The 57,671-nt window shown below is 53.3% G+C and carries 52 protein-coding genes, 1 tRNA gene and 1 pseudogene (1 of these 54 running past the window's edge); 27 read left to right on the top strand and 27 right to left on the bottom strand.

The genetic code is table 11. The features are described 5' to 3' along the window. Positions 1–83 precede the first annotated feature (83 nt). Positions 84–1,214, bottom strand: a complete 1,131-nt coding sequence (ald, locus tag DYU11_RS27925) for an alanine dehydrogenase (RefSeq protein ID WP_119671040.1) — start codon at positions 1,212–1,214, stop codon at positions 84–86. A 165-nt stretch (positions 1,215–1,379) separates the two neighbouring features. On the opposite strand from ald, the gene DYU11_RS27930 reads away from it, so the two are divergent. Next, positions 1,380–1,841 carry an Lrp/AsnC family transcriptional regulator gene (locus DYU11_RS27930; RefSeq protein WP_119671179.1) on the top strand — a complete coding sequence of 154 codons (462 nt, stop codon included), beginning with the start codon at positions 1,380–1,382 and terminating at the stop codon, positions 1,839–1,841. Positions 1,842–1,844: 3 nt separating this feature from the next. Here DYU11_RS27930 and DYU11_RS27935 read toward each other — a convergent pair whose 3' ends face one another. Beyond that, on the bottom strand, positions 1,845–3,020 hold the full coding sequence (locus DYU11_RS27935) for an NAD(P)/FAD-dependent oxidoreductase (RefSeq protein ID WP_262697186.1): 1,176 nt from the start codon (positions 3,018–3,020) through the stop codon (positions 1,845–1,847). Between the two features lie 56 nt (positions 3,021–3,076). On the opposite strand from DYU11_RS27935, the gene DYU11_RS27940 reads away from it, so the two are divergent. The 4 genes from DYU11_RS27940 (at position 3,077) to DYU11_RS27955 (ending at position 8,283) form a co-directional block, all read left to right on the top strand. Continuing rightward, positions 3,077–5,032 carry a hypothetical protein gene (locus DYU11_RS27940; protein WP_119671042.1) on the top strand — a complete coding sequence of 652 codons (1,956 nt, stop codon included), beginning with the start codon at positions 3,077–3,079 and terminating at the stop codon, positions 5,030–5,032. Positions 5,033–5,212: 180 nt separating this feature from the next. After that, on the top strand, positions 5,213–6,199 hold the full coding sequence (locus DYU11_RS27945) for a hypothetical protein (protein ID WP_119671043.1): 987 nt from the start codon (positions 5,213–5,215) through the stop codon (positions 6,197–6,199). Positions 6,200–6,267: 68 nt separating this feature from the next. Then, positions 6,268–7,305 (top strand): SPASM domain-containing protein, encoded by a 1,038-nt coding sequence (locus DYU11_RS27950; protein WP_119671044.1) that lies wholly within the window; start codon positions 6,268–6,270, stop codon positions 7,303–7,305. Between the two features lie 51 nt (positions 7,306–7,356). Beyond that, positions 7,357–8,283 (top strand): LysR substrate-binding domain-containing protein, encoded by a 927-nt coding sequence (locus tag DYU11_RS27955; RefSeq protein WP_119671045.1) that lies wholly within the window; start codon positions 7,357–7,359, stop codon positions 8,281–8,283. 7 nt (positions 8,284–8,290) lie between these two features. On the opposite strand, the gene DYU11_RS27960 is transcribed toward DYU11_RS27955, so the two are convergent. Then, complete coding sequence (locus DYU11_RS27960; protein WP_147368059.1) at positions 8,291–8,761, bottom strand: hypothetical protein; 471 nt, start codon at positions 8,759–8,761, stop codon at positions 8,291–8,293. A 100-nt stretch (positions 8,762–8,861) separates the two neighbouring features. Continuing rightward, positions 8,862–9,068 (bottom strand): hypothetical protein, encoded by a 207-nt coding sequence (locus DYU11_RS27965; protein ID WP_119671047.1) that lies wholly within the window; start codon positions 9,066–9,068, stop codon positions 8,862–8,864. 519 nt (positions 9,069–9,587) lie between these two features. Between DYU11_RS27965 and DYU11_RS27970 the strand changes: the two genes are divergently transcribed. The 5 genes from DYU11_RS27970 to lepB all read left to right on the top strand — a co-directional run bounded on the left by DYU11_RS27970 (position 9,588) and on the right by lepB (position 14,162). Continuing rightward, positions 9,588–10,373 (top strand): ParA family protein, encoded by a 786-nt coding sequence (locus tag DYU11_RS27970; protein WP_119671048.1) that lies wholly within the window; start codon positions 9,588–9,590, stop codon positions 10,371–10,373. An 86-nt stretch (positions 10,374–10,459) separates the two neighbouring features. Beyond that, positions 10,460–11,386: a ParB/RepB/Spo0J family partition protein gene (locus DYU11_RS27975; protein ID WP_119671049.1), complete on the top strand. Its 927-nt coding sequence runs from the start codon at positions 10,460–10,462 to the stop codon at positions 11,384–11,386. A 77-nt stretch (positions 11,387–11,463) separates the two neighbouring features. Continuing rightward, complete coding sequence (locus DYU11_RS27980; protein WP_119671050.1) at positions 11,464–12,165, top strand: DUF5683 domain-containing protein; 702 nt, start codon at positions 11,464–11,466, stop codon at positions 12,163–12,165. An 8-nt stretch (positions 12,166–12,173) separates the two neighbouring features. Then, positions 12,174–12,914 carry a 4-hydroxy-tetrahydrodipicolinate reductase gene (gene dapB / locus DYU11_RS27985; RefSeq protein WP_119671051.1) on the top strand — a complete coding sequence of 247 codons (741 nt, stop codon included), beginning with the start codon at positions 12,174–12,176 and terminating at the stop codon, positions 12,912–12,914. Between the two features lie 75 nt (positions 12,915–12,989). Then, positions 12,990–14,162 (top strand): signal peptidase I, encoded by a 1,173-nt coding sequence (lepB, locus tag DYU11_RS27990; RefSeq protein ID WP_119671052.1) that lies wholly within the window; start codon positions 12,990–12,992, stop codon positions 14,160–14,162. Positions 14,163–14,251: 89 nt separating this feature from the next. On the opposite strand, the gene ung is transcribed toward lepB, so the two are convergent. After that, positions 14,252–14,917 (bottom strand): uracil-DNA glycosylase, encoded by a 666-nt coding sequence (gene ung, locus DYU11_RS27995; protein WP_119671053.1) that lies wholly within the window; start codon positions 14,915–14,917, stop codon positions 14,252–14,254. A gap of 144 nt (positions 14,918–15,061) precedes the next feature. Here ung and apaG point away from each other — a divergent pair, with 144 nt between their 5' ends. The 3 genes from apaG (at position 15,062) to DYU11_RS28010 (ending at position 17,838) form a co-directional block, all read left to right on the top strand. Beyond that, positions 15,062–15,448 carry a Co2+/Mg2+ efflux facilitator ApaG/CorD gene (gene apaG, locus DYU11_RS28000; RefSeq protein ID WP_009283992.1) on the top strand — a complete coding sequence of 129 codons (387 nt, stop codon included), beginning with the start codon at positions 15,062–15,064 and terminating at the stop codon, positions 15,446–15,448. 1 nt (position 15,449) lies between these two features. Further along, a complete protein-coding gene (locus DYU11_RS28005; protein ID WP_119671054.1) occupies positions 15,450–16,229 on the top strand; it encodes an O-methyltransferase in 780 nt (259 codons plus the stop codon). 241 nt (positions 16,230–16,470) lie between these two features. Beyond that, positions 16,471–17,838: a monooxygenase gene (locus tag DYU11_RS28010; RefSeq protein ID WP_119671055.1), complete on the top strand. Its 1,368-nt coding sequence runs from the start codon at positions 16,471–16,473 to the stop codon at positions 17,836–17,838. 1 nt (position 17,839) lies between these two features. On the opposite strand, the gene DYU11_RS28015 is transcribed toward DYU11_RS28010, so the two are convergent. From DYU11_RS28015 to DYU11_RS28035, 5 genes are all read right to left on the bottom strand, one after another. Beyond that, positions 17,840–19,360, bottom strand: coding sequence for a tetratricopeptide repeat protein (locus DYU11_RS28015; protein ID WP_119671056.1), 1,521 nt, complete (start codon positions 19,358–19,360; stop codon positions 17,840–17,842). Beyond that, positions 19,357–20,808, bottom strand: a complete 1,452-nt coding sequence (locus DYU11_RS28020) for a tetratricopeptide repeat protein (RefSeq protein WP_158600381.1) — start codon at positions 20,806–20,808, stop codon at positions 19,357–19,359. The genes DYU11_RS28015 and DYU11_RS28020 overlap by 4 nt, the downstream gene beginning before the upstream one ends. A gap of 297 nt (positions 20,809–21,105) precedes the next feature. Beyond that, complete coding sequence (locus DYU11_RS28025; protein WP_119671058.1) at positions 21,106–23,121, bottom strand: DEAD/DEAH box helicase; 2,016 nt, start codon at positions 23,119–23,121, stop codon at positions 21,106–21,108. A 432-nt stretch (positions 23,122–23,553) separates the two neighbouring features. Next, a complete protein-coding gene (locus DYU11_RS28030) occupies positions 23,554–24,468 on the bottom strand; it encodes an RluA family pseudouridine synthase (RefSeq protein ID WP_119671059.1) in 915 nt (304 codons plus the stop codon). 56 nt (positions 24,469–24,524) lie between these two features. Then, positions 24,525–26,417: a TlpA disulfide reductase family protein gene (locus DYU11_RS28035; protein WP_229366092.1), complete on the bottom strand. Its 1,893-nt coding sequence runs from the start codon at positions 26,415–26,417 to the stop codon at positions 24,525–24,527. Between the two features lie 248 nt (positions 26,418–26,665). On the opposite strand from DYU11_RS28035, the gene DYU11_RS28040 reads away from it, so the two are divergent. Further along, positions 26,666–26,884 carry a hypothetical protein gene (locus DYU11_RS28040; protein WP_147368061.1) on the top strand — a complete coding sequence of 73 codons (219 nt, stop codon included), beginning with the start codon at positions 26,666–26,668 and terminating at the stop codon, positions 26,882–26,884. A 54-nt stretch (positions 26,885–26,938) separates the two neighbouring features. On the opposite strand, the gene DYU11_RS28045 is transcribed toward DYU11_RS28040, so the two are convergent. Then, a complete protein-coding gene (locus DYU11_RS28045) occupies positions 26,939–28,402 on the bottom strand; it encodes a sodium:solute symporter (protein WP_119671061.1) in 1,464 nt (487 codons plus the stop codon). Between the two features lie 114 nt (positions 28,403–28,516). On the opposite strand from DYU11_RS28045, the gene DYU11_RS28050 reads away from it, so the two are divergent. From DYU11_RS28050 to DYU11_RS28060, 3 genes are all read left to right on the top strand, one after another. Further along, positions 28,517–28,795, top strand: a complete 279-nt coding sequence (locus DYU11_RS28050) for an ATP-dependent Clp protease adaptor ClpS (RefSeq protein ID WP_119671062.1) — start codon at positions 28,517–28,519, stop codon at positions 28,793–28,795. A 77-nt stretch (positions 28,796–28,872) separates the two neighbouring features. Next, positions 28,873–29,484 (top strand): recombination mediator RecR, encoded by a 612-nt coding sequence (gene recR / locus DYU11_RS28055; protein ID WP_119671063.1) that lies wholly within the window; start codon positions 28,873–28,875, stop codon positions 29,482–29,484. A gap of 205 nt (positions 29,485–29,689) precedes the next feature. Then, positions 29,690–30,391 carry a superoxide dismutase gene (locus tag DYU11_RS28060; protein ID WP_119671064.1) on the top strand — a complete coding sequence of 234 codons (702 nt, stop codon included), beginning with the start codon at positions 29,690–29,692 and terminating at the stop codon, positions 30,389–30,391. Between the two features lie 63 nt (positions 30,392–30,454). Here DYU11_RS28060 and DYU11_RS28065 read toward each other — a convergent pair whose 3' ends face one another. After that, positions 30,455–32,026 carry a PAS domain-containing sensor histidine kinase gene (locus DYU11_RS28065; RefSeq protein WP_119671065.1) on the bottom strand — a complete coding sequence of 524 codons (1,572 nt, stop codon included), beginning with the start codon at positions 32,024–32,026 and terminating at the stop codon, positions 30,455–30,457. Positions 32,027–32,190: 164 nt separating this feature from the next. On the opposite strand from DYU11_RS28065, the gene DYU11_RS28070 reads away from it, so the two are divergent. The 3 genes from DYU11_RS28070 (at position 32,191) to DYU11_RS28080 (ending at position 35,235) form a co-directional block, all read left to right on the top strand. Further along, on the top strand, positions 32,191–33,165 hold the full coding sequence (locus DYU11_RS28070; RefSeq protein ID WP_119671066.1) for an isopenicillin N synthase family dioxygenase: 975 nt from the start codon (positions 32,191–32,193) through the stop codon (positions 33,163–33,165). Positions 33,166–33,368: 203 nt separating this feature from the next. Next, positions 33,369–34,571 carry a chromate efflux transporter gene (gene chrA / locus DYU11_RS28075; protein ID WP_119671067.1) on the top strand — a complete coding sequence of 401 codons (1,203 nt, stop codon included), beginning with the start codon at positions 33,369–33,371 and terminating at the stop codon, positions 34,569–34,571. Between the two features lie 97 nt (positions 34,572–34,668). Further along, entirely contained in the window at positions 34,669–35,235 is a 567-nt protein-coding gene (locus DYU11_RS28080; protein ID WP_119671068.1) for an outer membrane beta-barrel protein, read from the top strand. Between the two features lie 89 nt (positions 35,236–35,324). On the opposite strand, the gene DYU11_RS28085 is transcribed toward DYU11_RS28080, so the two are convergent. The 9 genes from DYU11_RS28085 to DYU11_RS28125 all read right to left on the bottom strand — a co-directional run bounded on the left by DYU11_RS28085 (position 35,325) and on the right by DYU11_RS28125 (position 45,196). Next, entirely contained in the window at positions 35,325–36,698 is a 1,374-nt protein-coding gene (locus DYU11_RS28085; protein ID WP_119671069.1) for an AAA family ATPase, read from the bottom strand. 73 nt (positions 36,699–36,771) lie between these two features. Continuing rightward, complete coding sequence (locus DYU11_RS28090) at positions 36,772–37,839, bottom strand: hypothetical protein (RefSeq protein ID WP_119671070.1); 1,068 nt, start codon at positions 37,837–37,839, stop codon at positions 36,772–36,774. A gap of 124 nt (positions 37,840–37,963) precedes the next feature. Next, on the bottom strand, positions 37,964–39,280 hold the full coding sequence (eat, locus tag DYU11_RS28095) for an ethanolamine permease (protein ID WP_119671071.1): 1,317 nt from the start codon (positions 39,278–39,280) through the stop codon (positions 37,964–37,966). A gap of 121 nt (positions 39,281–39,401) precedes the next feature. Further along, the gene (locus DYU11_RS28100; protein WP_119671072.1) at positions 39,402–40,046 is read right to left on the bottom strand and encodes a hypothetical protein; all 645 of its coding nucleotides are present in this window, start codon (positions 40,044–40,046) and stop codon (positions 39,402–39,404) included. Between the two features lie 106 nt (positions 40,047–40,152). Continuing rightward, a complete protein-coding gene (locus DYU11_RS28105) occupies positions 40,153–40,362 on the bottom strand; it encodes a YgaP-like transmembrane domain (protein WP_119671073.1) in 210 nt (69 codons plus the stop codon). A gap of 146 nt (positions 40,363–40,508) precedes the next feature. After that, entirely contained in the window at positions 40,509–41,795 is a 1,287-nt protein-coding gene (locus tag DYU11_RS28110; RefSeq protein WP_119671074.1) for an adenylosuccinate synthase, read from the bottom strand. Positions 41,796–41,823: 28 nt separating this feature from the next. After that, positions 41,824–42,312 carry a DUF3291 domain-containing protein gene (locus DYU11_RS28115; RefSeq protein ID WP_119671075.1) on the bottom strand — a complete coding sequence of 163 codons (489 nt, stop codon included), beginning with the start codon at positions 42,310–42,312 and terminating at the stop codon, positions 41,824–41,826. A 12-nt stretch (positions 42,313–42,324) separates the two neighbouring features. Next, on the bottom strand, positions 42,325–42,834 hold the full coding sequence (locus tag DYU11_RS28120; protein WP_119671076.1) for a Fur family transcriptional regulator: 510 nt from the start codon (positions 42,832–42,834) through the stop codon (positions 42,325–42,327). Between the two features lie 106 nt (positions 42,835–42,940). Then, positions 42,941–45,196: a RelA/SpoT family protein gene (locus tag DYU11_RS28125; protein WP_119671077.1), complete on the bottom strand. Its 2,256-nt coding sequence runs from the start codon at positions 45,194–45,196 to the stop codon at positions 42,941–42,943. 251 nt (positions 45,197–45,447) lie between these two features. Here DYU11_RS28125 and DYU11_RS28130 point away from each other — a divergent pair. The 4 genes and pseudogenes from DYU11_RS28130 to DYU11_RS34030 form a co-directional block, all read left to right on the top strand. Next, a tRNA-Leu gene (locus DYU11_RS28130) sits at positions 45,448–45,529 on the top strand. A gap of 102 nt (positions 45,530–45,631) precedes the next feature. Next, positions 45,632–46,993, top strand: coding sequence for a trigger factor (tig, locus tag DYU11_RS28135; RefSeq protein ID WP_119671078.1), 1,362 nt, complete (start codon positions 45,632–45,634; stop codon positions 46,991–46,993). 112 nt (positions 46,994–47,105) lie between these two features. Then, on the top strand, positions 47,106–47,324 hold the full coding sequence (locus tag DYU11_RS28140) for a hypothetical protein (RefSeq protein WP_119671079.1): 219 nt from the start codon (positions 47,106–47,108) through the stop codon (positions 47,322–47,324). Between the two features lie 133 nt (positions 47,325–47,457). Beyond that, a pseudogene (locus DYU11_RS34030) lies at positions 47,458–47,658 on the top strand (type II toxin-antitoxin system RelE/ParE family toxin); the annotation flags it as partial. A gap of 286 nt (positions 47,659–47,944) precedes the next feature. Here the strand turns inward: DYU11_RS34030 and DYU11_RS28150 are convergent. From DYU11_RS28150 to mltG, 6 genes are all read right to left on the bottom strand, one after another. Then, positions 47,945–48,988: a hypothetical protein gene (locus DYU11_RS28150; RefSeq protein ID WP_199736813.1), complete on the bottom strand. Its 1,044-nt coding sequence runs from the start codon at positions 48,986–48,988 to the stop codon at positions 47,945–47,947. A 101-nt stretch (positions 48,989–49,089) separates the two neighbouring features. Continuing rightward, complete coding sequence (locus DYU11_RS28155) at positions 49,090–49,710, bottom strand: L-threonylcarbamoyladenylate synthase (protein ID WP_119671080.1); 621 nt, start codon at positions 49,708–49,710, stop codon at positions 49,090–49,092. Positions 49,711–49,790: 80 nt separating this feature from the next. Next, positions 49,791–50,798, bottom strand: coding sequence for a glycosyltransferase family 2 protein (locus DYU11_RS28160; RefSeq protein ID WP_229366094.1), 1,008 nt, complete (start codon positions 50,796–50,798; stop codon positions 49,791–49,793). Between the two features lie 316 nt (positions 50,799–51,114). After that, positions 51,115–52,077, bottom strand: coding sequence for a YihY/virulence factor BrkB family protein (locus tag DYU11_RS28165; protein WP_119671082.1), 963 nt, complete (start codon positions 52,075–52,077; stop codon positions 51,115–51,117). Positions 52,078–52,165: 88 nt separating this feature from the next. Then, on the bottom strand, positions 52,166–52,579 hold the full coding sequence (locus tag DYU11_RS28170) for an acyl-CoA thioesterase (protein ID WP_119671083.1): 414 nt from the start codon (positions 52,577–52,579) through the stop codon (positions 52,166–52,168). 75 nt (positions 52,580–52,654) lie between these two features. Beyond that, positions 52,655–53,695 (bottom strand): endolytic transglycosylase MltG, encoded by a 1,041-nt coding sequence (gene mltG / locus DYU11_RS28175; RefSeq protein ID WP_119671084.1) that lies wholly within the window; start codon positions 53,693–53,695, stop codon positions 52,655–52,657. A 238-nt stretch (positions 53,696–53,933) separates the two neighbouring features. On the opposite strand from mltG, the gene DYU11_RS28180 reads away from it, so the two are divergent. From DYU11_RS28180 to DYU11_RS28190, 3 genes are all read left to right on the top strand, one after another. Then, positions 53,934–55,565, top strand: a complete 1,632-nt coding sequence (locus DYU11_RS28180) for a hypothetical protein (protein ID WP_119671182.1) — start codon at positions 53,934–53,936, stop codon at positions 55,563–55,565. A gap of 206 nt (positions 55,566–55,771) precedes the next feature. Further along, positions 55,772–57,406 carry a hypothetical protein gene (locus DYU11_RS28185; RefSeq protein WP_119671085.1) on the top strand — a complete coding sequence of 545 codons (1,635 nt, stop codon included), beginning with the start codon at positions 55,772–55,774 and terminating at the stop codon, positions 57,404–57,406. A 203-nt stretch (positions 57,407–57,609) separates the two neighbouring features. Next, positions 57,610–57,671: the beginning of a phytanoyl-CoA dioxygenase family protein gene (locus DYU11_RS28190; protein WP_119671086.1), read on the top strand. Its footprint extends 952 nt past the window's final position; the window shows 62 of its 1,014 coding nt (coding positions 1–62); the start codon lies at positions 57,610–57,612; the stop codon falls past the right edge of the window.

The following is a 57,671-nucleotide window of genomic DNA, read 5'->3' on the forward strand; positions in this document are numbered from 1 at the left end:
GAAAACGCCACGCTCGCCGGGGAACTACTTACTGTTCCTAGCGAGCGTGGCGTTTTCCCGGCGCCCGTTGCGTTTAGAAAAAATTATGCTTCGACTTCGTCGCGCAGGACTTCTTTAACGTCGGTCAGCGGCAGGCCAAACGCATCGGCTACCCCTTTATACACCACTTTGCCATCCACTACGTTCAGACCCAGTTGCAGGTCCATATTGTCGCGGCAGGCCTTCTGCCAGCCTTTGTTGGCCAGTTGCAGCGCGTAGGGCAGGGTTGCGTTCGTGAGGGCAACCGTGCTGGTATAGGGTACTGCGCCGGGCATGTTGGCCACGCAGTAATGAACGATGCCGTCGATGATGTACGTCGGATTTTCGTGGGTGGTCGGCTGGCAGGTTTCAATACAACCGCCCTGGTCAACGGCTACGTCGACCAGCACCGTACCGGACCGCATCAGGCTCAGCATATCGCGGGTGATGAGGTGTGGCGCTTTAGCCCCCGGAATCAGGACTGCTCCCACGATCAGGTCGCATACCTTGATCATCTCGCGGATGTTGTACTCGTTCGACATCATCGTCTGGACGTTCGACGGCATGATGTCCGACAGGTAGCGGAGACGCGGCAGGCTGATGTCCATGATCGTCACGTGCGCCCCCAGACCAGCCGCCATCTTGGCAGCCTGTGTACCGACGATACCACCGCCCAGGATCAGGACGTTGGCCGGCTTCACACCCGGTACGCCCCCGAGCAGGATACCCCGGCCTTTCAGCGGTTTTTCGAGGTATTTAGCCCCTTCCTGAATCGCCATACGGCCGGCTACTTCCGACATCGGCACGAGCAGCGGTAGACTACGGTCGGTTTTTTCGACGGTCTCGTAAGCCAGGCAAACTGCCCCTTTAGCCAGCATCGCCCGCGTCAGTTCCTCCGACGAAGCAAAGTGGAAGTAGGTAAACAGCAGTTGGTTTTCCTTGATGAGATCATATTCCTGGGCGATCGGCTCCTTCACCTTCATGATCATTTCGGCGATGCCGTACACGTCCTCGATCGTGGGCAGCATCTGGGCCCCGGCCGCGATGTACTCCTCATCCTCAAATCCGCTGCCTTCGCCGGCGTTGACCTGAACGTATACCGTATGACCATGCTTGCGCAGTTCGGCCACACCTGCCGGGGTTAGAGCCACCCGGTTCTCATTGTTTTTAATTTCTTTGGGGACACCAATAACCATGATGCTGAACAGTTTGAACGTATCGATAAAACAAAAATAGTCGGGTGGTATATATTTTCTGATACGGTCTGTTTTTTTAGGAAATACGGCTTATTCAAGCAAGATTTGCAGGAATTTATCCTTAACATTACGAAAATGTTTACCGGTCAGCGTAAAATTTCCGTCATGCTTAACCTCGATAAATTAGACCGTCAGATTCTGGCCTTATTACAGGAAAATGCCCGCCTGACCATCCAGGAAATCGGGCAGCAGATCAACCTGTCGAAAACCCCGGTTCATGAGCGGATTAAGCGGCTCGAACGCGAAGGCTTTATTGACCGCTACGTAACTATTCTGGATAAAAAAAAGCTGGATAACCTGCTGATGATTTACTGCCAGGTGACGCTCGACAAACAAACGCGCGATACGTTCGCCGATTTCGACGCGGCCATACGCCAGTTACCGGAAGTGCTTGAGTGCAACCGGGTGTCCGGTACGTTCGACTACCTGGTCAAGATCATCAGCCAGGATATGGAAGCCTACAACCGGTTCTACCAGGAACGGCTGTCGGTCATTCCCGGTATTCTGCATATCAGCAGTTTTTTTGTGATGGCCGAAGTCAAAAATTCAACGGTGGTGCCGATCTGACCGTTAGTAAACGGGTACCATCTCGCCGTGTGTTTGCCGCATTACGCTTGTGAGAGCCGGTTTGAACGCGCCAAATACGCTGACGGCCGCTTCTGACAGCCATTTGTCGCCGAACAGCCGCTGAACCGTTCGGCCAACCCAGAGCCGCCGGGCAAACCGCTGCGACCACGCCAACTGATACTGTTTTTCCAGCACCGGTCGCGACAGCTGACCGGTAAGAAACAGATTACTCAGACTACTGACCAGTTTGGCGCCATGGATTGCCATGGCCATGCCGTTGCCGCAAAGGGGCGTAATGAGTCCGGCCGAATCGCCGGCCATCAGTACGTGATTTTCGATGGCCTGTTTGGGCGCAAACGATACCTCGTTGATCACCTCCGGTTTCTCGTACAGAAAGTCAGCGTTTTCCCAAACGGATTTCAAATGCGGATTCTGGTGGAGAATGGCCGTTTCCATATCGGGTATGTTGCCGAACCGCCGAAGGTTGTCGCGGGTGGTCAGGTAACAGAGGCAATATTTAGCGTCCTCAATAGCCGACATCCCGCAGTAGCCGTCCGGGAAGTTGTGCAGCGCAATCAGGTCGGTGGGAAAATCCGTCCGGATGTGGTATTTAACGCCAATGTAGGGCGAAGGCTGGCTCATAAAGGCCCGGTTGAGGGTCTTGTCCAGCTTCGACCGTTTGCCGAAAGCCCCGATAACCAACCGACTCGTCAGCGTCTGACCGTCGTTGAGCGTAACGATAAAGGTTTCCTCCGTAAAGACGATATCATCCACGGTTTTGCCGAGCATAAAGTGAACCCCGGCCTCTTCGGCCAGTTTGAACAGCTCATAATCCAGCGTATATCGGCTGACGCCAAATCCGCCCAGATCGAGGGGGGTCCGCAATGACCGGCCCGAGGGGGCCGACAACCAGAATTGATCGATGGAAGCCGCTCCCAACGCCCGCAGATCAACACCCAGCGACTGCAGGTATGGTTTAACCTCATTAGAAACGTACTCACCACAAACCCGGTGAAATGGGTAGGCTTTGCGTTCGATCAGCGTGACACGACGACCTGCCTGCGCGAGTTCCAGGGCGCTGACCAGTCCTGCCAGTCCACCACCGGCAATGATGACATCCTGCATATGCGTTACGGACTCTACGTCCTGGTCCTGTTGAATTGGTTTGTAGACAGACAAACTACCTGTGCTAACAAACGGTTTGAAAACCCATTGACTCCGAATACATTTGTTCTATGCCTACCTCTTTACATGACCTTCTGACTAACTGGCAACAACAGTATAGCGTGTATACAGAAGCGTACACCTCAGGTCAGCAGTCATATATCCCAAATCTGTTACCTCAGACGGCCGTTCAGTTCTCGGTGTATCAAACGCTGGAGCTGCTCCACAAACGACTCGGTACGGAGCGGCTTCGCCGGGCGCTGGATCCCACCGAAACCATCGCTGGCCCCGTTGCCGGCCAACCCGATGGCGCCTGGCTGAAACGCAGCAATATGGTAGGTGTCAACGTACGGACCATCGGTTCGTTCTGGAATGTAATCAATTACGTTTTCACCCTGCCGGCCAGTCACGACAGCGTTCATCTTCTGCCGATCTGGGAGCCGGGCGTCGTTGGTAGTCTGTACGGAATGGTGAGCTGGCAGATCAACCCTGAGTTTTTTAGTGTTGAACTGGCCCAGGCGGTTCCGGCTCTGAATACGGTTGAAAAGCAGCTTAAAGTTGTTATCAATCTGCTGCACACGCTGGGTCGAACGGTAGGCATGGACGTCATTCCGCACACCGACCGCTTCTCGGAGATTGTGCTGGCTTGTCCGTCGTTATTTGAGTGGGTACAACGCGATGGAGCAACCCTCACCAACCATTCGGCTACGCTGTACCGGCAGGTAGAAGGAGCGATCTGGCAGTTCCTGAAATTCTACGGTGCCGCCGACGGAACCCCGCTGACGTTTGCCAAAGATCTGTACTTTTCCCCGGACATAAGCATTCTGACCGACGAACACCGTACCCGTATTCTGTTTGGTCATCCCAACGACTACGGCGGGCGGCTCAGCCGACGGCTTGAGCTGATTCGGTACCTGACCGCGCAGGGGTTCGAAACATTGCCCATGACCATGGCACCACCGTACCGGGGGCTGCATATCGATCCGGCCGACTACGTCCTCGACGACTTCGGGCAGATCTGGTACCAGTACGCGTTCGATAAACCCGAAAAAATGTCGCGGGTATTCGGGCCGCTGGCCCGGTATCGGTTCTACGAGTCCAGGAACGATAACCAGCAATGGGAGCTTGACTTTGATCAGCCCAACCACCCGGCCTGGGACTACGTTTGTCATAAGTACCACGACTGTCAGCGAGCCTATAATTTTGATTTTATGCGGGGCGACATGGCGCATGTCCAGATGCGGCCCGATGGAGTCCCACCAGCCCCAGGGCCGTTCTATGATCCGCTGAGGGCCATTAAGCAGTACGTCCGGCAGCACGGCACTCCCCACTATGCATTCTTCGCCGAAACGTTCCTGGCTCCGCCCGACACGATGGGCTACGGCGATGAACCCGACCACCTGGAAGCCATCGAGGCCGACTCAACCCTGGGCGACCTGCAATCGACGGTGGTCGGATCTCCCTTGTTCGTCGACCGCTTCCGGGCGTACGATCACTGGCTCAGGACGCGACAGTTTGCACCCAATTTTACCGTAATGACGGCCGATAAGGACGACCCCCGGTTCGATGAGTTCTACCGAACCGGTAATCTGTTCCGCTATTTTACGGCCCTGTTCCTGACGGATATGCCCAGCTACGTTGGTCTGGGCTTTGAAGTCCGCAACTTGCACGAACAGCGGGGAGCCAACGAAGAATACACGAAGCTGTATGTGTTTCGTATCGAAGATGTCCGGCAGCCCGACAAAGTGATCCAGGGACCGTTCGAATGGGGACAAAATGCCGATCAGTTTGTGGTGATTCAGCGAATGCGGCAACTGGCGGAGCAGATCTGGCCACAGATTGTGGGTAAACAAACGCGGTGGCTCGTGCCTCCGGGCGAAGCCCACTACGTTGTCTGGACGCACGAAGAAACAACGGGGTATGTGTTTGCGGCCGCTATGACGGGCGTATTACCTGATTCGTTGCCGGGCATACCTGCCGGTACCCCGCTTTTCGACGAAGCCCAATGCCGGATTTACCACATGTAGCGTAGCCGACCCGATAAAACTACCGCCTGATAAATACTCTGTTTACATACAAATTGATCCTATTTATCATCGGTACCCTACCTTAGGATAAGTGAATAGTAATTATTCGGTACGTTTTTCGTAAGTTTGTTAAGGAAGTTAGTTGTTTGGTGTTGTCTTCCTCTTTCAATAGAATATACTATGGCACTCGCTTTTACCGTACAAAATGTAGGTCGGTTTGTTGGATGGTTATGTTTTATTGGGATTGTGGGGATTGTGTTGACTTACCAGACCATCTTACTGAATGAGTTCTTCCCGTCGGGGGTTGAAAAGCTGATGGCGTGGGTCACCAGCCGGATCATCTTGATCATGGCTATCGGCTACGGGTATATGATAACCCGCTGGTACGCCCGGCTCATCAAACAATCGTCACCTGTATTAATTGCCCGGTTTGCGCTCCACATGCTGGTTATGACGCTGACGGGCGTATTTATGTACCTGATCACCGGCGACAGTACGTTTATCGGATTGGTGCTGGCCGTTATGACATTGCTGGCCGTCTGGCGGCTGCGCGGACGGTGGGTAGCGCTGCTGGTGGTCATTCTGTTGTTGAATCTGCCCATCCAGATCAGCCGGTGGTACCAGGCCAACCGTAATCTGCCCCTGCCTACGTCTGAGCAGGTAAACCAGTTCGAACAAAAACAGCGGCAATACCGCCAGATGCGCCTGACCGAAACGCAGTTCTGGATTGATCATAATTATGCTGCTCTCGCTGAGTACCACGCAACCGTCTGGGACCAGCGGCTGATGAGCGATCTGCAAACGGGTCGGTGGACGGCGCTGATCGGAATGGTGCTGCTGGGGATGATTTTCCGGCGCTGGCAGGCAATGCTCGCACTTTTGCTGCAAAACGGTTTCGTGGCCGTGGGGGGCTTCTGTGCACTGACCACCGTACTCGAACTGACTTCCGGCCGGAACTATGCTAACACGTTGCGGCTGTATTTTGACAGCCTGCGCTATCCGGGCTATTATATCTTCGGCGTACCGGATGCGCTCTACCTGACCGTTGCCGAGGCCTCCTGCCTGAGCATGGCTATGCTGGTTGGCACTGGGCTCTGGCTGCTGTCGGGTCGGATGAGCGCCCTTCGGCTGCCGTTGCGTGGCAAGGTGCTGCTTCGGCGGCTGTAAGTGCTGCGTGCTTCAGAAGCTGTCCCATCTTTCGGGATTGTTTCGGCCTTCCTTGTTACCTTTGAGGTATGAACCTCAACCTCCCGGTCGGTCGTATCTACGATGGCCTGAATTTTTTCGGTAAACTGACACCGAAGCGCGTTGCCAATGCGCTGAAGGTTCTCTACAGCTACTATAAAGCCCGGCAAACCGGTAAGGTAGCCCAACCGGGTCTGCCAATGTCGATCTCGTTTGAACCGACTACGTCATGTAACCTGCGCTGCCCCGAGTGCCCGAGCGGATTGCGTTCTTTTACCCGCCCCACGGGTATGCTGGGTGAGGAGCTGTACAAACGGACCATCGATGAACTGCATGATACGCTGCTCTATTTAATCTTTTATTTTCAGGGAGAACCGTATCTGCATCCTCAGTTTCTGGATCTGGTTCGCTACGCTACGGACCGAAACATCTATACGGCTACGTCGACAAACGCGCATTACCTGACGGATGCCAACGCCCGCAAAACGGTGGAGTCGGGGCTTGACCGGCTGATCATTTCCATCGACGGTACTACCCAGGAAGTGTACCAGCAATATCGGGTAGGAGGTAAGCTGGAGAAAGTACTTGAAGGTACCCGGAATATCATTCGCTGGAAAAAACAACTGCGTTCGCGGACGCCCCACGTGGTGTTTCAGTTTCTGGTTGTGAAACCGAATGAACACCAGATAAACGAAGTCAACGCCCTCGCCCGGGAACTCGGCGTGGACGAAGTAGGGCTGAAAACCGCTCAGATTTACGATTACGAAAACGGCTCCGACCTCATTCCGACCATCGATCGGTACAGCCGATACGCTCCACAGTCTGATGGTACCTATGCGATCAAAAGCGGGCTTGGGAACCACTGCTGGAAAATGTGGCATTCGTGCGTCATCACCTGGGATGGGCTGGTGGTGCCCTGCTGCTTTGATAAAGACGCCCACCATCGTTTAGGTGATCTGCAAACCCAGTCGTTCGGTGAACTATGGCATAGTTCGGCTTACACCGATTTCCGGCAAACGCTTCTGCGCTCCCGATCCGAAATCGAGATGTGCCGCAACTGCACCGAAGGCGTAAAAGTCTGGGCCTAACCGTCGACCCGGTAACGTAAACAGAAAACCGACCCCGAACACCGTATAATCATGCTCGATTTCCGCCTGAAGGTTTTTTATACCGTGGCTAAGCGGCTCAGTTTCACAAAGGCAGCGGCTGAACTGTTTATCACCCAGCCGGCCGTCAGTAAGCACATTCATGAACTGGAACAGCAGCTTAGCACGGCACTCTTCGAACGGAAAGGGAACCAGATTAGCCTGACGCCGGCCGGCCAGATAACCCTCCGCCATGCCGAAACCATTCTGGCTACGTACCGCCAACTGGAGTATGACCTCAATGCGCTGAAAGGGCAGTATGCTGGTTTGTTGCGGCTGGGGGCCAGTTCGACGGTTGCGCAATACGTCATTCCGCCCGTATTGGCCCGCTTTCATCAACAATACGCCGATGTGAACGTATCGTTGCTGAACGGTAATACCCAGCAGATCGAACACGAACTGCTCAACAAAGACATCGAACTGGGGATTGTAGAGGGCCGCACGCGCCATCACGATATTCGGTATACGTCCTTCGTGCAGGACGAGATCGTGCTGGTGGTGCGGGCCGATCATCCGCTGGCCGGTCGCGACGAGATCTCCCTCGACGAGCTGAAAGCGCAGCCGCTGCTGTTACGCGAACGGGGCTCCGGAACGCTGGAGGTTATCGAATACGCACTTCGTCAGGTCGGGGTGCGCCTGACCGACCTGACGGTAGAAATGTATCTGGGGAGCACTGAGAGCATCAAAGCCTACCTGACACAATCGCCCTGCCTGGCGCTAGTGTCAGTATACGCGGTGAAGAACGAACTCCAGGCCGGTGTGCTGCGGGTGCTGGATGTCCAGGGGCTCACCATCCGACGTGATTTTTACGCCATCCAGCTACAGGGTGCAAACGAGCAACTGGCCGAAACGTTCCTGCGTTTTGCCCGGCGTCATTACGCCGACCTCACCCAACCGGGAATGCGGAAAAACGCACGCTAAGCGGTCACTACTGATATTTGTATAGAATCACTCCGTGCAGAACAGGCTGTAGCTTTTTGGCGAGCTGATCCATATACAGAAAACCCAGGCGTTGCAACGACGCTTTGCTGGTCGTGTATTCGACCGGTACGTAGCGTATGCTTTGAGCGCCGTTCGGTGCGTGCTGCATTTTACCCGTCAGTTTCACCAGCCCTGCGTTTACGGACAGAAAACCTTCAAAAACAAACGGATCATTACCGGCCGACGGCTTTTCCTGAGCCTTAAATGAGACTAGGTTTCTATCGATGGAAAACGAAATGGATTGCTCAGTCAAAACGGTTACGATCGCATTGAGCGCTTCTTTATCGGCAAGACTGGTGCCAAGCAGAATCATGTTGGCACCTTTAAACGGAGTATACTGACCGTAGGAGTATGTCGAAAGCGTAGAGATACATACAAACAGGCAGTAGGTTAGTTGTGAGTGTAGTAAATGTTTCATATGGGTTCGGAACGTGAGGTAATTCGTGATGCGAAACCAGGTTAAAGGGCAGAAATGCCCCGGCCGAAAGCCATGAATCAGCCGGAAAGGTAACAGGGGGTCAGACCAGGGGGATTTTACTGCGCAGGAAGCGGAAGGCCAGAGCCGTGTACAGCGAAAAGCCCAAAATTTCCAGCGCAACTTCCTGAAAATTGGCTTTGTAAACGCCGGTTTTGACATCCTGTACAATGTCAACTAAGGCCACACAGAAACCAAAAAAGCAACCGATGGTGCATATAACTCCGAGAACAATCAATGTTTGTCGCATAGCAAAGAGTAACTAGTTGATTTCTTTACCAAAAGTTTCACAATGAAGGTCGGTGCCAGATGTTTCCGACAACTTTACTGCCAGCCAGCAAAGCGACATGTTTCTGATAATGTGGCTTGATAAACATAGCCTAGAAGACCTTGTGTTAAATGGCTTCTGGTGCGGCATCTTAGAAAGACAGAATTAGAAAATAGATTTTTTTGGAACGCAACCAATCATATGAAAGCTGCCTATTGTAGAAAATTTTCTACAAGTATTGGGTCATATTGTCTACTATGGTTACGAACCAGACGTAATCGTACGATAAGTTTGACGAGTGAGACGAATGTCTGGAAGCTAACAATTTATTATATGTTCAAATAGTCAATTGATTTACATGCAGAACAACCCGCAGATGATATAACTCTCTGGTTCAAAGGGTAGGTTGAATTATTGAGCAAATCTGTGAAACATTCCGTGGAACATTACTTGGAATCGTGAAAACTATCCGGCATATTTGGGACTGCAACGTACAAACCCATGGGTAAAGTCATTGCTATCGCCAACCAGAAGGGGGGCGTCGGTAAAACCACCACAACAATCAATCTGGCCGCCAGTTTGGCAGCCCTTGAGTTCAGAACGCTCATAGTCGACGCTGATCCTCAGGCTAATTCGACATCCGGATTAGGTTATAATCCGAAAGAAATTGAAAGCAGCATCTATGAGTGCATGGTCGAGGGCGTACGTCCGCATGATGCCATCATCCAGACGGATTTCCCCAATCTTGACTTGTTGCCGTCGCACATTGACCTGGTCGGGGCCGAAATTGAGATGATCAACCTCCAGAACCGGGAGGATAAAATGAAAATCGCGCTGGGCTCGATCCGCGACGAGTATGATTTTGTGATCATCGACTGTTCGCCGTCGCTGGGTTTAATTACGATCAACAGTCTGACGGCTGCCGATTCGGTCATTATTCCGGTGCAGTGTGAGTACTTCGCGCTGGAAGGGTTGGGTAAGTTGCTCAATACGATCAAGATTATTCAGTCGCGGCTCAATACGCACCTGTCCATTGAAGGCATCTTGCTGACAATGTACGATCTGCGGGTCCGGTTGTCGAATCAGGTGGTAGGTGAGGTAACGGCTCACTTCCAGCAGATGGTTTTTAACACAATCATTCCGCGTAACATCCGGCTGAGCGAATCGCCCAGCTTTGGCGTTCCGGCGCTGGCGCAGGACGCCGATAGCAAAGGAGCCATCAGCTATTTGAATCTGGCTCGCGAAATCCTGGCTAAAAACGGGATGATGCCACAGGAAACCGTTTAATTAGTCAGTAGTACGTCATCGATTAACAGGTTCATGAATTTTAAGGAATGGCTGGCGGTGGCAGCTCTTGACAAAAATCTTTCCTCATGGACAACACCAATACCAAAGCGCCGAATAAGAAGATGATAGGATTGGGCCGTGGCTTAGGCGCCCTGCTGCAGGACAGCGATTCGGTGAACCGGCCGAGTAAACCCTCGCCGTATGAGTCCATCAGTACGATGACCGAAATCAGCCTGACGCTGATTGAAACGAACCCGTTCCAGCCGCGTACCCGTTTCGACGAGGAAGCGCTGCAGGAACTCGCCGATTCGATCAAGGCGCAGGGCATTATTCAGCCGATTACGGTTCGGCAGCTGGGTAAAGATCGCTACCAGCTTATCTCGGGCGAACGCCGTTTGCAGGCGTCCAAGATCGCTGGGCTGACGCACATCCCGGCTTACGTCCGTACGGCCAACGATCAGCAGATGCTCGAAATGGCGCTGATCGAAAACATTCAGCGCGAAAACCTCAATTCCATCGAAATTGCGCTCAGCTACCAGCGGCTCATTACTGAGTGTAGCCTGAAGCAGGAAGAATTAGGCGAGCGCGTGGGTAAAAATCGGACAACCGTCAATAACTACATCCGGCTGCTTAAACTGCCGCCGGTGATACAGGCCGCTCTGCGCGATAATAAAATCTCGATGGGTCACGCCCGGGCTATCATCAACATCGAGAATCCGGACACGCAGATTCGGCTGTTCAACCGCGCCATCGACGAAGACTGGTCGGTCCGTAAGGTAGAAGAAGCCGTTCGGAACCTGGGCGACGGCGACGAGGATCCACTCACCAACGCCCGGCGGGTTACGTTGCCCAAGCAGGAAATGCGGAGCCTTCAGTTTAAGCTTTCTTCGCTGTTTGGTACCAAGGTATCGATCAAAGCCGACGAAAAACACAAGGGCGAGATCAAGATTCCATTCACATCGCAGGAAGAACTCAATAAGATTCTGGAAGTGCTGAATCATACGGCAGCCTGATGGCTACTTGGCGCGTTAAATATTCTTAAACGCGCAAACGTAGGGGCCAAAACTGCCGCTGATTCCGTTTTCCTGCTATGAAGCATTTTGTTCACCTGATTCTCGCCGGCTTTTTATACGCAAGCCTGACTATAACAAACGGGATGGCTCAGACCGGTTCTGTTCCGGCAGCTACCGATACGCTGCCACCAGCCAACAGGCCGGCAGTTCCGGTGCAGGTTGGTGAATCAGTACTGACGCCCGTAGCCGATTCCGTAGCGCAAATCGCCAGCGATACGGTGCAGGTTACACCGGCGCAGCAGGCGAAGATCCGTAAAATTGTACCCCGGAAAGCCACGATCCGGTCGTTGCTGCTGCCAGGTCTCGGCCAGATTTACAACCGCCAGTACTGGAAACTGCCGTTTATTTACGGCGGGCTGGTGGGTGCCATCGTTGCGTTCCGGTGGAATCAGAATTTATATTCCCAGTACGTAGACGGGTATCGCGTGGCATTCAATGCCCCATCGAATAGCCCGACGGGTAAAGTGGCTGTTGTGCGGGGGCAGGTGCTTGGGGTAGATCAGTTAAAGCGGGCGTCGGATCAGTTTCGGCGGCAACGGGATTTAACCGTCATCCTCACGGCGGCCGGTTGGGCGCTCAACGCAATTGAAGCCAACGTAGCGGCTCATTTGAAAACCTTCGATCTGTCCGACGATTTAACCTTAAAAATCCACCCCGGTATTCAGCCGACGGGCGGGCTGGGCATAGCGCCGGGCGTCCGGGTGGCAATGACATTTTAGTAAAGCGTATGAATATAGTCTTATTTGGCTACGGCAAAATGGGCCGGGTAATTGAGCAGATTGCACTGGATCGCGGTCACCAGATTGTTGGGCGGGTTGATCGGAAAGATGAGGCCGGTACGGATCCTGACCAACTGCCTGATGACGCCGTCGACGTAGTCATTGAGTTTACCACACCCGAGTCGGCTGTCGAAAACATCACGTACTGCCTTCGACGCGGCTGGCCCGTTGTATGCGGTACTACCGGGTGGCTGGGCCGGCTGGCCGACGTAGAAGACCTATGCCGCCGGCAGAAAGGCGCATTTTTTTATGCGTCTAACTACAGTATCGGTGTGAACCTGTTTTTCCGACTGAATAAGGTCCTGGCAAAGTTCATGCGGAACTACCCGTCGTACCATGTATCGATGACGGAAATTCACCACACAGAGAAAAAAGACGCCCCGAGCGGTACGGCCATAACCCTTGCTCAGGGTGTGCTTGAACACTTGCCCCACAAAAGCCGTTGGATTGAAAAAACCGATGGACAAGCCGCTGACGATGACGCGATTGGCATCGAATCGTTACGGGAGGGAACCGTACCCGGTACGCATACCATCCGCTACGATTCGGACGTTGATCGGATAGAAATTACGCATACGGCCCACAGTCGGCAGGGGTTTGCGCTCGGCGCGGTGATTGCCGCCGAATGGCTACCGGGCCATGAAGGGGTATTTGGCATGGATGATTTATTAAATTTTAACGAGGAATGATGACGATACGCGATATTTGATCTTTAAAAGTCAGATTATCCACTAGTTATCATTCAACATTCATCAGAAGTAAACGTGTCTGTAACAAAAACGAAAGCCGACGCTAAACCGGCGACCAAAAAGAAATCGCCCGCGCGGGAGTGGTTTGATTCAATACTGTTTGCCGTTGTAGCCGCTACGTTGATTCGGTGGCTGTTCATGGAGGCCTTTACCATCCCGACGCCGTCAATGGAGAATAGCCTGCTGGTTGGCGACTTCCTGTTTGTGAGTAAGCTCCACTACGGCACCCGGACAACGTCTACGCCCCTGCAGGTACCCCTCACGCACCAGAAAATCTGGGGAACTAACATTCCGTCGTACAGCGATGCCATTCAGTTGCCGATGTACCGGCTTCCGGGCTTCACGCACGTCAAAAACGGGGACGTAGTGGTGTTCAATGTGCCGCCTAAGTACCTGAATGACAATATCGACTATCCGGTCGATCTGAAAACCAACTACATCAAGCGGTGCATTGGTATCCCGGGCGATGTGATCGAGATTCGCCGGCAGGATGTGTACGTGAACGGAAAGCTGTTCCCGCGTCCTCCTCAGGCCGAGCACGAGTATTTTGTAAAAACCAGTCAGGTGATGGACGAAGCGTTTTTCCGGCGCTACAGCATCGTTAATGATTTCCGGGACCCCAGTAACCCAACCTATAACTGGCAGCCGCTGGAGGAGTATAATGACTCAACCAAGTCGTCGGTGCAGGTAGGCTATCGGATCAATACGACTGAACAGATAGCTAATCAGTTCAAGTCGTTCGACTGGGTGAAGAGTGTAGAGCCGATCATGGATAAGCCCGGCGAACAGGCACCGGGTATTTACGGATCGCCGGTGTATAACTGGAACCGCGACAACTTCGGTCCGCTGACTATCCCGAAAGAAGGCGCTACGGTTCAACTGAATGAAAAGACGATTGTTCTTTACGGTCCTGTGATCGAGAAGTATGAAGGAAATGAGAACGTAGAGGTAACACCGACGAGTGTCAAGATTGACGGTAAACCCATTACGTCGTATACCTTCAAGCAGGACTACTACTTCATGATGGGTGACAACCGGCATAACTCGCTGGACTCCCGTTTCTGGGGCTTTGTGCCTGCTGATCACATTGTCGGCAAAGCCGTATTTGTCTGGATGTCTATCGACCCGAATCCCGACGGATTCTTCAATAAGATTCGCTGGAGCCGCCTGTTCCGGATTATTGATTGATCAAAATAAAAGCAGAAGGGAGGCAGGAAGAAAAGGAGTAAGCATACAGCCAATCCTTTTCTCCCTGCCTCCCTTCTGCTTTTGTTCGTTTACCAATTGATCGGAGCTAATCCTTTGCTTTCCAGGTATTCGTTAGCCTGGCTGAAATGTTTGTTGCCGAACCAGCCACCCCATTGCGCAGCCATGGGTGATGGGTGCTTGGACTTCAGTACCAGGTGCTTACCGGTATCGATGACGGCTCCCTTCTTCTGGGCGTAAGCGCCCCAGAGCATAAACACGAGATGTTCTTTCTCGTCGGAGATGAGCTTGATAACGGCGTCAGTAAAGGCTTCCCAGCCTTTGCCCTGATGGGAGCCGGCCTGACCAGCCCGTACGGTCAGGGTTGCGTTAAGTAGTAAAACCCCCTGCACGGCCCAGCGTTCGAGGTTGCCTGATTTTGGAATCGGCTTACCCAGATCATCCTGGATCTCTTTAAAGATATTGATGAGGGAAGGAGGCTTCGTAATGCCGTCGGCTACCGAAAAGGCAAGCCCGTTGGCCTGACCTTCGCCATGATATGGGTCCTGGCCCAGAATGACGACACGGGTGTCGTCGAAGCTGCATTGGTTGAACGCGTTGAAGATAAGTTTGCCGGGTGGGTAAATACGCTGAGTCGTGTATTCTTCGCGAAGAAATTCAGCTAACTGGCGAAAGTAAGGCTTATCAAACTCGGGTTGCAGCCGTTGCTGCCACGATTCAGCGATTGTGACTTTCATGTGGGAACTGATACAGGTTTAATGGCATTGTAGGCATAAGAACGAGCAGAGCCGCTCCCGAAAATTTTTTTAATGATGGTTCTTGCGTAACAAAACTAATCAACCTAATTTTCGTTCTAAGGTTGTCAAACAGGGGCTAAATTTATGGTTTCGGCAGTAACAGAAGGCATAAAGGTGAGCGTGAAGACAGAGTATCAGTCGGACTATTCGAGCCCGTTGCAGGCCCATTATGTGTTCACCTACCGTATCACGATTGAAAACGCCAGCGAATATACTATTCAGTTGCTTCGCCGGCACTGGACTATTTTCGACTCCAACGGAACCGTCCGCGAAGTGGAGGGCGAAGGCGTAGTTGGCCAGCAGCCTGTGCTGGAACCGGGCGAAGTGCACCAATACGTCTCCGGCTGCAACCTGCGGTCGAGTATGGGCAAGATGGTGGGCACTTACCTGGTCGAACGGATCATTGACGGCAAACAGGTGCGGGTGACTATCCCGGAGTTCACCATGGTAGTGCCGTATAAGTTAAACTAAGTTGATTCCTGCGTATCTGCGTTACCTGCTCAACGCCCGCGATGAGCACGCTCTGCATTCTCCTTTTCTTTTTACGCTCTATACTGAGGTAATTCGGGCTGATAACCGGCGCGAATCGGCTCTTAGGCCTATTCAGTCGCTGCGGCAGTCGATGCTGCGTCGGTCGGATTCGATTGAAGTAACGGATTTTGGGGCTGGGTCGAGAGTCAGTTCGGCTCCCCGGCGTGCAATTCGGGACATCGTTCGTACGGCCGAAAAGCCGGCTCGGTTTGGGCGGTTGCTGTACCGGCTGGTTCAACGTTTCCAGGCCCGGTCAGTCGTTGAACTTGGTACGTCGCTGGGAATAACAACGGCCTATCTGGCCAGTGCATCGGCCATGACACATGGGCAGGTGCTGACGTTTGAAGGCTGCCCGCAGACAGCGGCCGTTGCCCGGCAGAACATGGCGCAACTTGATGTCCGGAACGTGAACGTAATTGTCGGCAATCTGGATGACACGCTGGCCCCTGCTGTTGCAACGCTGGAGAAAATAGATGTAGCCTTTTTCGACGCCAATCACCGCTACGAGCCAACAGTACGGTATTTCGAAACCTGCCTTGCCAAAGCGCATAATGACACCGTATTCGTGTTCGATGATATTCACTGGTCGGCCGAAATGGAACGGGCGTGGTCGTACATCAAAGCACATCCGTCTGTCATCGTTACGATTGATCTGTTCTGGATCGGGCTGGTCTTTTTCCGGCGTGAGCAACCAAAACAGGACTTTACGCTCCGCTTTTGATTGGATAACCGGTTAATTAAATTTTATCGTTTTCAGGCAGTTGATTTGTTGCTATTTATAGCGCGGAGTCTCTTTTTTGGTTGTGTTTGCGATAAATCAGCAGAGAAAAGTAACACCTAAGATAGAAAACCATTGTTTGATTCAACCTCCCCGTTACTGACTTCTCCCAGATCCATTGGGCAGTACCCGAAACCCCTTTAAAATTCGTTACCTTTCCGTATCTATTGTTTCTTTGTCAACAATGAACCGGTTGATTGATAATCGTTTACTGGCGGTACTGACGGCTTTTTGTGTCGGTTTAACCGTCATTTCCTGCCAGGAGCCGAGCGCTGAGCCTGACGAGCCGGAACCGACCGAATCGTCGTTTAATCTGCTCCAGCAAAAGCTACTGACCCCAACCTGCGCTACGTCGGGATGCCATGCGTCGGAGAAAGACCCGTCGTTTGCGCAGCACGGTCTGGTATTGGCGGAGGGGCTTTCGCACCAGAATCTGGTAGGCGTAGCGCCGAAGAACAGTGCGGCCCGGGCGGATGGGCTGCTGCGGGTGAAAGCGTTCGCGTCGCTGGAAAGTCTGCTGTACCACAAGCTGACCGGCGAGGCCAACCACCACACGGGTAAGCAGTACGGTAACCCAATGCCACTGGGTATGCCGCTCCTGTCGGAGGGGCAGCTTGAATTCGTACGCCGTTGGATTGACGCGGGGGCTCCTAAAACTGGTGCCATTGCAGACGCCAAACTGCTGGACGATACAGGTACCGCACCGGCAGGGTACGAACCCTTACCCGCTCCCGCTTCTGGTAAGGGCGTGCAGATGAACATTAGTCCGTTCGATGTAGCTCCGAACTTTGAACGGGAATTATTCGTGCGGAAGGGCGTCGGCAATACGCAGGATCTGTATGTGAACCGGTTTGAGATAAAGATGCGGAGCGGCAGCCACCATTTCGTCGCCTACGACTTCCGGAACAAGAATCTGCTGCCTGCGTTGAATGAGGTTCGCGATCTGCGTAACCCCGATAACACGCTTAACCTCCTGACGGCAGTCTCCATGTCGAACCACGTGTATCTGGCGGGCGGTCAGTCGCCTTATGTCGATTATACGTTTCCGGCGGGAACGGCTTTGCTGATACCGGCGGGTGCATCGCTTGACCTGAACTCCCACTACGTCAACAGAACGGGGGCGGTCATGAAAGGGGAGGCCCAGCTTAACTTATACACCGTTGATCGGGCGACCGTGCAGCGGATTGTGAAAACACTGGATCTGAGTAATACCAATCTGAATATTCCGCCCAACAGCCGGGTAACGGTCAGCCGGACGTTTGTGTTTGATAAACCCGGCAAGATTATCACGTTGACATCGCACATGCACAAGCTGGGCGAAAAGTTTGTGATCAAAATCAAGGGCGGTTCTCGCGACGGGGAGGTGGTGTATACATCCACGGATTGGGAACACCCGGACATCATTACGTACACCACGCCACTAACCCTAAAAGCCGGCGAAGGCCTTATCTCTGAAATTACCTACAATAACACCACGAACAAAGCGGTTCGCTTCGGCTTGACCAGCGAGGATGAGATGGGAATTATATTCGGGTACTACGTTGAGGAGTAGGCTATCGACTGGCCGAAGAGGCTGCGCTTGCGCTGCTGGTAATATTTAGACTGGTGGTTGTGGTGATGGTTTCGAGTTTGGCTTTTTCCAGTTCAATGCTGCCGACCTTAAGCTTCGTCAGCTCGGGCAAGGCTAGGCCCGCAATAATGAACAATAGGGAAGCAAACGTAATGAATACGTAAAATCCTTCCGAAAGCAGAGGAGTAGGTTTCGCGTCGGCGTTTTCAATCCAGCCCCGCTCAATCCGAATGGTTTCTCCCATATCCCGTTGCCATCGGGCAATTAATGAGTCCGGGTGGTTGAAGGTAAGCCGGGCAAACTGAGTGAGTTTTACATCGCCGGCTGAATCCAGTTTAAGCAAGGGTTGAACTTTGCTCGGCTGTACGTAACAAACTACGTCTGGCTGGGTGATGGCCCGGACCAGACTTGTTTCTCGGAACAGGAAAAAAATCTGGGCCGAGATCAGCACCAGTATGGCCAGGATGACGACCACGGTTCCTTTCAATCCCTGTGCGCCGACCTCTTTGAGCGGACTGGATTCTTTTCGGTATTTTTTGAGTTGCCGGACGGCCTGATTTGCTTCAAAACTGTTGTGGGCGTATTCGGGAATCCGACCGAATTTAACTAATGCTTTGTCAACGTTTCGCTGGGATTCCGTGGCGAAATTAAACCGCTCGATCAGGCTGCCTTTTTTCTCACGGGCCTGCAGCTGGCGGATCTGGCAGTAGCCGCTCAGATAATGTACGGTGTAACTTTCAGCAGGGGTAATCTTACGGGAAAAATCACCGTAATTATCAGCCTGGGCGGCTTTATCCAGAAAACGAATCGCTTTGTCGAACCGGCCATCGGCTTCTACGGTGTCGTCATTGTCTCGCGCTTTATCACCCAGCCTGGCGTATAGCCTTCCCGACAGAATCAGCGCGTCAAGGTGGCGTCTATCGGTCAGCCGTCGAACAAAGGCCAGATGCTCTTCGGCTTCCTTAAATTGATCCTGTTCAATAAGGATCTCGGCCAGATTGCAACGTAGCGTGAAATCGTTAGGATCTAACCGGCGAGCCTGTTCGAAGACCGCTCGGGCTGCGTTCCATTTTTTCTGTTTCTGATAGACCACTCCCAGGCCGATTCTGGCATCGGTTGCTTTTGGATTAATGCTGATTGCCTGCTGGTACGCTTTAAGGGCTTCTTCCAGATTTGCTTTATAGGATAGAAAGGCCCCCTGATTTTGAAAATCACTATCAATCCAGGCAGTTCTAGGCTTTTTATCGAGCATGTCCAACCCTTTCTGAGCATAATTGGCCAGTTCGGTTTCATCCTGCATGGTGTCGCCGTTTGGTAGCGAGCAGTACTCAATTTTCTTCTGATAGAGCTGGCACAGAAGCAGGACGTAAAGCAGGTTGCCAGGCTCCTTTGCATACACATTCAGAAGTTGGCTTTCGGCTTTATCAAAATCATAATCAACCGAAAACAGAATGCTGCTCAGGTAGGCACTGAAATCATTGAGGTTGTAATTTTTGAGATTCATGCAGGTGTGGATTTAGCCAGCAGGTCCAGATAGTTGGATTTTGCATTATTCCATTCATCCCGGGCTTTTCCATATTCCCCCTTTTTTTCCAGGATGTGGGCCATATTGTGCCGGGCGAACACATGAAGCGGATCCTGCTGGAGCGCGTCTTCGTAGTAATGAAGCGCTTTGTCCAGTTCTTTAAAATCAAGGTGTATGTTGCCGATCAGGTACGTAAGTTCGGCCGTCCGCTCCTGACTGGTACTGTATCTGGCCTTCGTTTTCTGGCATATAGCTAGCGCTTCGTCTTTTTTGCCCAGAGCCGAAAGGCACAAAATCAGGCCTTCAATGATAAAGTATTCATCTGGTTTTTGCCGGAAAGCTCTCTGGTAATAAGGCTCGGCTTCCTCAAACTTGCGCTGGCTGTTGTATAGGACCCCAAGCCAGTAGTTGGCATAATGCTGATAATCACCGGCAGGTTGAGCGGCTTTTGTGAGTGTTTCTATTGCTGCCGGATAGTTATATAGATAGTAATGACATAAGCCAAGGTTTAAAAGAACGTATGCATCCGAGTCTGGTGTAGGTGAAGCCTGGTTATACGTCGTGTAAGTGTCAGCTGCCTTAGTCAGCCGGTCTTTGTTTGCCAGGCCGTTGTTGTAAAGCATGTCGGCAATGGATAACGTTGATTCGGCGCCCGGGGCTATCTGAATGGCTTCCTTCCAGTGAGTCCAGACCTGTTCAAGATCAGCATCCAGGCTTAATAACGTATCGCCAATCTCATAATGAAGCCTGGCCAGCGTTTTGCGGGCCTCTATGACCGTAGTTTCCAGGCTATTGCGGTCGGGTTGTACTTGACCGGGAGCAACCGGGGGAAGCGCAGAAATTGCCTGTTCAGCAGTATCAACCGACTCGGTAACCAGCGCAATAGCTTGCGTGTAATATTGACTGGCTTTGGCTTCCTGAAGTAGAGCGGAGTGGACGTCGCCCAGCGCTTTTAGTATAAATGGATCAGCAGGCGCTAGTTGCCGTGCACACTCATACGCTTCAGCGGCTTTAGAAAAGTGCTTCAACTGGAACTCCATATCGCCAAGTAGTTTCTCCTTATCAAGGGGAGCAATCAGATCAGGTTGAGCCTTAAGGACATCAAGTACGTCCTGATATCGTCTGATATCTTTTCCGCCGAGCCATGTCAATACGTCGAGAGCAAGAGCCGGCTCCGGAGCTTTTGTTAAGCTAATCTTGTATTGGTCTACGGCTTCGTCGTTACGACCTTGCTTGTGAAGTGAAAAGCCCCAGTTAATGTAGCCGTTGGCGTAGTTAGGATCTAATTCGGTGACCTTACGAAACAGCTTTTCGGCTGCCTCAGGGGCGTCGTTCATGATCTTCGTTCCAAAGCTATACAAGTCTTTTACCAACTGCGCCATGGCGTCAGCATCCGGGACGGGCTGGGTTTTCAGAACTTGATCCACCTCCCGAAGAGTTTCTTCAACGGGCTTGATGGCCGGGTTGTCAATGATGATCAGGTGGCCCATGTGCGTACTAGGTAAAAGCCAGGCGTGGTGTTACTTTAATTTTCTGGGATTCTTTTGTAATAAATGTATAGCAATTCACACAAAAGAATATACGGTTTTCTCTCGATTGAGTGAGTGGTAGGCATTGGGCATCAACCATCGCTATACGCAAAAAGCCACCCAATCGGGTGGCTTTCTGGTAACTGGCTTATCAGCCTATATGCTGGTTACACCGGGTGTCAGTTCGGCGGGCGATTACCGCGCCACCTCAATGTTTACCCGACGACCTTTGATTGTGTTGCCTTCCATGGCGTCGACTACGCGGTTGGCCATATCGCTCGGTACGTCCACATACGTGAACTTGTCGAAGATATCGATGTGACCGATGCTGCTGCCCGGAATGTTTGCCTCACCGGCGATGGCACCAACGATGTCGCCCGGACGAACGTAGTCCTTACGGCCGATGCTGACGAACAGACGCGTCATGTTTGCATCGCGCTCGCGCTGCGGGCGGTCGTTGTCCTTGTCGAAATAACCCCGACGGCCACCTCCCGGTCCGTCGGTACGCGGTCCGTCGTTACGGTCACGCGTACCACGCTCGTCGCGCTCGAAACGCCCACCCCGATCACGGTCGCCAAAGCTGCGCGGGCCGTCATTGCGGTCGCGCCGGTCGCTAAAGCGTGCATCACGGTCGCCGAAACGGCTGTCGCTACGGCCCCGACGGTCGTCGCGCTCGAAACGCCCACCCCGATCGCCAAAGCCACGCGATCCGTCATTCCGGTCGCGCCGTTCGCGACGGTCGTCTTCCAGACCGAGGTTCTGATCGGCAAATTCGTTCTTTTCAATACCCATGCTGCGTTTCACCAGAGCGGCTACTACCTGTTCGGTCGAGAAGCCGGCGTGGTGCAGCTGCGTCAGCAGGTCATCGTACAGATTCAGGTCCTTGCTCTCGTTGATCGTCTGCTGCAGTTGCTCGATAAACCGGGCTTTACGGATACCGACGATGTCTTCAAACGACGGGATAACGCCTTTCTCAACCTTAACCTTCGTATAGGTCTGGATTTCGCGGAAGCGATACTTCTCGTCGCGGCCGACTAGTGAGAACGCCCGGCCCGACTTACCGGCGCGGCCCGTACGGCCAATCCGGTGCACATAATATTCTTCGTCGAGGGGAATATCGAAGTTGATAACCGCATCGACATCGTCAACGTCGATACCACGAGCGGCTACGTCAGTAGCAACCAGGATGTTGGTAGTACCGGCGCGGAACTTCGACATTACGTTGTTCCGTTGTGCCTGGCGCAGATCGCCGTGCAGTCCCTCGGCCATGTAGCCACGAATCTGCAGGTCTTCAACGATCTCATCTACCTTACGCTTGGTATTACAGAATACCAGGAGCAGTTTCAGATCGTAGGTATCGATCAGGCGGCACATCACCTCCACTTTCGCTTTCGGCTTCACCTCGAAATAAACCTGCTCGATGTTCTGGTTTGTCAGTTCTTTCTTAACGACCTTCACCAGCACCGGATCTTTCTGGAACTTCTGGGTGATCGTCATGATCGGCTTCGACATCGTAGCCGAGAACAGGATCGTCTGCCGTTCCTGGGGCATATCTTCCAGAATGCTCTCAATGTCCTCGCGGAAGCCCATATCCAGCATCTCGTCGGCTTCGTCAAGAATCATCATCCGGACGTTGTCGAGCTTCAGCGTATTACGCTCCATGTGATCCATGACACGGCCCGGCGTACCGATAACAATATGCACACCGCCCTTCAGCGACCGGATCTGCCGCTCGATAGAGTCGCCACCGTAGATGGCTTCGACCCGCAGACCGCGCTTATACTTCGCCAGTTTGCGAACCTCGTCGGCTACCTGCAGCGCCAGCTCACGCGTTGGGCACAGTACCAGCACCTGAACGGAGCGATCGCTCGTATCAATTAATTCGAGGGCCGGAATACCAAACGCAGCGGTTTTACCCGTACCCGTCTGAGCTTGTCCGATCACGTCGCGACCAGCCAGAATGGGTGGAATAGCCTCGGCCTGAATCGGCGATGGGCTAACAAAGCCCATGTCGGTTACGGCCTGAAGCAGATCGTCAGAAATGTCAAGATCGGCAAAGGTCTTCTGGTTAGGATCGGCAGCTTTCGGCGTTGCAGCAACGGGCTCAGCGATCTCGACCGGAGCCGTTTCAATTTGGACAACTTCAGTTGCCACGTCGTCTGTTGTCAGGAAAACTTCCTGAGTTTCAGGTTGATTTTGTTCCACTTGCATGAAAAAATAAAAATGAATTATGGATGAAAATCCAAGCGAGACGAGTGTGCCGGTGAACGGCGCGAAACTGCGGAATTGCCCAACGAACGAAGCTGCCCAACTGACCCAACAAGGCCCAGACCTCTAACCTACCACCAGAGGAACGAGACAACAAAAAACGATTGACGATTAGCCTACGCGCAAGAGTATCCACTCCGGGTGCTCTTATCCAAAGAGCGTCCACACAGAAACCCATCCGTACATCCGTACTGGCTCTGTCAGACCTAACTCAGCGTAATTACAGGAGAGATGCAGAGACGCAACGGATGTTGCTTGATATTACTATTACAAAAGTAAGACAGAAATCGTTCCGGTGCAAATTTCAATGTTAAGAAATTGTATTTTTCCTGTTCCGGCGCTACAAAACTTAGTAGCATTAGCCAGTTTTTTGGGTTATTCGTTGAACAAACCGGCAAATTTCCGGGGAACAGTCGTTTGAAACCGAAGCGCTTCCCCCGTAATGGGATGCGTGAACGATAATACCCAGGCGTGTAGACCTAACCGACCGATGGGGTTGCTCCTGGCGCCATATTTGATGTCGCCGACTACCGGATGCCCCAGGTCCTGCATGTGAACGCGTATCTGATTTTTTCGTCCGGTCTCCAGATCCACTTTCAGTAAGGCATACCGGGACGTCTGCTTCAGCGTCTGGTAGTGCGTAATCGCCAGTTGACCGTCGCCGGGGTTCTGACTTGAGTAAACCACCAGGGCCTTGCTCTCCTGAAGGTAGGACTGTACGGTCCCCGCGGGCTGTCTCAACACGCCTTCCGTTACGGCCAGATACGTCCGCTGCTCCACGGCGGTTTGCCACGATTCCTGCAGCAGCCTCTTAACCGGTTCATTCTTTGCAAAAACCATTAAACCGGATGTATCGCGGTCGAGCCGGTGTACGATGAACAGCTTGTTGGCTGGATTCTGCTTTTTGATGTGACTGCTCAGGATGTGGTAGGCCGTGTTGGTTTTCTGGGTGTGGGTAGCAATGGACAACAACCCTTCCTGTTTGTCGATGACGATCAGGTGCTCATCCTCAAACACAATCGTTAGCCCCTTGTAGACGTTCGTAGCCGATCTTTTTTCGCGTCGAACTTCAACTTGCTGCCCAACCTGAAGTGAATGGTTATGCTGCGTCACTACCCGGCCGTCGACGACGATCTGACCGTCCCGCAGCAAGGTTTTGATGTTATTCCGGTTTTTGTGCGGAAGCTGAGCTATTAAAAAGGGCATCAGTTCACCGACTTCTTTCACCACCATACGGGGTGCCAGAGGCAGGGCTTTCCGTGAGGAACGCGGAGGAGGTTTACCGGGCATTCAGTCTTTATTTGGGGGTGGAAAACAACAGTTGATACGCTAAAGTACTACGTATCTCACTTCCCTTCTTTCAATAATTCGACCAGCAGCGTCATTTCATTCGCAGTAGCTTCGGCATCACCGGAGTAGCCGATGCCCCGGTAGCGAACCCGGCCCTGTGGATCAATAATGACTTTGGTTGGAATGCCCTGCACTTTATACGCATTGGCAACCCGCTGTCCGGCATCGACCGGTACGACGAAATCACCGTAGGGTCGCTTGGCCATGAAATCATGGACGCGCTGCAAAGGACCACCCTCGCGGGTATTCACGAACAGGAACTGCACCTTGGGGTCGTTTTTGAAATACGCCTTCGCCTGCTGCATGGCCGGGAATGACATGATGCAGGGTACGCACCAGGTCGCCCAGAAGTCCAGCACGACCACTTTGCCCCGCAACGATGCCAGCGATACCTTCTGGCCTTTGAGGTCGGTCATGGTGAAAGCGGGAGCGGGTTCGTTAATCAACGTGCTGCGTAGCTCTTCGCGCAGGTCGGCCCGCAGGTCGGCTTCGAGTTTGGCTACGTACGTTTCCGCTTCGGCGGCATTGCCGGTCTTTTTCGCGTAGTAGTCACGCAGGGCGTTTTTGAGCCGATTGTTGGAACGGCCTTCCTGCACAAATGCTTCAACATTCGGGCGGGCCGCTTCGCCGTTGCCGGTGCGGAGGGCGCACAGCCAGTACCGTTCGTTGGTTTTAATGTCGCTGTCCTCCGGATTGGCCGTATTGATGGCTTTCAGATACGTATCGTAAGCCTCCTTATCTTTACCCTGCTGTTCAAGCGCAAAGGCATACGTAGCCAGGTATTGTCGTTTGCGGGCTTGCTGCTCAGCTTCCCACTGCGCCGACGGCCGGGCGGGTTTAGGCTGTGCATCCAGAACGGCCAGCGCCCGTTTGATCATCCATTCGGCTTCGGTCAGGCCGCGCCGGTCTTCGGCCAGTTGATTGGCTACGCTGTTGAGCCACTGCGGATCGACGGAGGCATTGGGTAACGGCTCGATGAACGCCACCAGACCGCGCAGATCACCCGCCTTGTAGTAGCCGTCAGTAATCATGTTGGTCAGCACCGGCGTGTGCGTCGAGTTGGGAAAATCCTTAACAAACGCTTCGTAAGCCGCCTTTTTCTTAGCCCAGTTCGGTTCGTTCCGGACGGCCTCAGCGCGTGATTTCTGCATCAGAGGTCCCTTAGGGTCCAGGTTTTTCATCCGGTCGCGCAGGGCATTGGCCTTGGCGAAATCGCCCATCTGCTCATACAGACCGCTGGCTCGGGTCAACTCGTCGGCGGTTGGTTCCGGCCGCGACGTCAGGTACGCATCGATGTATGCTTTTACCTTGGGGCCGTATCCCGGCTTCCGCTGTTTTATCATCGCCAGGGCATAATCTGACCAGTACTGGGGTTTATGCTCGGGGTACTGAATCAGCTCCCATTCGTACAGCAGCACGAGCCAGTTGGGATCGGCCCGACCATCAAGGTCATACATAAATCCGGTACGGCTGAACACGGAAGCCTGACCGCCCAGTGCGTGTGGTACCAGACAGTCTTTCCCATCGTAGAAAGGAATCGAATACAACCGTCCGTTGTTCAGATCAGTCCGTTTGGCGGCTTTGGCGTTGCGGAAGGCGATCATCATACCCGCCGTTCCGGCTCGCTGTGCCGGAAGCTGCCCCGTAAACGAGTCGCCCTGCCGGACCAGTGGAACCGGTATGCCTTTGCTGAATTTGATACTACCCGGATCGTTGTAGCGTACGTAACGGCCTTCCAGGGTAGTGTCGCCCGCCAGTGGGGTTCGCTGGGGCGTATAGGTAAACGAGACCACCTGCCCAAGTTGCGGCTTCTCGGGCGAGAACTTGAACTGAGCCGTGGCTGGTAGAACTACGGCTACGCTGAGTAAGAGACTGTAAACTGCTTTCACATCCACAAAGTACAATTGGTTACCGAAACGGTCAATAAGAATCTGCGTTTCTTAGCTACTCTCCGGCGCCGGAAAGCTTTTGGGCTCCATCACCCAGACCCTCCGAAGGGGGTAGGAATAAAGCACAGGCCACAAACGAAGCGGGAAATAAATAGTCGGTCTGCCGGATTGACCAATGACTTACTTTCCGGCTCAACACCCAAACTTAGCTGTTGGCAAACGGTTAATTCACAACAAAAGCTACAAGTATGAACACGTGGAAACGAATGTATGCACCGGGTGAGGAGGGTGGCTCACGGCCCGAAGGTACCGACGAGGCCAACGAACGCGATGATGCGTTGCAGGGCGGTGATATGGGCAATGAGGCTGATGCTGCGTTGGGTGGCCTGACCGATGGCGGAGAGGCCGCCGTCGATACCAGCGGGGCAATGGGCCTTTCGGGTGAAGACTACGAAAAAACGGCTTGAGCAGATACAAACGCCTGGTGAATGGCCAGGCGTTTGTATCTGCTTGTGGGGCTGCTAGACGGCTACTGCTTCTTCCTGACGTACTGGCCGCGACACCGCCCATAAACCGAGATAGGTGAATAAGCCATTCAGGATCAGCCGCTCAAAACCGAACTGGTACCCATTGAACCAGGCAACTGAGTTGACGTTGACGATATAGGTCAGCACCGGCGATACCAGGCAGATCCAGGGAACAAAACGATCTGTGACCGGCCGTTTGCTGAACAGTCCGAAGGCATACAGACCCAGCAGAGGGCCGTATGTGTACCCCGCCAGGTCGAATACGGCCGTGATGACGTCGCTGCTGTTCAGGCGGTTGAAGATGACGATAACAATCCAGAACAGCACCGAAAAACCGATGTGCACGTAGTGCTTGATGCGGGCTCGTTCGGTTTCCGGTCGTTTTTCTACATTCATGAAATCCACGCAGAACGAGGTGGTGAGAGCCGTCAGGGCTGAATCTGAACTGGCGTAGGTAGCGGCCGTAATACCCAGCAGGAACGTAATGCCCACCACAACCCCGAAGTGGTTAAGCGCCAGCATGGGGTAAAGGTTGTCGGTTTTAGCCGGAATTGCGATGCCCTTCGCATTGGCGTAGAGGTACAGCAAAGCACCAAGGCTCAGGAACAGGAAGTTCACAATGGTCAGCGTGATGGTAAACCAGAACATATTTTTCTGGGCTTCGCCAATGTTTTTGCAGGTCAGGTTTTTCTGCATCAGGTCCTGATCCAGGCCGGTCATCACAATGGCGATGAAAATGCCGGACAGAAACTGCTTGATAAAATTTTTGGGATCGTTGGCATCCCAGTAGAATATCTGCGAATACGGGCTGTCTCCGATGGCGGTCGACATTTCGCTAAAGCTGTAATTCAGTTCACGGGCAATGAGGATGATCGTCAGCACCACGGCTGTGATCAGGAAGGTCGTTTGCAGCGTATCCGTTACGATAATGGTCTTTACCCCGCCTTTGAACGTATAAAGCCAGATCAGCAGGATCGTGATGGCTACCGAGACTTCAAACGGTATGCCCAGCGGGCCAAAAATGGCGAGCTGCAACACGCCGGCCGCAACGTAGAGCCGCACCGCCGACCCAACCGTTCGGGCCAGAACGAAAAAGCCGGCACCGGTTTTATACGACCAGAAACCGAAGCGCTTTTCCAGGTAGCCGTAGATCGAAATCAGGTTCATCCGGTAATACAGCGGCATCAGAACGGCCCCAATGACGTAGTATCCAATCATGTACCCCAGCACTACCTGAAAATACGAAAACCCCTTGGTACCGACGGCCCCCGGCACCGAGATGAACGTCACGCCCGACAGCGACGTACCGATCATAGCAAAGGCTACCAGGTACCAGGGCGACTGGCGGTTAGCCGTAAAAAAAGTGTTCGTATCGGCCCCCCGGGAGGTATAGTACGAAACGATGATCAGCATGCCGAAATAGGCAATCAGAATGGTAAGCGCGACGGTGCTATTCATTTGGCGAACGGGCAACTTTTTAGCCCGGAATAAGGTTATTTCTACGTACCTGAGCCGCTTTTAGAAGCAGTCAAATTTCAGTAAATTTGCTAAATAAACACACTTTACCCGCTCATGCAACCTTTTGAAGAAACCTCGGTGGATGTGCTCGACGAAGTCATCGAAACGGACGTCCATAACCTCGTGGTCTTCAATGACGATGTGAACACCTTTGATCACGTGATTGAAACCCTGATTGACGTGTGTGGCCACACGCCCGAACAGGCCGAACAGTGTACGCTCCTGATCCATTTCAAAGGCAAGTGCAGCGTCAAGAACGGATCGTGGGAGGAACTGGTGCCCATGCGCAACGAAATCTGCCGGCGCGGTATCAGCGCGGAAGTGCTTAACTAATTGTGAAGGAGTTAATTAGTGAATAGATGCCGACTCTGTAATTCACTAATTGAACCATTCACTCATTCGCTCATTCAATGGAGTATCCATCCAAACTTATAGAGGACGCGGTGAACGAAGTGTCGAAGTTGCCGGGGATTGGGAAAAAAACCGCCCTGCGACTGGTGCTGCACCTGCTCAAACGCGACGAAGAACAAACCGAATCGCTGGCCAACGCGCTGAAGGCGGTGCGTTCGCAAACCAAATATTGCCAGAAGTGCCACAACCTGTCCGACCATGACCTGTGCAGTATCTGCGCGAGCCGCAAACGCGACGAATCGCTGATCTGCGTAGTCGAAGATACCCGCGACGTACTGGCCATTGAGAACACGGCCCAGTACAAAGGCCTGTATCACGTGCTGGGTGGTATTATCTCGCCGGTAGAAGGCGTGGGGCCCAGCGACCTGCAGATTGAATCGTTACTCACCCGCCTGCGTAGCCCGGAAGGCGAACAGGTGAAGGAGATCATTCTGGCGATTAGCCCAACCATGGAGGGCGACACCACGGCGTTTTATCTGCAGAAGAAACTAAGGCCGTTTAATCTCCGTATCTCAACCATTGCCCGGGGTGTTCCGATTGGGGGAGACCTTGAATACGCCGACGAAGTAACGCTCGGCCGAAGCATACTGAGCCGCATCGCCTACGATTAACGCAGGCTTGCCATTGCTTTTTTGGCTATCCCCACCCGGGTAGACTTCTTGACGAAGTCTACCCGGGTGGGGATAGCCGTTTTATTAACCCCCGGACAATCCATCATTCCATAAAAACTCCTTTTCTTTGCGGAGACGCAAACATCGGCCGGACAGGACGGTTTTGCTAAGGAATGTAGTTTCATACCAAATCAACACACTCCGCATGAATCGTTCCGAGTTTCTGAAACTGGCTTTCGGTGCATCCCTGGGCCTTACTACTCTTCGTTCGTATGGATTTGGCTCCTTCCAGGCCGAAGGGCCGTTCAAACTGGCTCCTCTGCCATTCGACGCGGGTGCGCTGGAGCCGCACATCGACAAAATGACGATGGAAATTCACCACGGTAAGCACCACAAAGCATACGTGGATAACCTCAACAAAGCTGTTGCCGGTACTAAGTACGCATCGATGAGCATCGACGATCTGGTGAAGGGCATTGACAGCAGCACACCGGCGGCTATCCGCAACAACGGTGGGGGGCACTGGAACCACACGTTTTTCTGGAACAGTCTGTCGGCCAAAGGCGGTGGCGCACCGAAAGGCGCACTTGCCGAAGCGATCAACCGGAAGTACAACTCATTCGACAACTTCAAGTCTGAATGGGCCAAAGCCGCCGGTGGCCGCTTTGGTTCGGGCTGGGTGTGGCTGATCAAAAACGGGAACGATGTAGAAATTACGTCAACACCGAACCAGGACAATCCGCTGATGCAACTGGCCGAGAAAAAAGGCACTCCGCTGCTGGGACTCGACGTGTGGGAGCACGCCTACTACCTCAAGTATCAGAACCGGCGGCCCGATTACGTTACGGCTGCCTGGAATGTATACGACTGGGATAAGGTAGGACAGCTGTTCGCCAGTTCGAAATAAGTGTTCAATTTTCGATTTACAGGTTTCGGTGCCCGTTGCTGACCGAGACCTGTAAACCGAAAACTAATCAAACTCCTGCTCCGGTACGTGCAGTGGAAGGTACACATGAAATGTAGTGCCCCGGCCCACTTCACTCTCGACCGTGATGGTTCCGCCGTGGTTTTCGACCACTCGTTTGCAGGTGGCCAGTCCTATACCTGATCCGGCAAACTGCTGGCGACCGTGTAACCGGCTGAACAAACCAAAAATCTTCTCAAAGTCTTTCGGGTCAATACCGATGCCGTTGTCCTGCACGCTGACGGTAGCATATTCCTGCGTACGGTCCAGAGCCGGGAATTCCGGCACATCGACCCCCCGGACCAGACCTCCGGAGAGCGTTACCTCCGGACGCGTGTCGGGCCGGTTAAACTTCAGAGCGTTTACGATCAGGTTCTGAAACAACTGCCGCAATTGCGTTGGATCGCCCGGCACCATCGGGATCGTTGTGCCTACCTTCAGAATCGCCTGCCGTTCGTTGACCATTACTTCCAGATCAACCTGCAGGTCGTTCAGTAGGTCAATAAGGCTTACCAGTCGGTAGTTCGTTTGCAGGGATACGTCCGTCGGAGTTGTTAAACGGGCGTAGTCCAGCAGGTTCCGGATCAAGGTGTTCATCCGATCGGCCGCCGACTGCATCCGCCGGACGAGGTCCTGGCCGGCTTCGTCGAGCTGGCTCACGTACCGATCGGCCAGTATATCACCGAAGGACTTGATCTTACGCAGCGGTTCCTGCAAGTCGTGGGAGGCTACGTAGGCAAACTGTTCAAGGCTTTTGTTGGAGCGCTGCAGATCGTTGTTCATGCGCTGCAGCGTTTGTTGCTGACGATACTGCTCCGACACATTTCGGTATACACAGATACACATCAGAATCTCGCCCTGTTCGTTCCGTACCGGGCCGACGTAACATTCACACCGCCACGCTCCCCAATGATCGCTGAACGAGTGTTGTTCGCCCTGAAGTGCCGACCCGACGTAACGCTTCCAGTCAGACTTAAATTCGGGAATGATGGTGTCGAGGAGCGGCTTGCCAATCACATCCGAGGTTTGCTGGCTGCTGTATAGCCCGGGCAGACTGCCGTTGGCAAAAAGCACGTACTGATCCTGGTTAACGACCACTACACACATCCCCGGCACGGTTGTCGTCAACGTTTTGAAGAGAATAGCTTCGCTCTGAAGCGCGTGGGTGGCTTTTTTCAGGGGGGTAATATCCGTAAACGAAACAACAGCGCTCTGCCCATCGCCAACCGGTTCGATACATAAGTCGAACCAGTGATCTTTGTGGGTTCGGCTGATGCGGTAAAACAGTTCGGAACGGTGGGGCTGACCGGTGCTGATAACCTGATGGATGTCCTGCCAGAGCGTAGTGGGCTGCGTAACCGGAAACAGGTCAGCAGTCGTCTGATTGAGCATGTCCTGCCTTGTGATACCAATGATATCCTCAGCCCGCCGGTTAACCAGCCGTACCCGCAGGGTGTCAATCTGACCATCATCCCGGCGGTCAGCTTCGTAAATTATTATACCACTGGCTGATTGATCCAGGGCCACCTGCCAGAGCGAGTCAGACGGCCGGGAACGATCGCCAAGATCATTTTCCATACTGTTGAGTACCAACTATACAAACTCCGTTTTGAACGGTTTAATGTAAACGGCCACAATCAGGGAGTTGTTTGAGCCGAGTCTTATAAGTTCAGCAGGCCGGTCGGCTGCGGGCAATCCGAGTGTTCAGTAATCTTTCGTAATTTTGTCCAAATTGTTGGTATATGACAGAGCAAGCAGTAGTTGAACAGCCTCTATACGACGAAATCCCATCGCTCGATCTGGCCGATTTTACGTCCGGCGATCCAGAGCGGAAGGCCTATTTCGTGCAGGAATTGGGCCGGGCCTTTAATCAGATTGGCTTCGTGGCCATAAAAAATCACGGTCTGACGGAGGACATGACCCAGCGTCTATACGCATCCGTCAAAGAGTTCTTTTCCGCCCCGGATGCTGTTAAACAGAAATATGAACACCCCGAACTGAACGGTCAGCGTGGCTACGTCGGCAAGGGCAAAGAAACGGCCAAGGGGTTCAAGGTGGCCGATCTGAAGGAATTTTACCACATCGGGCAGCCCGAACCAGCCGGCGACATGCCGGCCAACGTGTTCCCGGACGAGTATCCGGCTTTTGCCGAGAACACCCTGTCGACGTACCGCACGCTCGAAAACGCGGGCCGGACGTTGCTGCGGGCCATCGCTTTGTACCTCGAACTACCCGAAGATTATTTTGAGGATAAGGTGCAGAACGGCGACAGCATCCTGCGGGCGCTGCATTACTTCCCGCTCGATCCGAACGTAGTGCCGGACGGGGCTGTTCGGGCCGCTGCGCACGGGGACATCAATCTTATTACGTTGCTGATGGGAGCCAGCGCCGATGGCCTTCAGGTGCTGCGTCGGGATGGGAAGTGGATTCCGATTACGGCGCTGCCCGACCAGGTCATCGTGAATGTAGGCGACATGCTCGACCGGCTGACCAACCACAAGCTGAAATCCACCATTCACCAGGTAGTGAATCCGCCCCGCGAACTGATGAACACCTCACGGTATTCCATTCCGTTCTTTATGCACCCGCGGGGCGATATGAACCTGACGTGTCTGGAGAGCTGCATTGATGCCGGGCATCCTAAGCTCTATACCGACATGACGGCCGGTGAGTTTCTGGATGAGCGGCTTCGCGAACTGGGCCTGAAAAAAGCGTAACCCATTGTTGGTAGTTGCCAAAAGGGCTATCGATTCTGTAGAAATTGGTAGCCCTTTTTTGTAAACTGACTCCAGATTTGATTATTTAGTAAAAAAGTAAAGCAATGTCGAGATAGACTGTTGAGTTTGTAGTTAATTCAACTCAGCAAGTCACATCGGGTGTTGCTATGTACAGACATCTCCTCCTTCGTTTACCAAACCGCATGCTTCCTAACCTGACGACGGTTAAGCCGGTGCGCCGAATCCGGTACATAATCTTCCTGAAGGATGTGCTGATTCTGTCGCTGACTACGTTCGGGGGGCCACAGGTGCATTTGGCGATGATGTTCGACCGGTTTGTGCGGCAGCGTCGGTACCTGACCGAGGAGGAACTGATGGAGCTTAATGCTCTGTGTCAGGTGTTACCCGGCCCTACGTCCACGCAGACCATTACGGCCCTGGGCTTCAAGATTGGTGGTCCGAATCTCGCTTATCTGACCTTACTGCTGTGGGTGCTGCCGGCCGTATCAATCATGACGGCCGCGGGGGTCGGTGTGTATTACCTCGAACAGAATCAGTTGTCGCTGCGTTTCGCCCGGTTTATTCAGCCGATGGCGGTTGGGTTTCTGATCGTAGCCGGATACCGGATTGGCCGGAAAGTGATCAAGAATCAGACGAGCCTGGTGCTGGCGGTGCTGGCCGCCCTGACGGCCTACGCGTTTCGATCACCTTACATGACACCGGTTGTGATTGTGGTAGGAGGTGTTACAACGGCCTTGACGTACCAGAAGCAGCAGCGCATGGACAAGATACCGCTCCGGGTCGAGTGGGCCAATTTCTTTCTGTGGCTGGGGGTGTTGGTTGGAGCCGCTACCCTTGGCGCTATCACGCAGTCGTTGCCCGTCCGTCTGTTCGAAAACTTTTACCGCAACGGCAGCCTCGTATTTGGCGGAGGGCAGGTTCTGACCCCCATGCTCTACAACGAGTTCGTGGCGTTTAAGCAGTACCTGACCCGGGAGGAGTTTCTGTCGGGCCTGGGGCTGGTACAGGCCGTTCCGGGGCCGGTGTTTGCCTTTGCGTCGTACATCGGGGCCTTATCCATGCGCGATGCAGGTGTGTACGGCCAGTTCTGGGGGAGCTGCGTGTCAACCGCCGGCATCTTTCTGCCCGGTACGTTTCTGATCTTCTTTGTATACCGTTTCTGGGATCAACTCAAGCGGTACCGCGTCGTTCGGGCGTCGCTGGAAGGGATCAATGCCGCCAGTACGGGGCTCACCGCGGCTGCGGCTCTGGTGCTGTTTGAGCCGATGGTGCCGCACTGGCCTTCCGTGATGATCGTTATCTGCACCATCGTTCTGCAGGAATTTACCCGCGTTCCGCCTTTCCTGCTAATCATCGGCGGCCTGGTCGCTGGCGTTGTCTTCTAAGGATAGGGTATCCTAAAATGTGTTAAAAGATACATATTGATTCGAACCGAATCCGGCTACACCTGTATCTTGCCCATGAACCAATTTTGATAACTCAATGAAAAGCTTTTCAATTCTTTTCCTGATCGGTTTAGGTTTGACTGCTCAGGCGCAATCAGTAACCGATACCCAACAGCAAACGTTGTTGGGCCAGGGACGCGTGATAGTGGGACTCGGCACCGGTTTTGGTTATGCAGGCTACATCGGCAACTCGTACCATGTTGCACCGCGAATCCAGTATTTTCTTAAAGATGGCTGGTCGGTAGCGCTGGATGCCCGTTACGATGCTAATGATGGTTCACAGACAGAGTTTTGGGGTGCCGGATTGTCTACCCGGTACTATTTTTTGAGAGGGCAGCGGTTTGCCTTGTTCGGGCAGGCTGGAGCCATGTACGGACGTACCAAGTATTATACCGATTACGCCGGTTCCAACCCCCAGCAATTTGTATCCCCGCAATTTGCGAACACGTTTCAGACGCACGCGGGCTTAGGTATTCATTACCGGCTCGGCAAGCGCTGGTCGCTGGAAGGGCTTGCGGAACGTACGCTTTCCAATAGTGGCCGCCCCTCGCTCGATGCCAGTTTATGGCGGACAAGCATTGGGGTCAACTTCCGAATCAGATAAACGATACGTTCGTTTTGGAGGGATATTCTTATCCGTTGATCCAAGGTCTGAAGCCGGTCGACCGGCTTCAGACCTTGGATCAACGGGTTTTAAAGGTCGTCTGACAGGAACTTGCGGATGGTCTGGAACGGTCGTGATCCCTGTGGTTTACCATTCGGAATTTTGTCGGCGGGAGCGCCGTTAGGGCCGGGTGGTCGACCGTTACGTCCGCTGTGCTGCAACGACAGCATTTCCTTCTGCAACTGCCGCTGTTCCTCGTCGCTCAGGACTTTGCGGGCTGCTTCGCCTTGGCCATAGCCGTCGTTGAAGTTATGGATCCGACTGTCGGTCTGGGCTAGCTTCAGGTCGGCCATCAATTCGTTTAACTGGGCCGCAATGAGCTGACGTTCCTGCCGAAGTTCGTCCAGCGAGGGCAGCAGATCGAGGTTATGCTGCAATACGTTCTGCTGGGTACGTTCTTCAGCCAGTTGCTGTTCGATGGGAGCCAACTCTTTATCGAGCCGTTTCAGGCGCCGGCGCAGTTTCCAGAGCTTGATATCGGCCTGCAACCAGCGGAACCAGAACGCCGACAGCACCGGCAGGGCAATGCCCAGACAAACCGCACCGGCCAGCGCAAACAAAATCCCGCTCAGCACAAACGACAGCAACGCCCAGGGGCTGTTCACCAGCGTCAGGTTTAGCTCGTTGGATTCCTGCAGTTGCTTTTCAATCCGAGTCAGCGTTGCCGGGTCCAGCGCCTGCGTAGCACCCGAGGGGTCCGTATTGTTAAACTGCATTTGCCGGATCGACTTGTTAATCGCAGCTTTCAACTGATCGGTACGGTAGGCTTCGTACCGGAACCAGCCCAGCACGGCCAGGGTCAGCACCGCAAAAACGGCCAGTGCCATCTTAAAGCGTTCGTACTTGGTCCGGTTGCGCTCGGGGTTTTCCTGATACGGCTGCTCGATGAGCCGGTCGTAGGCCGGTTTCAGCAGAATGGACACCATAGCCAGACCCACCGCAAAGGCCCAGGCCTCGTTCGTGTTCCGGATGTTCAGGGCGTAGGCTACGATCTCGTGCGAGATGATCAGATCGCCCGCCAGGAACGAGATACCGGCAATCAGGAACAGCAGGCCCGCCAGGAGTGAATATTCGGGCGCAGCTTTGGTACGTCGCTCCCGTAGCTGGTCGCGGTCGGATTCCAGTGCCTGCCGGTTGCGTTCCCGCTGATTAACCTGTTTTAAAAGCTGTTCAACCTTCAGCGCGTGCGTTTGTAAGGCTGCATAAGCCGTGCGTCGGGCGTCGGTGGCTTCGGCCAGTTTGTTGTCCGTTCGCTGAAGCTCGGCCTGTTTTTCGCCGATCCGCTCGGTAAGCCATTCGTTGCTGACCTGACTCGACAGATAGCCTTCATATGTTTCCCGGTTCACACCTTCCACACCACTGGTGTAGCCGTGCTGAAAGTCGGGATTGTTCGTTGGTTCCATAGTTGCGCATTTACGGTATTCAGTGGGAGGGGCCGGGATAAGCAGACCGAAAACTCATACACCGAATACCTGTTTACCTGGTCAAAATTTCCGCCCGTTGCCGCTCCGTGAGTCGATCGCGGAGGCTGCGGGCCAATTCAAATTCGCTAATAAACAGGTTAACAAGCTGATCGCGCCGGGCGTTCAATCGGGCTGCCTCGGCTTCGGCCCGGTTCAGAGCCGTTACAAGCGGCCATTTCTGCGCCCGGATGGCGTCAGTTTCCAGCGTAAGGTGTTCCAGCGCAGCTTCCAGAACCGGTGTCTTCTGGGCCTGATCGCGACGGAGCTGCCGGTTAGTCTGAATGGTTGCGAGGTCGCCGGCCAGCACGGTAAACAGACCTAACGTTAGCTTACCGGCCAGCAGGAACGTAAAAAAGACGAAAACAAACAAGGCAAGCGCCGACCAGACGGGGCGCGTTGCCCAGGCCTGCGCCAGCACAAACAGCGATGTCGCCAGCGGCAAACCTACTTCTTCCAGAAGCCGCCGACCCGAGAAGCGGGCTTCGGAATCATGAAACACGGATGTTCGGTTGAACAAGCCAAACATGCCTGTCAGATAAACCCCCACCGCTATCCACCGATTGTCGGGAAAAGCGGGCCGGAGCGTATCGTCGATCAGAAAGAACGTACCGACGCACATCACAATGGCCAGTAGTAAGCCGATCAACGTCCGCGGCAGATACGTGTCGACAACTGAGCGGGTACGGAGTTGGTCGAGTTGTTGCCGCAGATCGTTGATACGGGTTTCTTTCTGCTCAAGGAATAGGTTCAGTTCGCCAATTTTTTCGGAAAAACGCTCAATCTCCTGTTCAACCGGAGCGGTTTGCTGCGCAAAGTGATACCGGATAACGGCCACCTTCTCCTCCGGCCCGGCTTCTGACAGGCCAAAGAGTACGCCTTCATCACGTAGCGCATCTTCGTCGGCGATCCAGTGGGGCAGTGGCTCAACTACAGACGCTACGTCGGCAACCGATACGTCGGGCTGCACGGTTGCCTGTACCGTGGGCGTGGGGGGAACAGGAGGAAGAACCGGCGTAACCAGGGAACTTACGGGCTGGTTGCCGGACCGAAATACGTTTCGTATGCGTTCAATAAGTGTCATAGATTGAGCAAAAGACCTCCACACGGTGACCAACAGGTAGTTAGCAACTAGCGAGTCATAAAAAGGGACGTCTTACCATGAAAAACCCCGTAAGTAACGGAATATTGCCTTACCGAAGCAAATTCTACTTGGATAACCCGGTTGTGGTGGGCTGCACCGTCCGCAGAACGAACAGCCGGAAGAAGCCCCACGACACAAGCATAAGCCCCGCAAACAGAGCACTCAGAAAGGGGTTGTAGTAGGCAATGGCAACGAGGCAGATAACAGACAGAAGCAGCGCAATCAGAGGAACAGCCGGGTAATAAGGGGTTCGGAAGGGGCGGGGTAAACCTGGTTCTTTCCGGCGCAGAGCCAGCAAACTCAGCAGACTGACAATGTACATCATCAGGGCTCCGATTACGGATAGGATGATGATCTGGCTGGTGGTGCCGGAAAACAACGCCAGCAAACCAACCAGTCCACCCACGATCAACGACCAGTGTGGTGTTCGGAAACGCGGATTAACCTGCGCCAGAAAGCGGGGCAGGTAGCCGGCCCGGGCCAGCGCATACAACTGACGCGAATAACCGATGGTGTTGGCATGAAATGAAGCAATCAGGCCGAACAAACCCAGCCCGGCAAAGATTTTCGCCCAGGCATTCTGGCGGCCCAGCGTCAGGGCGAGCGTTTCGGGCAGGGGGTAGTCCAGCTGACTGATCAGCCGCCAGTCGCCAGCACCGGCGCAGAGCAGCATTGTGCCCAGCGCCAGCACAACCAGCGTACCAATGCTCAGCAGATACCCCCGGGGGATGGTCTTCTTCGGGTCTTTCACCTCTTCGGCCACCATCGCTACGCCTTCGATAGCCAGATAGAACCAGATGGCAAAAGGCAGGGCGGCAAAGATACCCCCGACGCCAAACGACTCGTTGTGCGCCAGAACGTTATCCATTTTAAACGCCGGAGCAACGAGGGCCATAAACACCAGCAGTTCGACCACGGAGAGTACCGTAACGATAACCGAGAAATTGGCTGCTTCCTTAATCCCCAGAATATTGATTCCGATAAAAACGACGTAGGAGACAGCCGCCACGCCAAGTACCGGCAGGACTGGATTCAGAAAATGGGCATAGGCACCGAGAGCAGCCGCAATGGCCGGGGGAGCCATCAGAAAATCGATGAGGGTGGCAAAACCGGCGATGAACCCACCCGTTGGCCCAAACGCCCGGAACGCATACGCAAACGGACCGCCCGCTTCCGGAATGGCCGTAGTCAACTCCGTATAGCTAAAGATAAACGCCAGGTAAAGCACCGTAACCAGCAGCGTAGCTATCAGAAAACCAACCGTACCGGCAACGGCCCAGCCGTAGTTCCAGCCGAAATACTCGCCGGAAATAACCAGGCCGACCGCGATCGCCCAAAGCTGCGTAGTGGTTATAACTTTACGGAGGGATGGTTCCTGCATGTCGTTCGTTACGGTGTACGGGTTTGGTTTACGGTAGTCGGTTGAGGGACGGCGGGCAGCAGGCGGCAGCTATCGTGAACCGGAGCCCCGGCCGCCAAATACCATCGTCCGGAAACTAGTTTTACCGCTGGGGAAAAATGCGTTGAAGTGCTGCCCAGAGTCGACGTTTGAGGTTCAGGTCGGCTTCGATGGTGGGCAGCGAATCGGCCATTAAGAACGTAATGCCTTCAAACCGAACCGGTTGGTAACGATCCATCATGATATCCAGATGGATCCGCTCGAACGGTACGCCAAAGGTGATGAAGTGATTGATGAATTTACCGCGCAGGAGTTCGGCAAAATCCATGTCCCGAACGCCGTGCAGATTCAGCAGATCAACGCCGTTGATGTTGAGGTTAACCGCTTTCAGAATCTTTTCCAGAAACAGCAGGTTGCTTGGGTCAAGTTCTTCGTCAGCCAGCAGCAACACCTTATGGTTGAGCTGCGGTACGTTGACTGGCTCAGGTATAACCGGCAGCACCGGTTGGGCAACCGGTGGTACAAGCGGGCGGGGCTGCGACTGAGGGAGCGGCTCGGGCTGCGGGGCCACCGGAGCAGGCATCGGCTCGACCGCAATAACAACACTGTCCGGCGTATCGACCAGTAAGGTGTCTATGTCAGCTGGTTGATCCTGCCGGACACTCGGCGGAGCTACCCACGTGTCGTTGGGTAGCCGATACAACTGCTCCTGTTGGTATAATAGCTGGTAAAACGCTTTCTGAGACATGTAAACGAAGCCGGACAGTCGGGCATCACCGGATGCCTACTGGTCAAAAATACAAAAAAGCCGCGCCCATGACAAGGCGTGGCTTTCGTCATAGTTGGATAAATACTCAGGTTGGCTGCCGGGTGGAGAACTGAATGGCCCCATACAGCCAGCAATAGCCCGTGACGCAGCCGATCGCAAGGGCAAAGGCCAGCGTAATCATAACGTAGGCCAGGAAGCTGGGGATAAACCCTAACAGACAGGGAACAATGAGATCAACGATCAGAATCGCCCGGACCAGTTGGTCCAGAAAGCCAACGTTTTTCTTCAACTGCATACGGTTAAGGGTATCGAGTGAGCCTTAAATATAGGTTAATTAACAACGTGTTATACCGTTAGCTAAGTATTTTTCCGCATACAATAAAAAAACGCCCACTTTATGTGGGCGTTTAGGACTAAATGGTAAAAAGTCAGCTACGTTCTTTAAACCGTCAGCGCCTGCCGGTGGATGATGGCTTCCCGGTCGGGGCTGGTCGAAATGAAGCTGATCGGCAACCCAAGCGATTCTTCCAGAAAGGATACGTAGGCAGCTAGTTGCGACGGCATTTCATCAAACGCATGGACATTGGTGAGGTCGGTCTGCCAACCGTCAAATGACTTGTATATCGGGGTCACCGTTGTGTCGCACAGATCGTACGGCAATTGTTCGGTCACCGTACCATCGGGCAGTTCGTAGTGCGTGCAGATGTTGATCTGGTCGAAAATATTCAATACGTCTACTTTCATCATTACCAGCTGCGTAACACCGTTGATCATGATGGCGTATTTCAGAGCGGGCAGATCAAGCCAGCCACACCGACGTGGACGACCCGTTGTAGCGCCAAACTCGTTACCGGCTTTCCGCATCTGTTCACCGGTTTCGTCGAGCAACTCAGTGGGGAAGGGGCCGCTGCCGACGCGGGTGCAGTAGGCTTTGAAAATACCGTATACTTCGCCGATCTGCCGGGGGGCTATGCCCAGGCCCGTACAGGCACCGGCGGTCATCGTATTTGAACTCGTCACGAACGGATAAGAGCCAAAGTCAATGTCGAGCAGTGAGCCTTGGGCGCCTTCTGCCAGTATCTTCTTCCCGTCGTTCAGCGCCTGATTAACTGTATACTCGCTGTTGGTTAGCTGAAACTGCTTCATGAACTCAACCGCGGCAAAGAACTCCTCTTCGGCCTGGGGCAGCGTTGATGTATAGTCGAAGTTGTTCTGCTCCAGGATCGTTTTGTGTATCGTAACGAGTGTGTCGTATTGCTTACGGAAGTTGGGCGACAGAACGTCGCCAACCCGCAGGCCCTGCCGACCTACTTTATCCTGGTACGCCGGACCGATACCGCGTAGGGTTGAGCCGATTTTGGCTGCACCTTTCGCCTGCTCATAGGCCGCATCCAGCAGGCGGTGCGTCGGCAGAATGATGGATGCTTTTTTCGAAATCTGAAGGTTCTGCGTCAGGGGAAGGTTATACTTCGACAGGCCATCGATTTCTTTCTTGAACACAATGGGATCGAGCACAACCCCGTTGCCAATGATGTTCAGGATGTCATTGCGGAAAATCCCGGACGGAATCTGGTGCAGAACGTGCTTGAAGCCGTCGAACTCCAGGGTGTGCCCGGCGTTTGGTCCACCCTGAAACCGGGCAACGACCTGATACTGTGGTGCCAAAACGTCCACAATCTTACCTTTTCCTTCATCGCCCCACTGGAGGCCTAACAAAACATCTACCATTCTGATTTGGCCGTTGACACGGCGCTGGTTACATTAATTCGTTTATTACACTGATTTGACTGTCCGGCGCGGGCTGACTATCCCGGAACGTAAACGCCAGCGGCCCCGGACCGCTGGTGTTAAGCAGCGTGAGCCGTTCTTTGGCCTCGGCAATGGTTGGGGTATGGCCGGCCGGAACCCACCACAATACGGTTGTCTGCTGGTCTGGCTTCTCAAACCACTTCCGGCGGTCTTTCATAACCTCCGTATGAAGAGTTCGGAATACAAACTGCTGGAGTTTTTCAACGGACTCCCATACAGATAGGTTAACGATAATACGTTCGTCGTCGTAGGGCCGCAGATCGGTCGCGTTGTTGCCTTCCCCGGTAAGTCGCCAGATAAACCCATCACTCTGCTCGGCCAGTGTATTGATACCAGACAGCTGGGCGACAAACTCGGCCATGATCGGGTGATCGATTGTCGGCGCGAGCATTCGCGAAATATTCATCTGGGCCAGATGATGGGTCTGGGTTGGCATACGCAGCGTGGCTTACTCTTCAACAGGCACCTGAACTCCCTGGGCGTCTTTGCCGGTCAGCTGCCGGTTTTCGCACTGATCGCGGGCGCAGCTGCCGTAAAAGATCAGCGAATGGTGCATCACGTTAAACTTGAGCATATCGCCCACCATGTTCTGGATGTTCTGAACGCGGGGGTCGCAGAATTCCATCACTTTGTGGCAATCGGTGCAGATCAGGTGATCGTGCTGGCGGTACCCGTACGATTTCTCGTACTGCGCGAGGTTCCGGCCGAACTGGTGTTTGGTAACCAGGTCACAGTCGACCAGTACGTCCAGGGTATTATACACCGTGGCGCGGCTGACGCGGTACTTCTTGTTTTTCATCGAGATGTACAACTCATCCACGTCGAAGTGATCGGCGCGGTTGTAAATCTCTTCCAGTATGGCAAAGCGCTCGGGCGTTTTTCGCAGTCCCTTGCTTTCGAGGTAGGCTGTGAATATGGTCCGGGCCGCTTCTAAGTTCGATTGTTTCGGCGCTGGCATAATGCAAAGTTAGTGGTTATTGGGCGTGGGGCAAGGGGTAACGAGCAGGGGGGCTGGGTGGAGGGCCTGTATGTATGCCCTCAGCGCGCTGCCCCATGCCCTTCGCTTAATCAAATCGTACGACTTCAAACACTCCCTGAACCCGCTCCAGCTTGCGCATAAGCGTTTCCAGGTGCGACGTATCGTTTACATACAGCTTAATAATGCCTTCAAAGATGCCATCTTTCGAGTCAATCGTCACCGAGCGCATATTGATGTGCAGTTCGTTGCTGATGACCCGGGTAACGTCGTTGACCAGCCCCACCCGGTCCGTACCGGTGATGCGCAGACCCGCCAGGAAGGCCAGTTCTTTCTGCGACGTCCATTTGGCTTTGATGATGCGGTTGCCGTGGTTCGACATCAGCTCGACGGCGTTGGGGCACGTAACGCGGTGGATCTTAATGCCGTCGTTGATCGTCACGAAGCCGAATACGTCGTCGCCCGAAATGGGGTTGCAGCATTTGGCCAGCGTGTAGTCGATTTTATCCATGTCCTCACCAATGAGGAGCATATCGGCATCGGCCCGCTCGCCGTGTATTTTCTTCAGCTCTTTCTCGAACGTCTTGCCGTCCTGAATTTTGTCGGTGCTGAGCTTGTTCTGCCGATTTTCGCGGGCTTCCTTCTCGGCTTTGAACTTCTTCAGTTCCTGAACGTCGATGTGGCCTTTACCCACCCGGTAAAAGAAATCGTCGGTGGTTTTCGAGCCGAAGTAAGCCCGCAACTGGTTAATGACTTCGTTGGTCATCTCCAGCCGGAGTACCCGCAGTTTCTTATGAACCAGATCGCGGCCGTCGGTAACGTAGCGTCGATTGTCTTCCTTGATCAGGTCCTTGATCTTGGTTTTAGCTTTCGACGTAACGACGAACCGGAGCCAGTCTTCGCTCGGCTTCTGGCGGTTTGAGGTAATCACTTCGACCTGATCGCCGTTCTGCAGTACGTGGCTGAGGGGAACGAGGGTGTTGTTGACTTTGGCCGCCATGCAGTGTGCGCCGATCTGCGTGTGAATATCGAACGCAAAATCCAGTGCCGTAGCGCCCCGTTGCAGCACCTTCAGGTCACCTTTGGGCGTAAACACGAAAACTTCCTCGCTGTAGAGGTTGCTGCGGAAATCATCAACAAACTCAATGGCGGTTTTCTTATCGGTATTGCTCGTGGCAGTTTCGAGCATATCACGTACCTGACTGATCCAGGCTTCAATGCCGGCACCGGTCTGCGTATCGTTGCCTTTATATTTCCAGTGAGCCGCGTAGCCTTTTTCGGCAATTTCGTTCATGCGTTCGGTCCGGATCTGCACTTCCACCCACTGCCCGGTTTTGCTCATAACGGTGGTATGCAATGATTCGTAGCCGTTGGTACGGGGCGTACTGATCCAGTCTTTCAGGCGGTCGGGGTTGGGCTTGTAATGGTCCGTAACGATGGAATACGCCCGCCAGCAGGCTGCTTTTTCCTCATCGGACGGAACATCCAGTATGATCCGAACGGCAAACAGGTCGTAGATTTCTTCGAACGGCTTTTTCGACTTGTTCAGTTTGTTCCAGATGGAATAAATGGACTTTGGCCGCCCCTTGACGATGTATTTGATACCGGTTTCGGCCAGGTCCTGCTCAATCGGTTCGATGAATCGGTTGATGAAGCGGTCGCGGGCCAGCCGGGTTTCCCGCAGCTTTCGGGCAATATCCTTGTAAGCTTCCGGTTCTACGTGTTTAAGATACAGGTCCTCCAGCTCGGATTTAATAGCGTACAACCCCAGGCGGTGTGCGAGGGGAGCGTAGATATAAATCGTTTCAGACGCAATCTTCAACTGCTTGTCGCGGGGCATGGAGTCCAGCGTCCGCATGTTGTGAAGCCGGTCGGCCAGTTTGATAAGAATCACCCGCACGTCGTCCGACAACGTGAGCAGCATCTTCCGGAAGTTTTCGGCCTGCTGCGAAGTGCCGTACTCAAAAATACCCGAAATCTTGGTCAGTCCGTCGATGATGCGGGCCACTTTAAGCCCAAACAGCCGTTCGATGTCGGCGATGGTCATATCGGTATCTTCCACCACATCGTGCAGCAAAGCCGCCACGATGGAGGTAGTGCCGAGCCCAATTTCCTCGACGGCAATCTGTGCCACGGCCAATGGGTGGTATATGTACGGTTCGCCCGACCGACGGCGCATATTTTTGTGCGCTTCGGCGGAGGTATTAAAGGCTTTCTTGATCAGCTTGGCGTCGTTGTCTTTCAACAGCGGTTTGGCGGCCCGCAACAGGCGCCGATAGCGTTTCAGGATTTCCTGTCGTTCCTGCTCTAAGTCAATGACGGGTTCGGCAGTTGTGGCGTTCATATTACGTTTGGCGTCTGATGGACAGGAGTCGGTGCGATGGCTTTCCGCCCCTGTAATCGGTTGTACTCTACTACCAAGATAACAAAATAAACCTCAGTTTTTGACTAGGTAGCTATGAAAAATAAATCCTTTTGACTGGCATCTTGACGAGTTAAAACTTATTCGTACCTTTGCGGACCGAAAAACGGTTTACAGCAGTCGGTTTGCGACCAACAGGGATACAAAACGGCTGTCTGAAAACCGGGCTACCTGCGGGCGTGGCGAAATTGGTAGACGTGCCAGACTTAGGATCTGGTGCCGCAAGGCATGGGGGTTCGAGTCCCTCCGCCCGTACAAAGTTTTGAATGATTGAATTGTTGAATGATTGAATGTAAGCGTCAGCCAATTCAATCACTCCTCAACTCAATCATTCAATCATTTTAAACGGATACGATTGTGGATATAGTACTCGAAAAAGCCAGCGAAACCAATGCGTCGCTGAAAATTACCCTGACCCCGGAGGACTATAAGTCTGAGGTTGATAAAAAGTTGCGGGAATACGGCCGGAAAGTATCGATGAAGGGCTTCCGTCCGGGCCACGTACCGGCATCGCTCGTTCAGAAAATGTACGGTAAAAGCATCCTGGTCGACGAAATTAACGGCCTCCTGGGCCGTACGGTCAGTCAGTATATCCGCGAAAACAAGCTGCAGGTCGTTGGTGATCCGGTGCCCAACCGCGAACAGGCCGATGCCATCGACTGGGACAACCAGACCGAATTTGCGTTCAGCTATACGCTGGGACTGGCGTCGGAGTTTGATATTAACTTCAGTGACCTGCCGTCGGTAACGCAGTACAATATCCTGGCCGGCGAGAAAGAGGTAAACGAAACCATCACTAACCTCCAGCAGCAGTTCCACTCGCATACGCACGCCGAAGAAGCCGCCGAAGGGGATACCCTCTACGGTGAACTGAAGCAGGTCAGTGCGCCGGAAGGGGCGGCTCCGTTTGAGACTAAAACGGCACTGCCGCTGAATAAGGTCGAGGAAGACTACCTGCCGTTCTTCATAGGTAAGAAAAAAGGCGAAACCTTCACTTTTGAGATTGAGAAAGCGTTTCCTGACGAGAAAGACCGGGCTTTGGCAACGGGCGCTAAAAAGGAAGAAGCTGTTGACCTGACCGGTGAGTTTTCGTTTACAATCGAGGACGTAACGCGCCATGAGCCGGCCGAACTGAACCAGGAGTTCTTCGACAAAGTGCTGGGTGCCGGTGTGGTTGAAGATGAGGAGCAGTTCCGCACCCGGGTGCAGGAAATCATCCAGGGTAACTACGCCCGCGAATCGGCGCAACTCCTGCGTTTTGACGTCGAAAAGACGCTGCTGGATAACACGCCTATTCTGCTGCCCGACGAGTTTTTGAAGAACTGGCTGGCTGAGGTGAACGAAGGGAAATTTACCCCTGAGCAGATTGAGGAGCAGTACGATGACTTCACGAAGTCAGTAAAACTGCAACTGATCAAAAACAAAATTGCTGAGCAGGCCGACATCAAGGTCGAGTTTGAAGAGGTAATGGAGGTTACGCGCCAGATGGTACGTGAGCAGTTTGGTTTCATGTCCGGCGACAACGAGGAGATGAACCAGACCATCGATCGCATTGCCCGCAACTACCTGATGGATGAGAAAAACAACGGCCAGAACTACACCAGCACGCACAACCGCGTGTACGACGACAAAGTGATCGAGTATGCCAAGACGCAGTTGACCATTGTGACGCAGGACGTATCACTGGACGAGTTCAAAGCAGTAGCTGAGAATCGCTAACGTACTGTGAGCTGCCAACTCGTGTTACGCTTTAAAAAAGAAGACCCATCAGCAGCGGTGGGTCTTTTTGTTGACAGTTACTTTATCTGGGCAAAATCATTATCTTGCTTCTATGAAAATCGTCCTGGAAATTCCTGATGATAAAGTGAGCTTCATGATGGAGCTATTGCGAAGTCTTTCGTTTGTAAAGGCTAAGCCACTGCCAGTAGGTACCTCTGATGAGAAAGCCCTTTTTTTTAGTGAGCTTGGCGAAGCGGTAGAAGAACTTAACCAGGTCTTGTCGGGAAAAGCGCAGGCTCGTGATGCTTACAATCTGCTCGATGAGTTATAAAATCAGAAGTCTGCCGACCTTCGACCGACAGGCGAAGCGACTCGCCAAAAAATATCCTTCGTTAAGAACAGACCTGCGATCTCTATTCGATTCTTTACAGGAAAATCCAACTTAGGGTGATGCGTTAGGCAAAAGCTGTTATAAAGTACGGATGGCTATTAGCAGTAAGAAGCAGGGTAAATCGGGTGGCGCTCGTGTTATAACGTTTGTTCAGGTTACAAAGGATGCTGTGTATTTACTATCTATTTATGATAAGTCTGAGAAGGAAACGATCGATCCCGGTGAACTAGATGCCTATTTGAGCCAAATTAATGATACATCCGGACAAGAGTAGTAATATGGATAAGTCATTTTGCTGGACGAGTTCAAAGCAGTAGCTGAGAATCGGTAGTCTGAAGCTGCATACAACTAGATTGGAAGCCCCGTTGGTGACGACGGGGCTTTTCTTTTGAGATTCGTTCGCTGTTCGATAGCTATAACGTGTAGGTATGAATGACAAAAAAGAGACCGTAGTAGATCGGTAAACAAGGGGTTGATTGCTCACCATCCACCTGTACAATTACTAAAGCCGACCCAACCTGGATCGGCTTTAGTAATTGTACGAAAAACCAAGTTATTTCCTACTGATACTGAATATACATCGGTACGGGAGTCAAGGCCAGTACTTCTTCCGGCTTCATGATGCGGGAGCCGGGCTTGCGGAAGTCGTTTTTGTAGAACAGCTTGAAGCCCGTGTATTGCACCGGCTCTTTCTGGATGTAGTCGTGGTAGGAGTCCTTCTTCAAGACCGGTGGCCCCCAGCCGTCCATGTCCATCACGATCTGGACCGCTGGGTTGAGCTTGATGTTCTTGTAGTTTTTGATCATGCCCTGCGTGAAGCGATGAACGACCAGCACCTTGGGAGGTATATTATTTTCTTTCACGACCTGAGCCAGAAAGTTGACCGCCTGGTTTATGTCAGCCGCGTCGTAGGAACCGATTTTGGTGCCGGGTTTAGCTCCTGTTACCATTGAGAACTCCGGGTCGATGCCCAGGTGTACAAACGGCAGCTTGAGGTATTTTTCCAGGTATTTCATTTCCGGGCCCAGGGGTGCGTGGCCCCGCTGGATGTCCAGAAACACAATGGCGTTGTGTTCATTGCCCCACTTCAGCACTTTCTTGATGGTCTTATCCGACATCCGGAGTCGGTAGCCGCCGTCTTTACCGGGGGCACCCTGCGCCGAAATGGCGACGAGATGCAGCGCGGGCTGAATGGGCGTGTTAGGATCGGCCTTCTGCCAGTTTTTGATTTCTGCGTCGAGCCGACGAAGCATCTCATCTTTAGGATACTCACCCAGAATTCCCATCTTTTTCGAGTGGGGATTACCGTAGTACGCGAAGATGCGCTTTTTGGGCAGAATCGCTTCCGTAGGGGCATACGTCAGCGAGTCGAGTTCGAGATCGCCGGTCGAGATGCCGTCTGTCCGGATGGGTTTGGCCGCGGCAACGGGCGTAGCCGAGGAATCGGGCCGGGCTACGGTTGTGGATTGGGCTTTGGTAGGTTCGGCCGAAGCCTCGGTCGTGAGCTTGCCGTTTTGCTCAGAACCATCCTGATTCGACTGCGACGAACAGCCGGTTAGCTGGCTCAGGGCAAGAAACGTAAAAGCGGCCAACGAAAAGCGCATACTGCGATAAAGAATTTAGTGGTTAGTCACAAAAAAAGGGTTACGATCCCATGTCAGGAACTTAACCCTACGGTGCAAGTATAGAATGTTGCCGCAACTTTTCAAAGCGCCAGTTCGCCTAAGCCCTGTCTTATAATTGAAAAATCGTCGTCGGTGGCGTCAATAATCGTTGAGGGCACATTTCCGCCGTAGCCACCGTCAATAACAATATCGACCTGGTGCTGAAATTTCTCAAAAATCAATTCCGGATCGGTCGAATATTCAATGACTTCATCTTCGTCGCGAATGGACGTTGTGATGATGGGGTTGCCGAGTTCATGGACCAGCTGCCGCGGAATGTCGTGAGCCGGTACGCGAATACCAACGGTTTTCTTATTCGTGTTCAACAGCCTGGGCACCCGGTTGCTGGCTTCGAGAATAAACGTAAAAGGCCCCGGCAACAGCTTCTTCATCAACTTGAATGCCTGATTGCTCACCCGGGCGTAGTCGGCGATGTGGCTGAGGTCGTAGCAGATAAACGAAAAATCATTCTTGACCGGTTTGATGCCTTTGATACGGGCCACCCGCTCCACCGCCCGGGCGTTATGGATGTCGCAGCCCATACCGTAGATCGTGTCGGTGGGATAGATCACTACGGCGCCGTTGCGCAGGGCATTGACCACGTACTGGATTCGGCGCGGATCGGGATTTTGCGGGTACAGTCGGATAAATTCAGCGGGCATGGAAACAGCAGTTTCATGGTCAACGTTTCGGAGGCAAAGATGTTTGCCGGAAACCGGATCAAACCCCTACAATCACCCGCTTAAACCAGCTTTGTGACCGGACTGAGGGCATAGCTGGTGCCGCGCCATTTCAGATACGTCCGGTAGAGGCCGTTGACGGGCAGGTGCAGCCGGCTCAGGCCGAGGATGAATCGAGTCAGGAGGTCCGGCGTTTCCAGCTGGCTCAGTAGCTGCCCAAACCGCAGCGCCAGATCAAACTGTTCGGCGTAGAACGCTTTGCGAACGAACCGGCGTGTACGTCGGGCCAGGGCCCGGCGCTCGTCGGGTGTATGGCAGCGGTCAAGTGCCTTGTAACATACGGCCAGTGTCGATTGCAGGAGCGGATTGTCGGCCCGGGCAATCTGCGCCGACAGCGAGTCGGGCAGGCGTCGTTTGCAGGTTAATACCTCGTCGAGGTAAGCGTAGTGGTAAAGCCGGGCTGACCGAACCCAGAAGTCAAAGTCTTCAAACACCAGGGCTTCGTCGTAGCCACCCAGCTCGTTCAGCACGTCCCGGCGAATCATCATGGTTGGCGTGCAGATGTAGTACGACTCCAGTACGTTCCGGAACACGTCGCCCGACGGGACTTTTACGCAGGTTCGGCCCTGGTCATCGACCGGGTAATGCAGGCCGATAAACTGACCTCGTTCGTCGATGTACTGGGCGTTGGTGAACACTACGGCATACGGTCCGGCCAGTCGTTCGAAGAGTTCGACCTGCCGGGCGATACGGCCGGGGAGCAGTACGTCGTCGGCTGCGAGATCAATTACGTAGCGGCCACCGGCCAGTTTCAGGCCCTGATTGAAGGCTCGATTCAGGCCAACGTTGACTGAATTTCTGATGAACTGAATCCCGGGATGGCGGGCTGCGAACGCGTCGATACGTTCGGGGGTGCGATCGGTGCTGCCATTGTCGATCACGATCAGTTCGACGTTCGGGTAGCGCTGCGACACAACCGACTGCAGGGCTTCTTCGACGTAGGCTTCGTGGTTGAAGCTGATACAGATAACGGTTACCCAGGGCTTAATCTGGTTCAGGTATGGACTCATTGGTAAGTCGTTGGACTGCCCGGTCACCGACATCATGCGTACTAACTGCTTGTTAATGAATTTTTGACGAAAAACTCTCGGACAAAAAGGTTGGTTCGACGCTGATAGCTTCAGCAACCTCCTGGACCCGGATATCGTAATGATATATCATATTTCTGGCGAAAAACAGATATTTTGAGTAAACGGAAGACAAATTCAGGACTATCCGTTTTGCTGAAAATCTGGCACGGTTTTTCGTCAAAGTCAGCCGAAACGCTTCGGGGCAAACTGCTGCGGGGTAACGTACATTTATGGGTTAGGGTTAACAAACGCCACTTCAGGTATTGAGAGTGGCGTTTGTCGTTTCGGTCTTTTTTTCGGCCGGATTCGGATTCTTATCGCCCTCCAGATTATAGAGTGATACGTTCATTTCGAAGCCCAGTATGAGCAACAGGCAAATCAGATTCAGCCAGACCATCAGGGCGATGAGCGTACCGATTGAGCCATACACCTTGTTGTAAGAACCAAAGTTCGAGACGTAGAATGAGAAGGCCAGCGTAGCCAGGACGATGAGTACCGAGGCCGTAACGGACCCCGGCGTTACGAACGACCATTTCATGTCCACATCGGGGCCAAACCGGTAAATGACTGATACCACACCGACAAACACGGCAAAAACCAGCAGATAGCGGGCAATGCTGAGCAGATTGGCGACTACTACGTTGTTCAGAATACCAAACTGAAGCAGATAGTCCGTAACGATTCCCCCAATGACCAGTAAAACAATGGCCATGATCAGACCGAAGGCCAGTACGAACGTCAGGCCGGCGGCTGTCATCCGGACTTTCAAAAACCCCCGCTGGTCGGCCGATTCGTGCGACGAGTTAAATGCATTCATCAGGGCGACCATACCGCTCGTAGCCGCATACAAGGTCAGCAGAAAGCCAAACGACAGCACACTGTCGCGCTGCCGGCTGACGATGTCGCGGATGGTTGTATAAACGGCTTCGTACGTTCCGGCCGGAATAGCCCGGCGCAACAGGCTCATGATCTGATCGTCGAGATTATCGATCGGTATGTACGGAATTAGCGTAAACAGGAAAATGATGGCCGGAAATACTGCCAGAAACAGGTTAAACGCCACTGCAGAGGCCCGTTCGCTGAAATCCTGGCTGCTGATTTTTTCGATTAAACTATTCAGGAAGTCGTACCAGGTTCGCTTGGCGTTAAACGCCTGATGGTTGCGCATCCATTGCCGCGTTCCTGCCAGCGCCTTATAACTCATCAGTTTTTCAAACATAGCGTTGTGTCGTTTTGCGTTGCTCGGTTGATCCGCCAACTGTCTGCTCAATTCAGTACCCGATGCGACAGACGACTAGAATTCTAACCTACGTTTGAAAAAAAGGTTTTGCTGCTTCGAGCAATTCTGCGGGCGCTGCAATGGGTCTGCTGTTGCCGTTTTTTAGGAAAACCAGGGTGGTTTCGCCGGTATTGAGCAAGTGGCCGTCCTGGTTATAGATTTCGTAATGGAACACGATGCGGGTACGGGGCAGCTCGGGAATCGTGACGCGGATGGTGAGCAGGTCGTCGTAGCGGGCAGGGCGGATGAACCGGCTTTTCATATCGTAGACCGGCATACCGATCCCCTGCGCTTCGAGGTCTTTGTAGTTAAGTCCAAGCCCGCGCAGCGCTTCGACCCGCCCAATTTCGTAAAAATGGGCGTAGTTGCCGTAATACACAAAACCCATCTGATCGGTGTCGTAGTAGCGAACCCGGATGTTGGTTACGTCGTAGCTGAACATGGAGGAGAGGGAGGAAAGAAGGAAGGGAGAGAGGGAAAAAGGGGAGTCCCTTTTTTCCCTCTCTCCCTTCCTTTCTTATCGCATAATATTACGCTGGGTGAGGGCCTGCTGGTAAATGCGGGCGTTGGCCATGTGCTCGGTCAGGGTTTTCGAAAACGTATGGTAGCCCGAAAAGTCGGCTTTGGCCACAAAATACAGGTAGTCGTGTTCTTCGGGGTTCAGCACGGCGTCGATGGTCGCGGGCGACGGCAGGTTGATCGGTCCCGGCGGCAAACCGGCGAACCGGTACGTATTATACGGGGAATTGATCGCTTTATGGACATTCAAAACCCGCCGGATGGTGAAATCGCGGTGGGCAAACACCAGCGTCGGGTCTGCTTCCAGCCGGATACCCCGTTCCAGCCGGTTCAGATAAACGCCGGCTACCCGCGGCTGCTCGTCGCGTTTGTTGGTTTCGGCGGCCACGATCGAGGCCAGTACCTGCACCTGCGTCTGGGTCAGGCCAAGCGCTTTGGCTTTTGCCTGGCGTTCGGGGGTCCAGAACTTCTTGTACTCCTTGCCCATCCGCTCCAGGAACGCTTCGGGCTTGATGGTCCAGAAAAACTCGTACGTATTAGGCAGGAACATGCAGACGATGGTGGTCGTGTCGAAGCCAAATCGGGCACACACCTCCGGATCGTTCATTAATTGGGCGAGGGTGTCGGTGCTGAATTCAAACTTGCCGCCTAGCCGCTGCACGAGGTCGCTCTTGAGCCGGATGTTGTTGAACGTCACGGTCATGGGATCCTGACTGCCGCTGCGGAGCTTAACGATGGCGTTGTAGTTGCCGGTATTGGGAGGAATTTCATAGCGGCCTTCCTTTACCCGCTGGTTGTATTTCATGAGCCGGGCCAGAAACCGGAACGACACTTCATCTTCCAGCGCGTCGTGCTTTTTCAGCGAGTCGACAACGGAATCAAATGTTGATCCTTTGGGAATCAAGAGGGCAAAGGGTTCTTTTGCGCCTTCCCTGGCGTTCAGGTTTGGGGTTTTGAACACCTGCCAGAAATAAAAGGAGAACGTAGTGACCAGAATGGAAATGGTCAGAAACGCCCCGATCTTAAAGTTACGTGACATGATACGTTTGAATTACGCCCGCAAAGGTACGGCAGATTAGCACTACCTGCTGTTGGCTGCGTACAATTTCCCGCCTGAGCGACACTACCAGATAACGTTGGCCGGATACAGATTCGTCATGGGGTGTCGGTGGACTTCATAAAAATATAACTCATAGCAAAAGTTGGTCATAGTGAACTTCTGAACGGATGAACTGTATTTTTACATGTTGAAGGTGAGCAAGCTGCCTGAACCGCGTATGAAACACTATTCTATCTGGCTATTACTGTGCATCACGTTATCCAGTGCCACCGTACCGTTTAGTTGCAATCACGAGGAAATAGTTGCGGTGGTTGGCCCACCCCGCACCATACCACCGATCAGGGTGCCCCCAGCTCCCGGGCCTTTCATCTACGTTACACCGAACTATCAGTCCAACTGGACCTATTACAACGGTGTAAAAATCTACGACAAAATCATTGGACCCGGCTCGGTGCAGGAGTCAGACGTACTGCGCATCGAGGTTCGGAAGGACTATGGGGCTTCCATCCAGATCTACGACAAGGTTACCAAACAAAACCTGATCAACTTTTTCGACCTCGGCCGCGAATCGGGCATGAGTTCGTACAGTGGTATTGAAGATATCCCGTTCTCCGACGATTCGCCCCGCTGGAAAGGCATCGGCTACAACCCCCTGCAGGCTGGTGACGACGGTGGCAACCCGGCGCCTGTGTTGTATCATGGCTTTGTCGACGGCTGGATTTACACCAGGGCGCAGTGCCTGTCGTGGCCGCATACCACCGCCAAGCTTTTGCCCTTCTTTTACGAACAGTGGGCACGCGTCGACGGCAACAAGGTACACGTGAAAGTCCGGCTGACCCACCGCCGGGGCGACAACAAATTCCATGGACCCGGCGAGCAGGAGTGGCCCATGATGTTTGTCAACGGAGCCCGGAAAGTCCATTTTTACAACGGTCCGGCTCCATTCACCAACGCCCCTGCAACGGTCACGGACGGTATTGAACGAACGCTGTCGCCGGGTAATTTCGTTTTGCACCAAGGAACGGTATACGGGCAGACCGAACCCTGGCAGGGGGTCGAAGTTGGTAAGAATCCGGATGGATCACCGCGCATGATCGGGCTTTATACGCCCGGCTACTACCGGGCTAATTACAACGTGATGTCAATTCCGGCGAATGACAGCTGGGAGGGTGGCAATACGTCCACCTACGTATCAAATCGCCCGTTTTATCATCTGGACAGCGAGAATGTGTGGTTGAAGGAGTACACCTACGTGGTGGGCACCGAACAGCAGGTCCGCGAGTTTGTCTACGCCCAGCCCCGCCAGAACACCCCCGACTTCCACTTCCGTAAGGCCGATGGCCGCAACGGCTGGTTCATCTGGGACGGGGGCTATGACCAGAAGGAGCCCTTTGTGAGCGACAACTGGAAGGTGACCTTCACGGGCAAGACCGAGAACGGAGTGACCAACGCCTGGGGCAGCAAGCTGATGTCGGGCTACCACAGCTTCAAGGCCTCGGAGTTCAACAGTGTTTACATCCGCATGGCCTACTCGGGGCCTCAGACGCAGCTGCACCTGACGTGGCTGCTCAACGGGCAGGCTCCTGATGGTATGGACCCCCGCTACCCTAATCAAAACAAGGTCAGGTTTCCGAACGGGATCCGGAACAGCAACCAGTATATCCCCTTCAATGTGATCAACGATGGGAAGATGCACACCTACAAGGTGAGTTTTGCGGGGCATCCCATGTGGAAGGACATCATCCAGCAGTTTGAGATCACCCACAACAGTGACTCTCGTTTTGTCCCCCCGGGCGAGGTCATCGAACTAAACTATTTAGGCGTAAATGACCCGGGTGTGGCCTTTTAAACAGGTTGATGCTGTCCGGAAAATGTTATCTGAAATACCAGTTTGGTATATAAATGATAAAATTCTAACCCTGTTAGCTACTGTAAATAAATAACCAGAGGGGTAGGAGGCCGCTCAGTAAAAAAGTTGGCACGCTTTTAGTGTACAGTTGAGGAAAGATCCAACATTCCTGACCAGTACGGTCACGACTGATCCACTACATTGCCATGGCCCATCCGCGCTTGCTCTGTATTCTGCTGATTTTCTGCTCCTGTACCGTTGTCTGGGGGCAAATTACGCTGCCCTGCCAGTCTCGGTGTGTCGCCTACTTCGTAAAGCGAGGCCCTTACGTACCGAAACCGCCCGTACAAAAACCACCGCCACCATCGGATGATGAACCGTTTACTTATCCGGTTCCTAGTGAACAAACCGAATGGAATGGGTACAACACCAACCGAATCCACAACAAGGAGATTGGTAAAATGTTTACCCAGGAGTCGGACGCGCTGCGCATCGAGGTCCGAAAGGAGTACGGGGCTTCCCTTCAGATTTATGATAAAGTAACGAACCAGTACCTGATCAACTTCTTTGACCAGGGCCGCGAGTCGGGCATGAGTTCGTACAGTGGCGTTGAAGATATCCCGTTCTCCGATGATTCGCCCCGCTGGAAAGGCATCGGCTACAATCCTCTGCAGGCCGGCGACGACGGCGGCAACCCGGCACCTATTCTGTATCAGGGGATCGTAAACGGCTGGATTTATACGAAAGCCCAGTGCCTGTCGTGGCCACACATGGATGCGCGGCTGCTGCCCTTCTTCTATGAGCAGTGGGTGAAGCTGAAAGGCAACAAGGTACACGTGAAAGTCCGGTTGACCCACCGCCGGGGCGACAATGTATTCCACAATGCCAGCCAGCAGGAGTGGCCGATGATGATGATTAATGGCGCCAAGACGGTAAGATTTTACAATGGGTCTCAGCCCTTTACGGGAGCGCCCACGGCCGCAACCAACGCCATCGAACGGCGCAACGGCGATGATTATGTTCTGCATCAGGGCACGCCTTTCGGCCAGACTGAACCCTGGCAGGGGGTCGAAATTGGTGCCAACCGCCTGATTGGATTGTATTGCCCGGGCTTTTACCGCGCGAGTTATAACGTAGCGGTGCCGTGGCTGCGCGACGATTGGGAAGGGGGAAATACCATGACGTATATCTCCAACCACCCGATGGTGCACCTGGACAGCGAGAATGTGTGGTTGAAGGAGTACACCTACGTGGTGGGCACCGAACAGCAGGTCCGCGAGTTTGTCTACGCCCAGCCCCGCCAGAACACCCCCGACTTCCACTTCCGCAAGGCCGACGGCCGCAACGGCTGGTTCATCTGGGACGGGGGCTATGACCAGAAGGAGCCCTTTGTGAGCGACAACTGGAAGGTGACCTTCACGGGCAAGACCGAGAACGGAGTGACCAACGCCTGGGGCAGCAAGCTGATGTCGGGCTACCACAGCTTCAAGGCCTCGGAGTTCAACAGTGTTTACATCCGCATGGCCTACTCGGGACCACAGACGCAGCTGCACCTGACGTGGCTGCTCAACGGGCAGGCTCCTGATGGTATGGACCCCAGTTATCCCAATCAGAACAGTCTGCGCTTCCCCAAGGGTGTTCGTGACCAAAATCAGTTTGTGGTTATCCCAGTCATCAACGATGGGAAGATGCACACCTACAAGGTGAGTTTTGCGGGGCATCCTATGTGGAAGGACATCATCCAGCAGTTTGAGATTACCCATGGAAACGCTTATACGTTCCTTCCGCCGGGCGAAGTCATTGAGCTGAACTACCTGGGGGTAAACAATCCTGGTAACTAAGTAACACCTGAATGGCATTCAACCGGGCAATGGTCTTCGCGACTGTTGCCCGGGTTTGTTTTGTAGCTTATCTATAAATGCCTGCTTCGCCATCAGATAAGTAAAAAAGTGTATGTATACGTTTTTTTAGGTTAAGTAAGTTCTCATAATTACCGTATGTTAGCGAAGTCAATACCATTTCATGTTGCAACCCGTCAATCAATATGAGCTTAACCAGCCGCTTGAAATCAATGGTGAAGCAGGCGATGACTCCTCAGCCCAAGCC

This window comes from Fibrisoma montanum (assembly GCF_003583365.1).
In the GTDB taxonomy this organism is placed as follows: domain Bacteria; phylum Bacteroidota; class Bacteroidia; order Cytophagales; family Spirosomataceae; genus Fibrisoma; species Fibrisoma montanum.

Excerpts from the sequence above, each read along its gene's own strand:
- DYU11_RS28025 (WP_119671058.1), bottom strand. The coding sequence starts at position 23,121 with ATGCAAGTGGAACAAAATCAACCTGAAACTCAGGAAGTTTTCCTGACA.
- DYU11_RS28050 (WP_119671062.1), top strand. The coding sequence starts at position 28,517 with ATGCAACCTTTTGAAGAAACCTCGGTGGATGTGCTCGACGAAGTCATC.
- DYU11_RS28155 (WP_119671080.1), bottom strand. The coding sequence starts at position 49,710 with ATGCCCGCTGAATTTATCCGACTGTACCCGCAAAATCCCGATCCGCGC.
- DYU11_RS28010 (WP_119671055.1), top strand. The coding sequence starts at position 16,471 with ATGAACCGGTTGATTGATAATCGTTTACTGGCGGTACTGACGGCTTTT.
- DYU11_RS28120 (WP_119671076.1), bottom strand. The coding sequence starts at position 42,834 with ATGCCAGCGCCGAAACAATCGAACTTAGAAGCGGCCCGGACCATATTC.
- DYU11_RS28105 (WP_119671073.1), bottom strand. The coding sequence starts at position 40,362 with ATGCAGTTGAAGAAAAACGTTGGCTTTCTGGACCAACTGGTCCGGGCG.
- DYU11_RS28110 (WP_119671074.1), bottom strand. The coding sequence starts at position 41,795 with ATGGTAGATGTTTTGTTAGGCCTCCAGTGGGGCGATGAAGGAAAAGGT.
- apaG (WP_009283992.1), top strand. The coding sequence starts at position 15,062 with ATGGTTTCGGCAGTAACAGAAGGCATAAAGGTGAGCGTGAAGACAGAG.
- DYU11_RS28085 (WP_119671069.1), bottom strand. The coding sequence starts at position 36,698 with ATGGAACCAACGAACAATCCCGACTTTCAGCACGGCTACACCAGTGGT.
- DYU11_RS28115 (WP_119671075.1), bottom strand. The coding sequence starts at position 42,312 with ATGCCAACCCAGACCCATCATCTGGCCCAGATGAATATTTCGCGAATG.
- DYU11_RS28060 (WP_119671064.1), top strand. The coding sequence starts at position 29,690 with ATGAATCGTTCCGAGTTTCTGAAACTGGCTTTCGGTGCATCCCTGGGC.
- DYU11_RS27960 (WP_147368059.1), bottom strand. The coding sequence starts at position 8,761 with ATGAAACATTTACTACACTCACAACTAACCTACTGCCTGTTTGTATGT.
- DYU11_RS27945 (WP_119671043.1), top strand. The coding sequence starts at position 5,213 with ATGGCACTCGCTTTTACCGTACAAAATGTAGGTCGGTTTGTTGGATGG.
- DYU11_RS28045 (WP_119671061.1), bottom strand. The coding sequence starts at position 28,402 with ATGAATAGCACCGTCGCGCTTACCATTCTGATTGCCTATTTCGGCATG.
- DYU11_RS28065 (WP_119671065.1), bottom strand. The coding sequence starts at position 32,026 with ATGGAAAATGATCTTGGCGATCGTTCCCGGCCGTCTGACTCGCTCTGG.
- DYU11_RS28185 (WP_119671085.1), top strand. The coding sequence starts at position 55,772 with ATGGCCCATCCGCGCTTGCTCTGTATTCTGCTGATTTTCTGCTCCTGT.
- DYU11_RS28150 (WP_199736813.1), bottom strand. The coding sequence starts at position 48,988 with ATGCGCTTTTCGTTGGCCGCTTTTACGTTTCTTGCCCTGAGCCAGCTA.
- eat (WP_119671071.1), bottom strand. The coding sequence starts at position 39,280 with ATGCAGGAACCATCCCTCCGTAAAGTTATAACCACTACGCAGCTTTGG.
- mltG (WP_119671084.1), bottom strand. The coding sequence starts at position 53,695 with ATGTCACGTAACTTTAAGATCGGGGCGTTTCTGACCATTTCCATTCTG.
- DYU11_RS28170 (WP_119671083.1), bottom strand. The coding sequence starts at position 52,579 with ATGTTCAGCTACGACGTAACCAACATCCGGGTTCGCTACTACGACACC.
- DYU11_RS28180 (WP_119671182.1), top strand. The coding sequence starts at position 53,934 with ATGAAACACTATTCTATCTGGCTATTACTGTGCATCACGTTATCCAGT.
- DYU11_RS28030 (WP_119671059.1), bottom strand. The coding sequence starts at position 24,468 with ATGCCCGGTAAACCTCCTCCGCGTTCCTCACGGAAAGCCCTGCCTCTG.
- ung (WP_119671053.1), bottom strand. The coding sequence starts at position 14,917 with ATGAAAGTCACAATCGCTGAATCGTGGCAGCAACGGCTGCAACCCGAG.
- DYU11_RS28125 (WP_119671077.1), bottom strand. The coding sequence starts at position 45,196 with ATGAACGCCACAACTGCCGAACCCGTCATTGACTTAGAGCAGGAACGA.
- DYU11_RS28100 (WP_119671072.1), bottom strand. The coding sequence starts at position 40,046 with ATGTCTCAGAAAGCGTTTTACCAGCTATTATACCAACAGGAGCAGTTG.
- DYU11_RS28140 (WP_119671079.1), top strand. The coding sequence starts at position 47,106 with ATGAAAATCGTCCTGGAAATTCCTGATGATAAAGTGAGCTTCATGATG.
- DYU11_RS28165 (WP_119671082.1), bottom strand. The coding sequence starts at position 52,077 with ATGTTTGAAAAACTGATGAGTTATAAGGCGCTGGCAGGAACGCGGCAA.
- DYU11_RS27930 (WP_119671179.1), top strand. The coding sequence starts at position 1,380 with ATGCTTAACCTCGATAAATTAGACCGTCAGATTCTGGCCTTATTACAG.
- recR (WP_119671063.1), top strand. The coding sequence starts at position 28,873 with ATGGAGTATCCATCCAAACTTATAGAGGACGCGGTGAACGAAGTGTCG.
- DYU11_RS28040 (WP_147368061.1), top strand. The coding sequence starts at position 26,666 with ATGAACACGTGGAAACGAATGTATGCACCGGGTGAGGAGGGTGGCTCA.
- DYU11_RS28080 (WP_119671068.1), top strand. The coding sequence starts at position 34,669 with ATGAAAAGCTTTTCAATTCTTTTCCTGATCGGTTTAGGTTTGACTGCT.
- DYU11_RS27970 (WP_119671048.1), top strand. The coding sequence starts at position 9,588 with ATGGGTAAAGTCATTGCTATCGCCAACCAGAAGGGGGGCGTCGGTAAA.
- DYU11_RS27975 (WP_119671049.1), top strand. The coding sequence starts at position 10,460 with ATGGACAACACCAATACCAAAGCGCCGAATAAGAAGATGATAGGATTG.
- DYU11_RS27940 (WP_119671042.1), top strand. The coding sequence starts at position 3,077 with ATGCCTACCTCTTTACATGACCTTCTGACTAACTGGCAACAACAGTAT.
- DYU11_RS28070 (WP_119671066.1), top strand. The coding sequence starts at position 32,191 with ATGACAGAGCAAGCAGTAGTTGAACAGCCTCTATACGACGAAATCCCA.
- DYU11_RS28160 (WP_229366094.1), bottom strand. The coding sequence starts at position 50,798 with ATGAGTCCATACCTGAACCAGATTAAGCCCTGGGTAACCGTTATCTGT.
- ald (WP_119671040.1), bottom strand. The coding sequence starts at position 1,214 with ATGGTTATTGGTGTCCCCAAAGAAATTAAAAACAATGAGAACCGGGTG.
- DYU11_RS27965 (WP_119671047.1), bottom strand. The coding sequence starts at position 9,068 with ATGCGACAAACATTGATTGTTCTCGGAGTTATATGCACCATCGGTTGC.
- DYU11_RS27980 (WP_119671050.1), top strand. The coding sequence starts at position 11,464 with ATGAAGCATTTTGTTCACCTGATTCTCGCCGGCTTTTTATACGCAAGC.
- DYU11_RS27955 (WP_119671045.1), top strand. The coding sequence starts at position 7,357 with ATGCTCGATTTCCGCCTGAAGGTTTTTTATACCGTGGCTAAGCGGCTC.
- DYU11_RS28090 (WP_119671070.1), bottom strand. The coding sequence starts at position 37,839 with ATGACACTTATTGAACGCATACGAAACGTATTTCGGTCCGGCAACCAG.
- DYU11_RS27950 (WP_119671044.1), top strand. The coding sequence starts at position 6,268 with ATGAACCTCAACCTCCCGGTCGGTCGTATCTACGATGGCCTGAATTTT.
- DYU11_RS28015 (WP_119671056.1), bottom strand. The coding sequence starts at position 19,360 with ATGAATCTCAAAAATTACAACCTCAATGATTTCAGTGCCTACCTGAGC.
- chrA (WP_119671067.1), top strand. The coding sequence starts at position 33,369 with ATGCTTCCTAACCTGACGACGGTTAAGCCGGTGCGCCGAATCCGGTAC.
- dapB (WP_119671051.1), top strand. The coding sequence starts at position 12,174 with ATGAATATAGTCTTATTTGGCTACGGCAAAATGGGCCGGGTAATTGAG.